The organism is Longimicrobiaceae bacterium (assembly GCA_036375715.1).
In the GTDB taxonomy this organism is placed as follows: domain Bacteria; phylum Gemmatimonadota; class Gemmatimonadetes; order Longimicrobiales; family Longimicrobiaceae; genus DASVBS01.
The window spans coordinates 115,344-173,014 of the sequence record DASVBS010000053.1; the positions used below are offsets into that span (position 1 = coordinate 115,344).

49 protein-coding genes (2 of these 49 cut by a window edge) are annotated in these 57,671 nt (G+C 67.2%); 30 read left to right on the plus strand and 19 right to left on the minus strand.

Going from position 1 to position 57,671, the window contains the following annotated elements:
* On the plus strand, positions 1-959 hold the 3' portion of the coding sequence (locus VF167_10170; protein HEX6925790.1) for an MFS transporter. Its footprint begins 334 nt before the window's first position; the window shows 959 of its 1,293 coding nt (coding positions 335-1,293); its start codon lies beyond the left edge, outside the window; its stop codon occupies positions 957-959.
* On the opposite strand, the gene VF167_10175 is transcribed toward VF167_10170, so the two are convergent.
* The 3 genes from VF167_10175 to VF167_10185 are packed head-to-tail and all read right to left on the minus strand — an operon-like array spanning position 942 to position 6,046.
* A complete protein-coding gene (locus VF167_10175) occupies positions 942-4,064 on the minus strand; it encodes an error-prone DNA polymerase (GenBank protein HEX6925791.1) in 3,123 nt (1,040 codons plus the stop codon). The two genes, VF167_10170 and VF167_10175, sit on opposite strands and share 18 nt — an antisense overlap.
* Positions 4,065-4,107: 43 nt before the next feature.
* Positions 4,108-5,415 carry a hypothetical protein gene (locus VF167_10180; GenBank protein ID HEX6925792.1) on the minus strand — a complete coding sequence of 436 codons (1,308 nt, stop codon included), beginning with the start codon at positions 5,413-5,415 and terminating at the stop codon, positions 4,108-4,110.
* Entirely contained in the window at positions 5,357-6,046 is a 690-nt protein-coding gene (locus tag VF167_10185; GenBank protein HEX6925793.1) for a hypothetical protein, read from the minus strand. The genes VF167_10180 and VF167_10185 overlap by 59 nt, the downstream gene beginning before the upstream one ends.
* Positions 6,047-6,431: 385 nt before the next feature.
* On the opposite strand from VF167_10185, the gene VF167_10190 reads away from it, so the two are divergent.
* The 7 genes from VF167_10190 to VF167_10220 all read left to right on the plus strand — a co-directional run bounded on the left by VF167_10190 (position 6,432) and on the right by VF167_10220 (position 14,566).
* Positions 6,432-7,484: a ligase-associated DNA damage response exonuclease gene (locus VF167_10190; protein HEX6925794.1), complete on the plus strand. Its 1,053-nt coding sequence runs from the start codon at positions 6,432-6,434 to the stop codon at positions 7,482-7,484.
* Positions 7,481-9,076 (plus strand): ATP-dependent DNA ligase, encoded by a 1,596-nt coding sequence (locus VF167_10195; GenBank protein ID HEX6925795.1) that lies wholly within the window; start codon positions 7,481-7,483, stop codon positions 9,074-9,076. Before VF167_10190 ends, VF167_10195 begins: the two co-directional genes overlap by 4 nt.
* Positions 9,073-11,550, plus strand: coding sequence for a ligase-associated DNA damage response DEXH box helicase (locus VF167_10200; GenBank protein HEX6925796.1), 2,478 nt, complete (start codon positions 9,073-9,075; stop codon positions 11,548-11,550). The genes VF167_10195 and VF167_10200 overlap by 4 nt, the downstream gene beginning before the upstream one ends.
* Positions 11,547-12,212 (plus strand): ligase-associated DNA damage response endonuclease PdeM, encoded by a 666-nt coding sequence (pdeM, locus tag VF167_10205; protein ID HEX6925797.1) that lies wholly within the window; start codon positions 11,547-11,549, stop codon positions 12,210-12,212. Before VF167_10200 ends, pdeM begins: the two co-directional genes overlap by 4 nt.
* A gap of 900 nt (positions 12,213-13,112) precedes the next feature.
* Complete coding sequence (locus VF167_10210) at positions 13,113-13,316, plus strand: hypothetical protein (GenBank protein ID HEX6925798.1); 204 nt, start codon at positions 13,113-13,115, stop codon at positions 13,314-13,316.
* A gap of 94 nt (positions 13,317-13,410) precedes the next feature.
* Entirely contained in the window at positions 13,411-13,746 is a 336-nt protein-coding gene (locus tag VF167_10215) for a hypothetical protein (protein ID HEX6925799.1), read from the plus strand.
* 19 nt (positions 13,747-13,765) lie between these two features.
* Positions 13,766-14,566 carry a 1,4-dihydroxy-6-naphthoate synthase gene (locus VF167_10220; GenBank protein ID HEX6925800.1) on the plus strand — a complete coding sequence of 267 codons (801 nt, stop codon included), beginning with the start codon at positions 13,766-13,768 and terminating at the stop codon, positions 14,564-14,566.
* 75 nt (positions 14,567-14,641) lie between these two features.
* On the opposite strand, the gene VF167_10225 is transcribed toward VF167_10220, so the two are convergent.
* Both VF167_10225 and VF167_10230 read right to left on the minus strand, forming a co-directional pair.
* Positions 14,642-16,318: a DEAD/DEAH box helicase gene (locus VF167_10225; protein ID HEX6925801.1), complete on the minus strand. Its 1,677-nt coding sequence runs from the start codon at positions 16,316-16,318 to the stop codon at positions 14,642-14,644.
* Between the two features lie 51 nt (positions 16,319-16,369).
* On the minus strand, positions 16,370-16,912 hold the full coding sequence (locus VF167_10230; protein HEX6925802.1) for a hypothetical protein: 543 nt from the start codon (positions 16,910-16,912) through the stop codon (positions 16,370-16,372).
* Between the two features lie 220 nt (positions 16,913-17,132).
* On the opposite strand from VF167_10230, the gene VF167_10235 reads away from it, so the two are divergent.
* The 5 genes from VF167_10235 to VF167_10255 all read left to right on the plus strand — a co-directional run bounded on the left by VF167_10235 (position 17,133) and on the right by VF167_10255 (position 24,826).
* Positions 17,133-17,357, plus strand: coding sequence for a hypothetical protein (locus VF167_10235; GenBank protein HEX6925803.1), 225 nt, complete (start codon positions 17,133-17,135; stop codon positions 17,355-17,357).
* 120 nt (positions 17,358-17,477) lie between these two features.
* Positions 17,478-20,627 carry a hypothetical protein gene (locus tag VF167_10240; GenBank protein ID HEX6925804.1) on the plus strand — a complete coding sequence of 1,050 codons (3,150 nt, stop codon included), beginning with the start codon at positions 17,478-17,480 and terminating at the stop codon, positions 20,625-20,627.
* Positions 20,628-20,837: 210 nt separating this feature from the next.
* Positions 20,838-23,966, plus strand: coding sequence for a BamA/TamA family outer membrane protein (locus VF167_10245; GenBank protein ID HEX6925805.1), 3,129 nt, complete (start codon positions 20,838-20,840; stop codon positions 23,964-23,966).
* Between the two features lie 14 nt (positions 23,967-23,980).
* Entirely contained in the window at positions 23,981-24,622 is a 642-nt protein-coding gene (locus tag VF167_10250) for a TetR/AcrR family transcriptional regulator (protein ID HEX6925806.1), read from the plus strand.
* 51 nt (positions 24,623-24,673) lie between these two features.
* A complete protein-coding gene (locus VF167_10255; GenBank protein ID HEX6925807.1) occupies positions 24,674-24,826 on the plus strand; it encodes a hypothetical protein in 153 nt (50 codons plus the stop codon).
* Positions 24,827-24,872: 46 nt separating this feature from the next.
* Here the strand turns inward: VF167_10255 and VF167_10260 are convergent, their stop codons facing one another.
* The 5 genes from VF167_10260 to VF167_10280 all read right to left on the minus strand — a co-directional run bounded on the left by VF167_10260 (position 24,873) and on the right by VF167_10280 (position 31,672).
* Complete coding sequence (locus tag VF167_10260; GenBank protein HEX6925808.1) at positions 24,873-26,558, minus strand: hypothetical protein; 1,686 nt, start codon at positions 26,556-26,558, stop codon at positions 24,873-24,875.
* A 275-nt stretch (positions 26,559-26,833) separates the two neighbouring features.
* The gene (locus VF167_10265) at positions 26,834-27,643 is read right to left on the minus strand and encodes a hypothetical protein (protein ID HEX6925809.1); all 810 of its coding nucleotides are present in this window, start codon (positions 27,641-27,643) and stop codon (positions 26,834-26,836) included.
* 24 nt (positions 27,644-27,667) lie between these two features.
* On the minus strand, positions 27,668-28,294 hold the full coding sequence (locus tag VF167_10270) for a penicillin-binding protein activator LpoB (protein HEX6925810.1): 627 nt from the start codon (positions 28,292-28,294) through the stop codon (positions 27,668-27,670).
* Positions 28,295-28,486: 192 nt separating this feature from the next.
* On the minus strand, positions 28,487-29,848 hold the full coding sequence (locus VF167_10275) for a sigma-54 dependent transcriptional regulator (GenBank protein HEX6925811.1): 1,362 nt from the start codon (positions 29,846-29,848) through the stop codon (positions 28,487-28,489).
* A gap of 21 nt (positions 29,849-29,869) precedes the next feature.
* Positions 29,870-31,672, minus strand: a complete 1,803-nt coding sequence (locus VF167_10280) for an ATP-binding protein (GenBank protein HEX6925812.1) — start codon at positions 31,670-31,672, stop codon at positions 29,870-29,872.
* A 326-nt stretch (positions 31,673-31,998) separates the two neighbouring features.
* Between VF167_10280 and VF167_10285 the strand changes: the two genes are divergently transcribed.
* Positions 31,999-32,247, plus strand: coding sequence for a hypothetical protein (locus VF167_10285; GenBank protein HEX6925813.1), 249 nt, complete (start codon positions 31,999-32,001; stop codon positions 32,245-32,247).
* 185 nt (positions 32,248-32,432) lie between these two features.
* Entirely contained in the window at positions 32,433-33,773 is a 1,341-nt protein-coding gene (locus VF167_10290) for a putative glycoside hydrolase (GenBank protein ID HEX6925814.1), read from the plus strand.
* A gap of 29 nt (positions 33,774-33,802) precedes the next feature.
* Here VF167_10290 and dapE read toward each other — a convergent pair whose 3' ends face one another.
* Both dapE and VF167_10300 read right to left on the minus strand, forming a co-directional pair.
* Complete coding sequence (dapE, locus tag VF167_10295) at positions 33,803-34,885, minus strand: succinyl-diaminopimelate desuccinylase (protein ID HEX6925815.1); 1,083 nt, start codon at positions 34,883-34,885, stop codon at positions 33,803-33,805.
* Positions 34,882-35,703, minus strand: coding sequence for a 2,3,4,5-tetrahydropyridine-2,6-dicarboxylate N-succinyltransferase (locus VF167_10300; protein ID HEX6925816.1), 822 nt, complete (start codon positions 35,701-35,703; stop codon positions 34,882-34,884). Before VF167_10300 ends, dapE begins: the two co-directional genes overlap by 4 nt.
* 152 nt (positions 35,704-35,855) lie before the next feature.
* Between VF167_10300 and VF167_10305 the strand changes: the two genes are divergently transcribed.
* The 7 genes from VF167_10305 (at position 35,856) to VF167_10335 (ending at position 42,482) form a co-directional block, all read left to right on the plus strand.
* Positions 35,856-36,491, plus strand: coding sequence for an SCO family protein (locus VF167_10305; protein HEX6925817.1), 636 nt, complete (start codon positions 35,856-35,858; stop codon positions 36,489-36,491).
* A 666-nt stretch (positions 36,492-37,157) separates the two neighbouring features.
* Positions 37,158-38,585 (plus strand): outer membrane protein transport protein, encoded by a 1,428-nt coding sequence (locus VF167_10310; protein ID HEX6925818.1) that lies wholly within the window; start codon positions 37,158-37,160, stop codon positions 38,583-38,585.
* 60 nt (positions 38,586-38,645) lie between these two features.
* On the plus strand, positions 38,646-39,923 hold the full coding sequence (locus VF167_10315) for an SGNH/GDSL hydrolase family protein (GenBank protein ID HEX6925819.1): 1,278 nt from the start codon (positions 38,646-38,648) through the stop codon (positions 39,921-39,923).
* A gap of 283 nt (positions 39,924-40,206) precedes the next feature.
* Positions 40,207-40,665, plus strand: coding sequence for a SufE family protein (locus VF167_10320; protein ID HEX6925820.1), 459 nt, complete (start codon positions 40,207-40,209; stop codon positions 40,663-40,665).
* Positions 40,666-40,800: 135 nt separating this feature from the next.
* The gene (locus VF167_10325) at positions 40,801-41,304 is read left to right on the plus strand and encodes a c-type cytochrome (protein HEX6925821.1); all 504 of its coding nucleotides are present in this window, start codon (positions 40,801-40,803) and stop codon (positions 41,302-41,304) included.
* A 5-nt stretch (positions 41,305-41,309) separates the two neighbouring features.
* The gene (locus tag VF167_10330) at positions 41,310-41,690 is read left to right on the plus strand and encodes a hypothetical protein (protein ID HEX6925822.1); all 381 of its coding nucleotides are present in this window, start codon (positions 41,310-41,312) and stop codon (positions 41,688-41,690) included.
* A 273-nt stretch (positions 41,691-41,963) separates the two neighbouring features.
* Complete coding sequence (locus tag VF167_10335) at positions 41,964-42,482, plus strand: hypothetical protein (GenBank protein HEX6925823.1); 519 nt, start codon at positions 41,964-41,966, stop codon at positions 42,480-42,482.
* A 105-nt stretch (positions 42,483-42,587) separates the two neighbouring features.
* Here the strand turns inward: VF167_10335 and VF167_10340 are convergent, their stop codons facing one another.
* Positions 42,588-43,565 carry a hypothetical protein gene (locus tag VF167_10340; GenBank protein ID HEX6925824.1) on the minus strand — a complete coding sequence of 326 codons (978 nt, stop codon included), beginning with the start codon at positions 43,563-43,565 and terminating at the stop codon, positions 42,588-42,590.
* A 2-nt stretch (positions 43,566-43,567) separates the two neighbouring features.
* On the minus strand, positions 43,568-44,905 hold the full coding sequence (locus VF167_10345) for a sigma 54-interacting transcriptional regulator (GenBank protein HEX6925825.1): 1,338 nt from the start codon (positions 44,903-44,905) through the stop codon (positions 43,568-43,570).
* A gap of 298 nt (positions 44,906-45,203) precedes the next feature.
* On the opposite strand from VF167_10345, the gene VF167_10350 reads away from it, so the two are divergent.
* From VF167_10350 to VF167_10375, 6 genes are all read left to right on the plus strand, one after another.
* Positions 45,204-46,049, plus strand: coding sequence for an AraC family transcriptional regulator (locus VF167_10350; GenBank protein HEX6925826.1), 846 nt, complete (start codon positions 45,204-45,206; stop codon positions 46,047-46,049).
* A gap of 113 nt (positions 46,050-46,162) precedes the next feature.
* Positions 46,163-46,357, plus strand: a complete 195-nt coding sequence (locus VF167_10355; protein HEX6925827.1) for a hypothetical protein — start codon at positions 46,163-46,165, stop codon at positions 46,355-46,357.
* Positions 46,358-46,391: 34 nt separating this feature from the next.
* Positions 46,392-46,559, plus strand: a complete 168-nt coding sequence (locus VF167_10360) for a hypothetical protein (protein HEX6925828.1) — start codon at positions 46,392-46,394, stop codon at positions 46,557-46,559.
* Positions 46,560-46,623: 64 nt separating this feature from the next.
* Entirely contained in the window at positions 46,624-47,322 is a 699-nt protein-coding gene (locus VF167_10365; GenBank protein HEX6925829.1) for a hypothetical protein, read from the plus strand.
* 34 nt (positions 47,323-47,356) lie between these two features.
* A complete protein-coding gene (locus tag VF167_10370; protein HEX6925830.1) occupies positions 47,357-48,529 on the plus strand; it encodes an HlyD family efflux transporter periplasmic adaptor subunit in 1,173 nt (390 codons plus the stop codon).
* 3 nt (positions 48,530-48,532) lie between these two features.
* A complete protein-coding gene (locus tag VF167_10375; protein ID HEX6925831.1) occupies positions 48,533-50,716 on the plus strand; it encodes a peptidase domain-containing ABC transporter in 2,184 nt (727 codons plus the stop codon).
* A 102-nt stretch (positions 50,717-50,818) separates the two neighbouring features.
* Here the strand turns inward: VF167_10375 and VF167_10380 are convergent, their stop codons facing one another.
* From VF167_10380 to VF167_10390, 3 genes are all read right to left on the minus strand, one after another.
* Positions 50,819-51,559: a sulfotransferase domain-containing protein gene (locus VF167_10380; GenBank protein HEX6925832.1), complete on the minus strand. Its 741-nt coding sequence runs from the start codon at positions 51,557-51,559 to the stop codon at positions 50,819-50,821.
* A 30-nt stretch (positions 51,560-51,589) separates the two neighbouring features.
* Positions 51,590-52,054: a large conductance mechanosensitive channel protein MscL gene (gene mscL, locus VF167_10385; GenBank protein ID HEX6925833.1), complete on the minus strand. Its 465-nt coding sequence runs from the start codon at positions 52,052-52,054 to the stop codon at positions 51,590-51,592.
* Positions 52,055-52,135: 81 nt separating this feature from the next.
* Positions 52,136-53,398 (minus strand): 4-hydroxy-3-methylbut-2-enyl diphosphate reductase, encoded by a 1,263-nt coding sequence (locus VF167_10390; protein HEX6925834.1) that lies wholly within the window; start codon positions 53,396-53,398, stop codon positions 52,136-52,138.
* 237 nt (positions 53,399-53,635) lie between these two features.
* On the opposite strand from VF167_10390, the gene VF167_10395 reads away from it, so the two are divergent.
* Positions 53,636-54,505 carry a transglycosylase domain-containing protein gene (locus VF167_10395; GenBank protein HEX6925835.1) on the plus strand — a complete coding sequence of 290 codons (870 nt, stop codon included), beginning with the start codon at positions 53,636-53,638 and terminating at the stop codon, positions 54,503-54,505.
* On the opposite strand, the gene VF167_10400 is transcribed toward VF167_10395, so the two are convergent.
* Positions 54,444-54,932, minus strand: a complete 489-nt coding sequence (locus VF167_10400) for a nuclear transport factor 2 family protein (GenBank protein ID HEX6925836.1) — start codon at positions 54,930-54,932, stop codon at positions 54,444-54,446. The genes VF167_10395 and VF167_10400 overlap by 62 nt on opposite strands.
* A gap of 146 nt (positions 54,933-55,078) precedes the next feature.
* On the opposite strand from VF167_10400, the gene VF167_10405 reads away from it, so the two are divergent.
* Complete coding sequence (locus tag VF167_10405; protein HEX6925837.1) at positions 55,079-55,903, plus strand: hypothetical protein; 825 nt, start codon at positions 55,079-55,081, stop codon at positions 55,901-55,903.
* Between the two features lie 84 nt (positions 55,904-55,987).
* Here VF167_10405 and gyrA read toward each other — a convergent pair whose 3' ends face one another.
* Positions 55,988-57,671: the 3' portion of a DNA gyrase subunit A gene (gyrA, locus tag VF167_10410; protein ID HEX6925838.1), read on the minus strand. 1,013 nt of this gene lie beyond the right edge of the window; 1,684 of the gene's 2,697 nt are visible here — the last part of the coding sequence; the start codon falls outside the window, past its right edge; the stop codon is at positions 55,988-55,990.

The window sequence follows — 57,671 nt, forward strand, 5'->3', positions numbered from 1 at the left end:
GGTTGGGTGAGGCGTTCTACTTCCCGGCGGCGATGTCGGTGGTGGCGGACTACCACGGTCCACGCACCCGCTCGCGGGCAATGTCGATCCACCAGTCGAGCGTCTATGCCGGCACGATTGCCGGCGGCACCTTCGCCGGTCTGATGGGCCAGATCTACGGCTGGCGATCGGGCTTCTACCTCTTCGGCACGCTGGGCGTGCTGCTGGCGATCGCGCTCGGCTTCTTCCTGCGCGAGCCGGTGCGGGGAGCGGCGGAGGAGAACCCTGAGGAAGCTTCAGCGGAAGGTCGGGCGGGGGTGGGGGAGACGCTGCGAACGATCTATTCGGCGCCCATGGTTGTGATCCTCACCCTGGTCTTCGTGGGCGCCAACTTCGTCGCGATGATCTTCCTCTCCTGGATGCCCTCGTTCCTGTTCGACCGCTTCGGGATGACCCTGGCGATGGCCGGGTTCAGCGCCACCGCCTACCTGCAGATCGCCTCGGTCCTGGGAGTGCTCTCCGGCGGGATCCTGGCCGACCGGCTCGCCCGCCGTTACCGCGGCGGACGGATGATGACCCAGGCACTGGGCCTCTTCCTGGGTATGCCCTTCATCTTCCTGAGCGGATGGACTCTGTCGGTGCCGGTGCTGATCCTGGCACTGGCCGGGTTCGGGTACTTCAAGGGGATGTACGACGCCAACATCTGGGCGTCGCTGTACGACGTGGTCCGGCCGCGCTTCCGTGCCTCCGCTCTGGGCTTGATGAACTCGATCGGATGGCTGGGCGGAGGCGTGGCGCCGGTGGCCATCGGAGCGATGTCGGAGCGCTACGGAATGGGCGGGAGTATCAGTGCCACGTCGATGATCTATCTTTCCGTCGGGCTATTGATGGTCTTCGGGATCTGGCGGTACATGCGGGGACCGAAGCCCGCCACCGCCCTGGCCGGAGCCGTCCGGCGGGACTCAGCGGAAGTCCCGTGAATGGTAGACCAGCTCCCCGGCGTGGAGCTGCCGGAAGCGAAAGCCCACCACGTTCTTGACCATCCCTTCCGACTCGAAGCGCCCTTCCACCATGAGGAAGGGGGAGTACTTCACCGTCTCCACGTTCTTCTTGTAGAGCTTGGGAGGGACGATCACGTTGATGAAGCCGAACTCATCCTCCAGCAGGAGGAAGACCGTGCCCTTGGCGGTTTCGGGGTGCTGGCGCGCCACCACCAGCCCCGCGACCAGCACGCTGCTCCCCTGCTCCCAGTCGTCGAGATCGCGCACCGAGGCCACACCGGCCGCTTTCAGGCGCTCGCGCAGGTGCTCGATGGGGTGGCCGTGGGTGCAGATCCCCGTCGCCAGGTAATCGAGAAAGACGAGCTCATCCCCCTCCAGCTCCGCGGGGTCGAAGGGAAGCCGTCGAGCGGGGGCGAGGGGGAGAACGTCTCCGCTGGCGCGGAGCGCCTCCCACGCCGCCCTGCGTCGCCCCGGCTCGAAGGCTTCGAACGCCCCGGCGCGCGCCAGGTGCAGCGCTTCCGAGCGGGTGAGCCTGGCGCGCCGGACCACGTCTTCCACCGAACGGAACGGTCCTTCCTGGCGAGCCTGCTGTAGCCGCTCACGGGTGCGCTCCCCCATCCCCCGCACGTGCCGCCAGCCGATGCGCACCGCGGGCTTGGCGGGGTCGGCCGTCTCCTCCAGCGTACAATCCCAAGCCCCCACCTTCAGGCAGGGCTGCCGCACCTCCACTCCGTGACGCCGGGCGTCGTGCACCAGGGTGGCGGGAGGATAGAACCCCATCGGCCAGGCGTTGAGCAGCCCCAGCAGGAACTCCGCGGGATAGTGCGCGTGCAGATAGGCCGTGGCGTAGGCAATGAGAGCGAAGCTCCAGGCGTGGCTCTCCGGGAAACCGTAATTGGCAAAGGTGCGGAAGTCGTTGACGATCTGCTCCGCCGTCTCCTCTTCCACCCCCCGCTCGATCATCCGTAGCCGGAGCTTCTCGAGCGCGGCCTGCAGCTTGGGGAGCTTGCGCTGGTGACCCATGGTGCGGCGCAGCTCGTCCGCCTCCGCAGCGGTGAAGCCGCCGAGCGCCATGGCAATGGCCATCGCCTGCTCCTGGAAGATGGGAATCCCCTGCGTGCGGCGCAGGATCGGCTCCAGCGCCGGGTGACGATACTCCGGCTTCTCCAGCCCGCGCCGGCGCCGGGTGTAGGGATGGACGAAGTCGGCCTGGATGGGACCGGGACGGATGAGCGCCACCTGCACGACCAGGTCGTAGAGCTTCTCCGGCTTGGTGAGGACCAGCGACTGGATCTGGGCACGGCTCTCGATCTGGAAGGTCCCGACCGTGTCCCCGCGAGCGATCATCTCGTAGGTCGCGCGGTCCTCCGCGGGGAGGGAGTACATCTCCAACCTCTTGCCGGTGCGCTGCTCGATGGCGTCGAAGGCCAGCCTTGTCGCGGTGAGCCCCCCGAGGCCCAGGAAGTCGAACTTCGGCACCCCCGCGACGTCCAGGTCGTCCTTGTCGAACTGGAGGATCGTCCGGCCCATGGTGGTGCGCTCGATGGCGAGGAATTCGCCGAGGGGTTCGGCGCCGAGCACGAAGCCCCCAGGATGGGTGGAGCGCATGCGCGGCACGCCATCCAGCGCCCGCATGGCGGCGAGCAGGGCGCGTCCGCGCGGGGTGTCGAGATTCAGTCCCTGACTTCGGGCCAGCCCGTCGACGAGCATCCGGGCTCCCTCCGAGGGTTCCACCCTGTGCATTCGCTTGGAGAGGCGGAAGGCGAGCTCGGCGGGGTAACCCAGGGCACGCATCATGTCCTGCAGGGCCCCGGGAGCGTGGAACTCCTGGGTGACGGCGGTGATGGCGGCGTGCTCCCGGGTGTAGCGTCCGTATACGTAATCCAGAACCTCCTCGCGCCGGTGCATCTCGAAGTCCACATCGATGTCGGGCGCTTCGGTGAGCCCGTCGGTCCGGGCGGGGGAGAGGAAGCGCTCGAAGAGAAGCCCATACCGCACCGGATCGACCGCGGTGATCTCCAGGCAGTAAGCGACTGCCGAGTTCGCGGCGCTCCCCCGTCCCTGGCAGAGGATGTTGTGCTCGCGGGCGAAGCGCACCGCGTCCCACATGATGAGGAAGAAGCCGCAGAAGCCGAGCTGCTCGATGACCTGGAGCTCGTGCTCGATCTGGGCGCGCTCACGCTCCCTCAGGCGGCCCCAGCGCTTCACCGCCCCGGCATAAGCGAGCTCGCGCAGATAGGCCGCTTCGCTCTGGCCCTCGGGGGTGGGGAAGGCGGGAAGTGGAGGGCGCAGCCAGCGTAGAGAAAACGAACAGGCGTCGGCAATGCGGAGGCTCTCCTCCAACCCCGCTTCCCGTCCCTTCCAGAGCAGCGCCATCTCCGCGGGGCTTTTCAGCCGCCACTCACCGTTGGGGAGGAGGAGTCCTCGCCGCAGAGCGGTCTCGTAATCGACGCCCGCGCGCAGCGCGGTGAAGAAGTCGTGCACGCGCCGGCCGTCCATGTCCAGGTAGCGAGGCTCGTTGCTCGCCACCCAGGGAACACCTGCCTTCGCCGCCAGCTCGATGAGTGCTTCGGCGAGCTCGGCCTCCTCTCCCGAGACATGGTGGAACTGGACCTCCACGGCGAGACGTTCGCCAAAGACCTCGCGCCAGTGCTCGAGCAGGAGGTGCGCTTCGAGGATCCGCCCCTCTCTGACCAGGCTGGCCAGCGGGCCGGAGGCGGGCCCGGTGAGGGCATGCAGTCCCGTGGAGCGAGCGACGAGCTGCTCGAAGGCGATTCCCGGGCGCCCACGCTCGTTTCCCAGGCGCGCAGCGGTGACCAGCCCCGAAAGGTTGCGGAAGCCCTGTGCGTCGCGAGCGAGAAAGGTGGCGGGCCGCCCATCCACCTTCAGCTCCGCGCCCACGATCGGCTTGATCCCGTGGGCCTCCCCCGCCAGGGCAAAGCGGATCACCCCGCCCAGGTCGGTCTCGTCGCAGAGGCCCAGCGCCGAATATCCGAGCTCGGCCGCCCGCTCCATGATCCGCTCCGGCGCGGCCGTGCCATCCCCGAAGGAGTAGGCGGAACGGGCTTTCAGCTCCACGAACATGGCGATCTCCTCCCGCAGAACAGCTCAGGAGGGTGGGGGGAGGTCAATCCCACCACCCGTGTAGATGCCAGCTCCCGGTGAGCCCGTCGTGGTACAACCAGAGCAGCCGTCCATCGGCGGTGACGCAGCGGAAGTACTCGCGGGCAAAGGCCTCACCCGCGTAACCGCCGGAGACCCGGTCGGGACCGGCGGCCTGGACGATCTCCACCCACTCCCTCCCCTCTCGATACTGAGTGGGGAGGTGATGGTCTCGCCGCGGTCGCGTGCGTACCTCCACTGCGCGCGGCGAAGGAAGGAGCTGCAACGCGAGCACAGGGGTCTCCGCGCTCGTCTCCTCCGCCGTCCTCATCCCGCTCGCCGCCACCTCCGCCGTCTCGCGCACCTGCCAGCGAGTGCGCGCCTCCGCCAGCGGGTGCTCGTTCCGCTCCACTTCCATGAAGTGGACCCCTAGCGTGTCCGTGAGACGCGCCACCGCCTCCTCCACCGCGCCGGCGGTGGCGAAGCCGCGGTCGAAGAGGTCCCCCTGGGTTGCCGAGATCGGCTCCTCCCCCACCGATTCCAGCAGGACCCCGGTGACGGTATCGGGGAGGGAGATGCGCTCCAGCTCGTCGCGGATGCGATCGAGCCAGGGGCCGCGCTGCGCCGTGGGGCGGGAGCAGCGTAGCTCCCGCCGCAGTACCGATCCGCTGCCGAGGAAGAGCGAGAGCCGGAGTGCGCGGGCACGCTCACCCCGCACCCGCAGCGTTTCACAGACGGCCTGGAGCAGGGCGTTGGCAGTGAAGAGGAGACGCCCGGCCTCCGTCACCTGGTAATCGAGGAACTCGATCGAGGCGTGCGGCCGCTCCGGGGGAATGGGCCGGAAGAGAAGACGCGAGTCGTCCGCCCGCGCGAGCTTCCAGAGCCGCACCCCCTCCGGACCCAAACGCACTTCCACCGCCTCGCGTGTCAGTGCCGCCAGCTCGCCGCAACGCTCCAGCCCGACCCCTTCCAGGAGCGGCAGCAGGATCGGATCGGGGCCAAGCAGATGGAGAGGGAGAGGCGCAAGGAAGCGCCGCGCCGCCCCCGCGTCGACCACGGTGAGAGAGCTCTCGCCGGTGCGGGCGGCCAGCTCAGCGGCGATCGGCACCGCGGAGATGCCGGCGTGGGCTTCGCCTCTCTCCTCCCGGTCGAGGAGGGCGAGCAGCCGGTGCGCCAGGCGAGGGGCATCCATCCCCCGGCCATCGGCCCAGATCACCCCGCGGCTCTCCTCCAGGGCCACCCGGGGCGCCTCCGTCAGCAGGGATCGGGCGATCTCAGCGAGCGGCACCTCGCCGATCGACCAGCGAGGGCTCCAGAGACAGACGTAACGCATGGGCATGAACAGGCAGGACCAGCTCCAGCTCTCGGCTCCACCCCAGGGCGGAAGCCTGGACCCGCACGGTGACGGCGGCGAGCCGCACCGGCTCGCCCAGGTGATTGCATCTCCACCGCAGCCCTCCCGGGACCAGCGTGGAATGGAAGCGGATCGCGGCCATGTGCGTCTCGCGGGAGAGCTCCACCAGCGCCGTTCCCCCCTCGCGCACGCAGCGCGTCAGACGGACCCGCGCGCTTCCCCGGCTGGTCGCCCCCGCCAGCACCACCAGGGCGAATCCGCCGGAGCGCACCAGCTCCTCTGCGCAGACCAGTGCGCTGATGGGGTTCTCCGGCCGCACCAGCACCGCGCCCGTGTGAGGGATCTCCCCCGAGACCGTTCCCAGGGCGTCGATCCAGGCGGCGCGCTCCCCTCGCTCCCGCGCCGCCGCACAGGCGCGCCGCAGCACCGCACCCGCACCCACTCCCGGCTCCCAGACACAGAGCCGCCCCCTGGGCAACCCGCCGTTCGGTAGCGCCGCATCCAGCGTCGCCAGACCGGTGGGCACCCCCGGAGTCGTCTGGTATACGGAAGGGACCGCGCTCGGGAAGCGCTGTTCGATGACCCCGCGGAGGGCGGCGACCTGCGACATCGGTGGAAGAACCTCAACCGTTGGGGACAGCGAAGGCTCCCGCGGGGGGGAGCCTCGCCCACACACATTAACCCGAATAAAAACCGAAAGCAAGCTCCGCGCCGTAGGGATGAACCGCGGAGGGCACAGAGGAAAACACGGAGGTCACAGAGGAAGGTCGGAGAATCGATTTGTTTGGCTAGAGATCCCGACCGGTCAGAGAAGACCGCACCTTACCACAGTCGGGAAACGTAAGCTCAGGTGAGAAGTAAGATTCTGGCTGGGGCTTCCTCTGTGCCTCTCTGTTTTCTCTGTGGTTGCTCTGTGGTTGCTTGGAACTCTGCGGTTGATCCCTGGGAACTCGCGCCTCCGACGTGGTTCAGCGGTTGCAAGAACTCCGAAACCCATGCTCCTCCGCGTCACCGACCAGGGCCTCTACTGCGAGGCGGGCGACTTCTACATCGATCCGTGGGAAGCGGTCGACCGGGCGGTCATCACCCACGCCCACGGGGACCACGCCCGCTGGGGCTCGCGCCTCTACCTCGCCGCGCGGGAGGGAGAGCGCGTCCTGCGCACCCGCCTGGGGGACGACGCCCCCATCCGCACCCTCCCGTACGGCGAGACGATCGAAAGGAACGGGGTGCGGATCTCCCTCCATCCCGCGGGACACATCCTCGGCTCCGCTCAGGTGCGCATCGAGTATCGCGGGGAGGTCTGGGTGGTGAGCGGTGATTACAAGACGGAGCCGGACCCGACCTGTACCCCCTTCGAGCCGATTCGCTGTCACACCTTCGTCACCGAGTCGACCTTCGGCCTCCCCATCTATCGCTGGGCTCCCCAGGCGAAGACCTTCGCCGAGATCCGCGCCTGGTGGCGCCAGAACCGCGCGGAGGGGCGCGCCTGTGTCCTGCTCGCCTACGCCCTGGGCAAAGCCCAGCGCCTCCTGGCCGGCCTCGCCGACGCGGGGATCGGCCCCATCTACACGCACGGGGCGGTCGAGCGCCTCAACCAGGCCTACCGGGAGAGCGGCATCCCCCTCCCGCACACCACGTACGCACTCCGTCGAGCGCGCGGAGAGTCCTGGGCGGGGGCGCTCATCGTCGCCCCTCCCTCCGCGCTCGGCTCTCCCTGGCTCCGGCGATTCGGCTCCCCCTCCACCGCCTTCGCCTCGGGGTGGATGCGCATCCGCGGGGCGCGTCGGCGCCGCGCCCTCGACCGCGGCTTCACCCTGTCTGACCACGTCGACTGGCCTTCGCTTTTGCGGGCGATCGAGGCCACCGGCGCGGAACGGGTCTGGGTCACCCACGGCTATCGTGAGCCGGTCGTACGCTGGCTGCGCGAGCAGGGGCTGGAGGCGGAGGCGGTCGCCAGCCGCTGGGAGGGAGAGCTGGACACCGAGTCCTCCGCCGCGCCCGGCGTGGACGACGAGGCCGAAGCGAGCGCGGAGACCGAGGAATGAAGCGCTTCGCGCGTCTCTACGCGGAGCTGGACGCCACCACGCGGACGAACGCTAAGGTGGCGTCCATGGTCGAGTACTTCTCCGAGGCCGATCCGGCGGACGCGGCGTGGGCCGTCCACTTCCTCTGCGGCAACCGCCCCAAGCGCCTCATCCCGGTGCGGCGGCTAGCGGCCTGGGCGATGGAGGCGGCAGCGATCCCTGACTGGCTCTTCGAGGAGGGCTACCACGCCGTGGGCGACCTGGCGGAGACGATCGCCCTCCTCCTCCCGGATCCCGATCCGGCGGCGGCCGTCGACCTCCCCCTGCACCACTGGGTCGAGCAGCGCCTCCTCCCGCTGGCCGGTGAGGATGAAGAGACGCAGCGGGCGGTCATCCTCGACGCGTGGAGCACGCTGGGGGCGATGGAGCGCTTCGTCTGGAACAAGCTGATCACCGGCGCGTTCCGCGTGGGAGTCTCGCAGAGCCTGGTGATCCGCGCGCTGGCCAGCGCCGGCAACGCCGACGAGCCGGCGGTGGCCCACCGCCTGATGGGCCGCTGGGAGCCGACCGCCGAGGCCTTCCGCGGCCTTCTCTCGGCCGAGGCGGGGGATACCGACCTCTCCCGCCCGTACCCCTTCTTCCTGGCCTATGCGCTGGAGGGTGAGGTGGAGGCTCTGGGCGCCGCCGCGGACTGGCAAATCGAATGGAAGTGGGATGGAATCCGCGCCCAGCTCATCCGGCGCGCCGGGAGCACCTACATCTGGTCGCGCGGGGAGGAGCTGGTCACCGATCGCTTCCCCGAACTGGCCGAGGCGGCGGCGCTCCTCCCGGAGGGCACGGTACTCGACGGAGAGATCCTGCCCTGGGCGGACGGCTCGCCGCTCCCTTTTGCCCGGCTCCAGCGCCGCATCGGGCGCAAGAAGCTGGGACCGAAGATCCTCTCCGAGATACCGGTGGTGCTGGTCGCCTATGACCTGCTGGAACAGGGCGGAATCGACCTGCGGGATCGCCCCCTGGCCGAGCGCCGCGACCGCCTCGTGCACCTGCTGAACAGCGCCGCGCTCGCTCGTCGCTTCCGGCTCTCCCCCGTGGTGGAGGCCAGCGATTGGGAGGAGGTCCGAGCGGCGTATTCACGTGCCCGCGAGCGCTCCGCCGAGGGTCTGATGCTGAAGCGACGCGACAGCGCCTACGGGGTGGGCCGTCGCCGGGGGTCCTGGTGGAAGTGGAAGGTGGAGCCCTTCACCGTAGACGCGGTCATGATCTACGCCCAGCCGGGTCACGGACGGCGCGCTTCGCTCTTCACCGACTACACCTTCGCCGTCTGGCACGAAGGGGAGCTCGTTCCCTTTGCCAAAGCCTACTCGGGCCTGACCGACGCGGAGATCCGTCGGCTGGACAGCTGGATCCGACGCCATACGGTGGAACGTTACGGACCCGTGCGCGCGGTAGTCCCCGAGCAGGTGTTCGAGCTCGCCTTCGAGGGGATCCAGCCTTCGCCGCGACATCGCTCAGGGGTGGCGGTGCGCTTCCCCCGCATCGCGCGCTGGCGCACGGACAAACCGGCCGCCGAGGCAGATACGCTGGAGACCCTGTGGGAGTTGATGGGGAGATGACGCGCTCCGATCCCATCCTTCGCACCGACCGCTGGTTCGCGTCCCTCGGCCGGCGGCCATTCGATTACCAGCGCGAAGTCTGGTCCGCCTACCGGGCGGGCGAGAGTGGCCTGGTGCACGCCGCCACGGGAACGGGGAAGACGCTGGCGGCCTGGATCGGCCCGCTGCTCGAATGGATGGAGGAGACGGCGGGAACGGCCGCCCCGCGCAGACGAGGGCGTGCCGGCGCTCCCCCGCTCCGCGTCCTGTGGATCACGCCACTCCGCGCGCTCGCCACCGATACCGCCGAAGCGCTCCAGCGGCCGCTGATCGACCTCGGGATCCCCTGGACGCTCGAGACCCGCACGGGAGACACCCCCGAGAGCGTTCGCGCGCGGCAGCGACAACGCCTGCCTACCGCTCTGGTCACCACCCCCGAGAGCCTCTCCCTTCTCCTCTCATGGGAGGACTCGGGTCTCCTCTTTCCCGAGCTGCGGCTGGTGGTGGTGGACGAATGGCACGAGCTCATGGGAACGAAGCGCGGGGTGCTGCTCGAGCTCGCCCTCGCCCGCCTGCGGGCCGTACAGCCGGAGCTGCGCACGTGGGGCCTGTCCGCCACCATCGGCAATCTGGACGAGGCGGCCGGAACGCTGCTCGGCGCGTATACCCGTCGGCCGTGGCGGATCGTCCGCGGAGTCGACCCCAAGGAGGTCGTGGTCGACAGCCTCATCCCGCCGACGATCGATCGCTTTCCCTGGGCCGGACACCTGGGAACCCAGATGCTCCCTCAGGTGCTCGAGGCGATCGAGGAGGGTGAGACCGCGATCGTCTTCACCAACACCCGCTCACAGACGGAGATCTGGTATCAGGCGATCCTCGCCGCGCGGCCGCAGTGGGCTGGCGTGATTGCGCTGCATCACGGCTCGCTGGAGCGCAAGACACGCGATTGGGTCGAGGACGGGCTGCGGCGAGGCACTCTCCGCTGCGTGGTGGCGACCTCCAGCCTCGATCTGGGCGTCGACTTCTCTCCGGTCGATCGAGTGCTCCAGATAGGGAGCCCCAAGGGGATCGCACGTCTGCTGCAGCGCGCCGGACGCAGCGGCCATCGACCGGGGGCGGTGAGTCGTGTCACCTGCGTTCCTACCATGGCGCTGGAGTTGATCGAGGTCGCCGCCGCCCGGGACGGAATCGAGTCCGGGGCCGTGGAGTCGCGGCTGCCGGTGGAACGGCCGCTGGACGTGCTGGTGCAGCACCTCGTGACGGTGGCGCTGGGCGGCGGCTTCCGGCGCGACGAGATGCTGGCCGAGGTGCGGACTACCCACGCCTACGCGGACTTGCGGGATGACGAGTGGCAGTGGGCGCTGGACTTCATCACCCGTGGGGGCGCGGCGCTGCAGGCGTACCCCGAGTACTCCCGGGTGGTGGAGCGCGACGGACGTTTCGTGGTGGAGGACCGGCAGGTGGCGCGACGGCACCGGATGGCGATCGGGACCATCGTCGCGGATGCGCACATCACGGTGCAGTACCTCAAAGGACCGCGTCTGGGCACGGTGGAAGAGTCCTTCATCGCGCGCCTCAAGCCGGGTGACCGCTTCATCTTCTCCGGCAAGGCGCTGGAGTTCGTGCGGGTGCGAGACATGAAGGCCTGGGTGCGGCGAGCACCCAGCAGCAAAGGAGCCATTCCGCGGTGGATGGGAAGCCGACTTCCCCTCTCCGCCGACCTTGCGGCCCTCCTCCGCGAGCGACTGGAGGAAGCGGCGCGGGGCATCTATCGCGGTGCCGAGATGGAGGCGATTCGGCCGCTACTCGAGATCCAGGGGCGGTGGTCCCGCATCCCGCGCGCCGACCAGTTCCTGATCGAGCGGGTGCGCTCGCGGGAGGGGCATCACCTCTACTTCTTCCCCGTCGAGGGCCGCCTGGTGCACGAAGGAATGGCGGCCCTCTTCGCCTACCGGATCTCGCGGCTGAAGCCGATCACCTTCACGCTGGCCGCCAACGACTGGGGCTTCGAGCTTCTCTCACCCGAACCGGCACCACTGGGGGAAGCGCTGGAGAAGGGTCTGCTGAGTCCCCACAACCTGTTCGAAGACGTGCCCGCCTCCCTCAACGCCACGGAGATGGCCAGACGGCAGTTCCGGGAGATCGCCCGGGTGGCCGGGCTCGTCTTCGCCGGCTATCCCGGAGCGCCCAAGAGCGCGCGGCAGCTCCAGGCCTCCAGCGGTCTCTTCTTCGACGTCTTCCAGCGCTACGACCCCGAGAATCTGTTGCTGTCCCAGGCGCACCGAGAGGTACTGGAGCGTCAGCTCGAGAGCAGTCGGCTGGGCCGCGCCCTGGAGCGGCTTTCCCACGCCGAGGTGATCGTGACCGAGCCGCGACGCACGCCCCCGCTGGCCTTTCCCCTCCTGGTCGACCGCACCCGGGAACGGGTTTCCTCCGAATCGCTCGGCGATCGCATCCGGCGGATGCAGCTGGCCCTGGAGCGGGAGGCGGGATGACGCGCGACCGTGTCGCTCGCCTCGAGCTCGCGGGCGAGGTGCTGTGGCTGCTCCCCGAGCGAGTGGCTTACTGGGAGCGGCGCCGGACCCTGCTGCTCGCCGATGCCCACTGGGGGAAGGCCGCGGCATTTCGCGCCGGGGGGATCCCGGTGCCGGGCGGAACCACCGGTGAGGGTCTGCGACGACTGACCGGGGCGGTCGGGGAGAGCGGCGCGACGCGCATTCTCTTTCTCGGTGACTTCCTGCACGCGCGAAGCGGTCGGGCCCCGGCCACGCTCGCGACGCTGCAGCGCTGGCGCGAACGGCACCCGGAGCTCGAGCTGATCCTGATCCGGGGAAACCACGACCGCGCCGCGGGGGACCCGCCCCCGGAGCTGGGCATCGAGTGTGTGAACGAGCCGGTGGAGGAGGGGCCGTTCCTGCTCGCCCATCATCCTGCAGCGGGAGACGGGCTCTACGGGCTCGCGGGGCACGTGCACCCCGTGGTCCGCCTGATCGGGCCCGCCCGCCAGCGTCAGCGACTCACCTGCTTCTGGTTCGGCCCGCATGGCGGAATCCTCCCCGCCTTCGGCGACTTCACCGGCGGCGGAGACATCCGCCCCGCGCCCGGCGACCGCGTCTTTGTTGTTGCAGGCGGGAAAGTGGTGGAGGTCTCGGGATGAATTACGAATTACGAATTACTGTGCCCTGGCCCCCGACCCCCCCTCCTGAGCGGCGAAGGACTTCGCTGAATACCAGCGCCTGCGAGGGATGCTTCGTTTCGCCCAGGATGGCAACACACGCGTAATTCGTAATTCGTAATTCATCCCGGCCTCCCGAACAGATCACGAACCCGTTGACTCCCCGAAATCCCGTATTAGAGTGGGGTTCAGATGGTCGCGCGAGCCTTCGGGCGCGGGTGGCCATCGAAGGCTCGAGAGCGGGACGCCGTTCTCGGGTGGCTCGCAAGGGAGTTCGGCCCGAGCGAGACGGCTACGAGGTCGCTGGCCGTAGCCGATGCCCCCAGAAGCTTCGGGGCGAACCGACCGGGGTTTCCCGGAAGGGTGAAAGGACCAAGCGGATCCGAGTCCCCGCACGCGGGAGACGCCGAACCGATTCGAAGAGCTCACCGCTGGGTGAGTTCGACGAGAGGATCCCCAAGTTCCGCCAGCGAATGAAGCCCCCGGATATCGCGTGTGATGTCCGGGGGCTTCATCCTGTCTGCGGTCGAGGCAAGCGATTTCGCCAGCGTCGCCCGCCCACCTCGGAAGGTATTCCGCCAACCGTCTCGGGAGACTCCCCCGAGGGTCCGAAAATTGCGATTTCCTGTCGCCCCACCCCTCGTTTGGAGTCACTTCAGACCCCCCTCCGACATCCCCTTCGGACCTCCCTCTTCGGATCGATTCTAGCCCTCGGACGTAAGTCACGAGACGGTAACGGCTTGCGCGTAAGCTATTGCCAATAAAGCACTTAACTTGGGGTTGACACCCTGGGAGGTGGGTTCTATACTGGTCCACCCCGGCACGGAATGCCGCCTATCGAAGCCAGGTATCCTATCCCGCCCCCTGCTCCCGAGGCTCGCTGTGAAAAGACCGGAATCGCTGCACGCTCGGCGCGTCGATGTATCCCTCACGCTGAAGGACCTCCCCTTCACCCTGGCGGAGGAAATCGAGGAGGTCCAGCGCAGTCGGCCGGATCTCATGGAGCGCATCGTGATGTACGGGATGACCCGTTCGGCAATTTTCGAAACGCTCCTGGAAGAGCTCTCGCCGGCAGCCCCGCGGTGATGGCGTCGTTGACCCACCCTTTTTTTCTTCGTACAATACTACTGTTTCCTGCGGGGCCTTCGGGCCCCGCCGCGCTTCCCCGAACGGGTGAGCGATGTCCCCACCGGACGCGGCGCACGGCTCGCTCTGGGTTCGTTACGTCGACTGGTGCTCGGCGCAGGTCGCCCGGCGCCTGCTAGAGCTGTCTCCCGAAGAGCTCTGGCAGCGGGCGGACCGGCTCGCACAGGACGAGTTCGGGGCGGGGCCACTTTCCAGGGCGATCGTACCGCTCGCGCGACAGCTCGCCGTGGAGCTCTACGAGGAGCTGGACCTGCCCCCGTACCCCCGATGGTCAGAGGAATATCGCCAGGACCCGGCGCGATTCGATCCCGACATCCTCGGCTTCCAGGCTCCGGCGGCCGCCTTTCTCAGCGGCGACGAGCCGGACTGAGCCGTTCGTTCGATAGGTTGTGAACGAGCTCACTCTGGGGTTTTCCCCCTGCCCCAACGACACTTTCATCTTCCACGCTCTGGTCACGGGGCTCGTGCCCCTCGAAGGGATTCCGCTCCGGCCGCGGCTCGAGGACGTGGAGACGCTCAACCGCCTGGCGGTAGAGGAGCGGCTCGACGTCACCAAGGTCTCCTACGGGGCTCTTCCGTACCTGCAAGGGCGCTACACGCTGCTGCGCAGCGGGGGGGCGCTGGGGCGTGGGTGCGGACCGCTCCTGGTCGCCCGCGAGCGGTTGACGCGGGAGGATCTCACCAGCGCGACCATTGCCGTCCCCGGGCGCATGACCACCGCCAACCTCCTGCTTCGACTTTTCGGCCCGGAGTTCCCGGAAGGCCGGGAGATGGTGTACAGCGAGATCATGCCCGCCGTGGAGCGCGGCGAGGTGGACGCCGGGCTGATCATCCACGAATCACGCTTCACCTATCCACGGTACGGACTGGTGAAGGTGGTCGACCTGGGGGAGTGGTGGGAGGAGGCGACCGGCGCTCCCATTCCGCTGGGCGGCATCGTCGCGCGCACGGCGCTCGGCGAGGAGACCATTCACCAGCTGGAGAGCGCAATCCGCGCTTCGGTGGAGTACGCCTTCCGAAATCCGCAGGCCTCCGAGGAGTACGTGGCGCTCCACGCCCAGGAGATGGAGCCTGCGGTGATGCGCCAGCACATCGACCTCTACGTCAACGACTTCTCCGTCGACCTGGCCGAGGAGGGCGAGCGCGCCGTGAACGAGCTCCTCCGCCGGTCTCTTCCGGTGGGCGCCTGAGAGCGACGGCGATACCGGCGGAGTCGACTGGCGATTCGGGCGGAGTAGCGATGAGGCCCCCCACTAGCGGACCCGCTAGTCGCGCGCACGGCGTACGCCGACCCGCCTGCCCTTGAGCGAGGCCCGGGAGAGCGCCTGGATCACGCGGTCCACGTAGCTCTCGGAGACCTCCACCAGCGAGAACTGGTCGGCGATCTCGATCGCGCCGATGGCAGAGGCCGGGATGCGCGCTTCGTTGACGATCGCACCGACGAGGTCACCCGGCCTGAGGCCACGCCGTCGGCCCATTCCGACGAAGAGGCGACCGCTGGCCTCGCCGGTCCGGGAGCGCCCGCTCGGCGCCTCGGCACGATCCCGGCGCTTGCGCGGCCCGCATCCTTCGTCGCGGATGCGCTCTTCCACCGGCTCCCAATGCGGTAGATCCCCCTGCTCCTCGAGCGCGGACTCTCCGCGAGTGGCCTCGAGCGCCAGCCTGGCGGCCGCGGCAGCGATATCCAACGGATCGAACTGGTCCGCAAGCGACTCCACCACCACGCGGTAGCGGTCGAAATCGCCCTCCACCAGCGTCTCCCGTAGGTCCGCGCGCAGCAACTCCAGCCGCCGCGCCTTCAGGTCCGCCACGGTGGGAATGCGTTCGGGCTGGATCCGCTGGCGCACCACCCGCTCGATCGACTTCAGCAGCCGATGCTCTCGCGGCTGTACGAGGGTGATTGCCACGCCGCTTCGCCCCGCCCGGCCGGTCCGACCGATCCGGTGCACATAGGCTTCCGGCGACTGGGGGATGTCGTAGTTCACCACGTGCGTGACGTGCTCCACGTCCAGACCCCGGGCGGCAACGTCGGTGGCGATCAGCAGGTCGGCGACCCCCTCGCGGAAGCGACCCATCACCCGATCCCGCTGTCCCTGGTTGAGACCACCGTGTAGCGCTTCGGGACGATACCCTCGCAACGCGAGCGCCTCGGTGAGCTCATCCACCTCGGTTCGGGTGCGGCAGAAGACGATGGCGGAGCCTGGGGCCTCCAGGTCCAGGATACGCGCCAGAGCTTCGAGTTTGTGGGCCCGCGGCACGACGTAAGCCACCTGCCGCACCTGCGGCGTGTCGAGCCGTGGCGGTCGCACCGCGACGCGCACGGGATCGGACAGGTGGCGCTCTGCCAGCTCGCGGATGCGCGGCGGGAAAGTGGCGGAGAATAAGGCGGTCTGCCGCTCGGGCGGCGTCTCGGCGAGAATGGCTTCGATCTCCTCGATGAAGCCCATATCCAGCATCTCGTCGGCCTCGTCGAGAACCGCATACCACACGCGCGAGAGATCCAGGCTCCGGCGCCGGATATGGTCGAGCACGCGGCCCGGTGTACCCACGACCACCTGCACCCCGCGCTTCAGCGCGTTGAGCTGTCGCTCGATCGACTGGCCGCCGTAGATGGGGAGGACGCTGACGTTTCGCGACCGACCGTAGCTGTGGATCGCCTCCGCCACCTGAACCGCGAGCTCCCGTGTAGGCGCCAGGATCAGTGCCTGGACACCCTCTGCTCCCGGGTCGATCCGTTCCAGCATGGGGAGGGCGAACGCGGCGGTCTTCCCGGTTCCCGTGGCCGCGCTGCCGATCACGTCGCGGCCCGCCAGAAGCGGCGGTATTGCGGCCACCTGAATGGGGGTCGGCTCCTCGTAACCCAGCGCATCGAGCGCCTGGCGGAGACCGTCTCCGAGCCCCAGCTCCGCGAAACCTTGCGCTCGCTCCTCTAATTCCGTCATTCCTCTGCCAACGCCCGGGGGTACATAGTCGTAATTCTCTGCATCGGCCGTTCAGTACCCCACATGTCCGACATCGGGCTCGGCGGCGAACTGCCGGAATGCTTCGTCGATATCGTGGTAGCGTTCCAGGAAGGAGCGGAGGCGCCGGAAAGACATGTGGAGGGTGCGCTCCCGCAGCAGATGGTCCGGCGGACTCGGGGGGAACATCCAGGGCGGAAGGTAGGGATCGGAGGAGGGCTCGGTGCTCTCGTTGCTCACCCCCTCCGTTGGGGGTACGATGCCGAGGCCGGACTTCACCAGCTCCAGCGCGAGACCGGGATCGAGCCCCTCCTCGCGCGCGATGTCGTAGAGGAGCTCGACCAGGTCGCGAGGCATCCCCGCCTCCCCCCCGTCCTCGAGAATCTCGCTGCGGCGGCGCTCCAGGTCAGTCGCGTCGACCCCCTCCTCTACCTGCTCCAGGAGGGCGGCGGCGCTGCCGAAGTAGCTGTCGTCGGCCCGGCGGCGGCGACGACGTTCGCGGTACGCCTGCAGCACGTGGCGAGCGCTCTCCTCGCAGCGCACCGCTTCTTCGCTGGGCTTGCCGAAGTCTTCCACCGCTCCTCCTTTTCTGCGCCGGCGGCTGCCTGCCGGCGGCGCAAGGGGCGGACCACTGGTCGGTGGGCACGGCGTCTGCACCGGGCCTGACCGGACCCTCACCGGGGCTTGATCCTTGCAAACCCGCTCCTGTAAAGGATAGATGCGCTCTGGCGCGACCTCGGAGGCCGCATAATCTTCGACCGGGTCGCCAACCCGCATTGATCACCAGGAGGGAGTGGTGGCGGAACTAAGGGTAGAGCGGAAACGTCCCAACGTCTGGCGCTGGATCGTTCTTCTGTTACTCATAGCGCTGCTGGTCTGGGCCATCGTCGAGCTCTTCGGGGGCGAGGACTCCTCGGTGATCGAGAGCAACCCGGTGGGCGCTCGGTCCACGCCGGGCGTGGTCGCCCCGGACTCCTCGCCGTGGGAGTTCGGGCCTGCGGGCGAGACGGCTTTCGCCTGAGAGAGCGGCCGGCCCCCCGCGGTGTGGTCCCACCATTCCCGACGAAATGCCCCCCGTTCCGGCCCCTCCGGCCGGTCGGGGGTTTCGTATCCACTGTGGGCTCCAGAGGAGATCAATTTCATGGAGACATATAGGCATCGCGCCAGGGTGCTCATGCTCCTTCTGGGAGCCGTCAGCGCCGGCGCGCTCGCACCGCCGCTTCTGTCCGCGCAGTACTTCGGAAGGAACAAGGTCCAGTACGAGACCTTCGATTTCCAGGTGATGCGAACGCCGCATTTCGACGTCTACTTCTATCCTGAAGAAGAGGTAGCGGCGCGTGACGCAGCGCGCATGGCGGAGCGGTGGTACAGCAGGCTGTCGACGATCTTCGACCACGAATTCGAGCTCCGGCAGCCGGTGGTGCTCTATGGCAGCCATCCCGCCTTCCAGCAGACCACCACGCTCTCCGGTTCCATCGGTGAAGGGACGGGCGGCGTGACGGAGGCGCTCAAGCAGCGCGTCATCATGCCGCTGGCGGGCTCCTATCAGGAGACCGACCACGTGATGGGCCACGAGCTGGTCCACGCCTTCCAGTATGACATCTCCGGCCTGGGACGCTTTCGTGGCTCTCTGGGAGCCGGAGCACGCGCTTTCGGGGGCGCGCCGCTGTGGTTCACGGAAGGGATGGCGGAGTACCTCTCGGTTGGCCCCGTCGATCCGCTCACCGCGATGTGGCTGCGCGACGCGGTGCTCACCGGGAACCTTCCTGACCACGACCAGCTCAACAACGACCCGCAGTTCTTCCCCTACCGCTGGGGCCAGGCGCTCTGGGCTTATGTGGGCGGGCGATGGGGTGACCCCACCATCGGACAGATCCTGCGGCTGGTCGGGCAAGGGGTCGCCTATCCGCAGGCCTTCGAGCGGATCCTCCGCATCGATCTGGATGACCTGATCGAGGACTGGCACGTCGCTATCCGTCGCTCCTATCTCCCGATGCTCCCGGAGCACGCGGAGGCTCGGGAGGCGGCGCGTCCCCTGATCACGGAGGGCGACGAGGGAGGCAGGCTGAACGTGGGGCCGTCGATCTCGCCCGATGGTCGCTACGTGGCCTTCATCTCCGAGCTGAACTTCATCGACGCGGAGCTGTACCTCGCCGACGCGCGGACGGGGGAGGTGATCCGTCGCCTGCAGAAGGGCGCCGCCTTCGACTCGCACTTCCAGAGCCTGCGGTACATCAGCTCGGCGGGGGCGTGGGCGCCTGACAGCCGGCGCTTCGCTTTCAGCGCGCTCAAGGCGGGCAGCGACGTGCTCGTGCTGATGGATGTCGAGCGCGCGAGAGTGATCGAGGAGGTCCGCGTTGACGATGTGAGCGAGATCAGCACGCCCAGCTGGTCGCCCGACGGCCGTACGATCGTCTTCTCCGGGCTCACCGGCGGCGTATCCGATCTGTACGCCTATGACGTCGAGACCGGGCAGACTCGCAAGCTCACCGACGATCTCTACGCCAACCTCCATCCGGCGTTCTCGCCGGACGGGACCCAGATCGCTTACGTCACCGACGAAGGACCGGGGACCGACCTCGAGCAGCTGACCTACAGCCCCTACCGGATCCGGCTGTTGGACGTCGCCACGGGTCAGAAGCGGGACCTGCCGTTGATGGATGTTGGCTCCAACGTGAACCCGCAGTGGAGCCGCGACGGATCCAGTATCTACTTCATCTCGAACCGGACCGGCATCCCGAACATCTTCCGGGTCGATCTGGCCAGCCAGCAACTCTACCAGCTCACGGAGCTGTTCGGCGGGGTCAGCGGCATCACCGAGACGAGCCCCGTGCTCACGGTGGCGCGCAACGTCGACCGGCTGCTCTTCACGGCGTATGAGGAGGGCAATTACAACATCTACGCTCTCAGCGGGGACGAGCTCGCTGGGACGCTGGTGGAGTATCCGGAGCAGCTCGCCGCCGGCCCGCCGCTGCCGGCGCAGCTCCCGCCCGTCCCGCGGCCTCAACAGGGTCCGTTTACCCGCGTCGCAACGGCCATCGCCGACGTCACCAGCGGTCTTCCCAGCCCGGCGTCGGCCCGGCAGTGGGAGATCGACTCCTACCGTCCGCGCCTGACCCTCGACTACCTTGGCCAGCCCCAGGTCGGTGTGGCGGTGGGTGGCTATGCCGGTCAGGGCGGGCTCTACGGCGCGGTCTCCGGGATTTTCAGCGACCTGCTGGGCCACCACACAGTGATGGCCGCGGTCCAGGCCCAGGGGCAGTACGACGAGCTCGGCTTCCAGACGATCTACCTGAATCAGCGAAGCCGGTGGAATTGGGGCGGTGGCGCGCAGCGGATCCCCTACATCCTGCTGGGACAGGACGTCGGCTGCGAAGGCCAGTGCCCGGTGTCGGGAACCGCGCCGACGAATCTGGACCTCCTGCGCGTCCGTTTCTTCGATACCAGCCTGATGGGGCTGGCGCAGTACCCCTTCTCGCCGTCCTGGCGACTGGAGACCTCGCTCGGAGTGCGCCGCATCTCCCGCGACGTGGTCGTCGACCGCATCCATGGCACCGGTCTGTTCAACGGTGGCCGGCTGGTCGGTTTCCAGGGGCAGTCGCTGGAGCGCTTCAAGGACGAAGATTTCAGCCTGGGCTTCAACATGGCCCAGGCGTCGGTAGCGCTCGTCTACGACAACGCACTCTTCGGGTACACTTCTCCCTTCGCGGGCCAGCGATACAGAGTCGAAGTTACTCCCGTGGTCGGGCAGCTGGACTTCGTGCAGGGGCTGGTCGACTACCGGCGCTACTTCTTCCTGCGGCCGTTCACCTTCGCCATTCGCGGCCTGCATTTCGGGCGCTACGGCCCCGACGACGAGATCCTCGGAGGGCGGAGCTGGCTCGGGAATCCGTACTTCATGCGCGGCTACTACAGCGCCTACAGCGACTGTCAGAACCAGAGCCTCGACGCCTGCCGGATCTACCAGAGCATGCTCGGAACACGGCTGGCGGTGGTGAACGCGGAGCTCCGCTTCCCGCTCATCCGGGCGCTCGTGATCGGCCCCGTCGGCTTCCCGCCCATTGAGGGCATCGCCTTCTACGATGCGGGCGTGGCCTGGGACCGGGAGACGACGCCCGTCTTCCAGCGCGGCACCGATCTCGACGCCGACGAGCGAGGGATACTGACCAGCGCTGGCTTCGGCGCGCGCGTCAACCTGCTGGGCTTTGCGGTATTGGAGGTCGACTACGTGAAGCCGCTCGACGCAGAGCGCGGATGGCACTGGCAGTTCGCCTTCCAGCCGGGATTCTGAACGGCGAGAAGTTAGAAGCTGGGAGCTAGAAGCCAGAATGTGCGGACGCGGCTACCGGGTGAGGCCGCAGCAGGTGAGCGTCCCTCGATCTCGAGGCGCCGCCAAGCCCCGAGGGCCGCATCGACACCCTGGAACAAGAGAATTCTAGCTCCTAGCTTCTAGCTCCTAGCTTCTGTCTCCCCCTGCTGTTCCGGAAGGAGCCTGCGCGTCATGCTTCGACCGAAGGTCCGCACAGCGCTGACCATCGCGCTTGCTGCATTCCTCCTCCCTTCCTCCCTCTCCGCCCAATACTTCGGACGGAACAAGGTGCAGTACCGGAAGTTCGACTTCCGCGTGCTGCATACGCCCAACTTCGACGTCTACTACTATCCCGAGGAGGAGGAGGCCACCCGCGAGGCGGCGCGGATGGCGGAGCGCTGGTACGCGCGACTCTCGCGGCTGCTCGATCATGAGTTCGAGCAACGGCAGCCGCTCATCCTCTACGCCAGCCACCCGGACTTCCAGCAAACCAACACGCTGATGGACTTCGTCAGCGAGGGCACTGGAGGGTTCACGGAGGTCTTCAAGCAACGTGTCGTGCTGCCCTTCAGCTACTCGTTGGAGGAGACCGATCACGTGCTTGGGCACGAGCTGGTGCACGCTTTTCAATATGACATCTCCGGATTGGGCCGCGCGGGGGGCGGCCTCGAGGCGGCGGCCCGACGCTACCAGGTTCCCCTCTGGTTCACAGAGGGGATGGCGGAGTACCTATCGGTCGGGCCCATCGACCCGCATACCGCCATGTGGGTGCGGGACGCCGCACTTCGCGGAGATATCCCCGACATCGAGCGGATGACCTATGACCCCACCGTCTTCCCGTATCGCTGGGGTCAGGCTCTGTGGGCGTATATCGGGGGGCGCTGGGGGGACGCCACCATCGGACAGATCCTGAAGCTGGCGGGCCAGGGGCTGCCCTATGAGGAAGCCTTCGAGCGAGTGCTTCGCATCAGTATGCGCCAGCTTTCGGACGACTGGGTCTCCTCGATCCGCCGCACCTACCTGCCGATGATCGCCGACCTGCGCGAGGCGCGGGAGATGGCGCATCCGCTCATCACCTCCAACCGCGTCGGGGGCAGGCTCAACGTGGCGCCGTCCCTTTCCCCCGACGGCCGATTCGTCGCCTTCATCTCCGACCTGGACTTCATCGATGCGGAGCTCCACCTGGCCGACGCATCCACCGGTCGGGTGATCCGCACGCTTCAGAAGAGCACTGCGCTCGACTCGCATTACGGCAGCCTCCGCTACATCAACTCCGCCGGCACCTGGTCGCCCGATAGCCGCTACTTCGCCTTCAGCGCCCTCAAAGAGGGGCGCGACGTACTGGTCATTGTGGATACGAGGAACGCCAGGAAGGTGCGGGAGTTCGCGGTTCCCGGAGTCGGTGAGATCTCCAACCCGACCTGGTCTCCCGATGGCCGCACGATCGCCTTCAGCGGTCTCAAAGGCGGGATCAGCGATCTCTATCTGATCGACCTGGAGGCGGGCAGCACCGCGCAGCTCACCGACGATCCGTACGCACAGCTCCACCCCGCCTATTCGCCGGACGGAAGCACCATCGCCTTCGTAACCGAGAAGGGCCCTTCCACGGACTTCGGCACGCTGCGCTACGGTCCGTACCACATAGCCTTGCTCGATGTGGAGACCCGCACTACCACCCCCGTGCCGGGGATGGCCGGCGCGAAGAACATCAACCCGGTCTGGTCGAAAGACGGGAGGAGCCTCTTCTTCATCTCGAACCGGGGCGGTATCCCCAACCTGTACCGGGTGGACCTGGAGGGAGGCGATGTTTACCGCCTGACGAACTTCTTCACCGGAATCAGCGGTATCATCGACGTGAGCCCGGCCCTGACCGGCGCGCGGGAGCGAGATAAGCTGCTCTTCACGGTTTACGAGAACGGCGGCTACAACATCTATGCGCTGGACGGCTGGGACGCGCTGGCGGGGGTGAAGGTGCCCTCGGCCCCGGATTCCCTGGAGAAGTTCGCTGCCTTCAACGCCGCTCTCCTTCCTCCGTCGCCGCGCTCGGACGAAGCGACCTTCAACCGCGTTTCCTCCTACCTCGCCGACGCCACCTACGGCCTCCCGAACGCCGAGCGGCAGGCGCGGTTCACGGAGACCTCCTACAAGCCCCGCCTGGGTCTCGACTATCTCGGTCAGCCGCAGCTCGGCGTGTCCGTCGGCGGTCCCTTCGGCAGCGGCATGTATGGGGGGGTGGCCGGCATCTTCAGCGACGTGCTCGGCCGACACACCCTGTTCGGAATGGTGCAGGCGCAGGGACGGGTCGATGAGATCGGCTTCGCCACACAGTACCTGAACCGACGCGAGCGGTGGAACTACGGTGGGCAGGCGCAGCGCCTTCCCTACATCTTCGGCTTCTACGCCGTGGGGACGGACAGCCTCGACGGTGCGGTGGTACCGACCCAGGACATCGTGCGCGTGCGGCAGTTCGATACCGCGCTGCAGGGATACGCCCAGTACCCGTTCAGCACCGCGCAGAGAATCGAGTTCAGCGCAGGGGTCAGGCGGATCGCGACCGACGCCCAGGTCTACCGCCTGCTGCTCGATCCACAGACGTATCGGCCACGCGCGGATCGCTACTTCGAGGAGGACGGGTTCGCCCTAAACATGGCGCAGATGTCGATCGCGCTGGTCTACGACAACGCCGTGTTCAACTATACGTCGCCGTTCGCTGGCCAGCGGTACCGGCTGCAGATCACTCCCATGGTCGGAGACCTGCAGATGGTGCAGGCCCTGGCGGACTACCGCCGCTACTTGTTCGTGCAACCGTTCACTCTCGCCGTGCAACTGCTTCATACGGGCAAGTACGGGCAGGACTCGGACGGGGTGATCGATGGACAGCGGATCTTCTACGACCAGTACCTGGGCCAACCCTGGTACGTGCGCGGCTATTACGACGTGTATTCGGACTGCAAGAGGCGACAGTCGGACGCGGACGCGTGCACCGTCTTCCCGCAGCTCTTCGGCAGCCGCGTCGCGGTGGCCAAGGCGGAGATCCGGTTCCCGCTGGTGAAGCGGCTCCTGTTGGGATCGGTGATGGCTCTGCCCCCGATCGAGGGTTTCGGCTTCTTCGACGCGGGCACCGCCTGGAATCAGGACACGCGTCCGAGCCTGCAGCGCGGCGTTCCGGAGGAGCCGGGCGCGCGAGGAATCATGACCAGCGCGGGGGCGGGAGCCCGCGTGAACTTCTTCGGCTACCTGGTGGTGGAGATCAACTACCTGCGCGCCTTCGCGCTCGACGATGGATGGAAGTGGGCATTCAACTTCCTTCCCGGGTTCTGACGGCGCCAGACCCCATGCAAGAGCCACCGTTGAGCGCCGAGCGCGAGGCCCGGCGCCGGACGATCCTGCAGGCGGCGATCGAGTGCTTCGCGGAGCAGGGGTTCGCCTCCGCCCGGACAAAGGACATCGCGGCACGCGCCGGAGTCGCGGAAGGGACCATCTACCTCTATTTCGACAGCAAGGACGAGCTGTTGCTCACGGCGTTTCGTGAGACGGTGCAGGAGTTCTCGGCGTCGGTCGAGCGCCTGCTGAACGACCCGCGACCGTTTCTCGACCGTCTCACCGACTTCATCGCCAGCCAGTTCGTGCGGATCGAGCAGAATCCTTCGCTGGCGTCCGTTCTGCTCTTCGAGTCGCGGCAGTCGACCAAGTTCTACGGCGGTTCCGTGCGCGAGGTGCTCCGCACTTACGCGAACGCGGTGGAGCGGCTCCTGCAAACCGGGGTGTCACGCGGGGAGCTGCGGGGGGACCTGAACATTCCGCTGGTCCGGAGGATGTTGGTGGGCGCACTGGAGGAGGTGGAGCTCAACTGGCTACTCGGGGACCGCGTCCGGCCGCTGACTCCGCTGGCAGCCGAGCTCGCCGCGACCTTCGTACGAGGCCTCGAGCGAGGTGACTCTCCGACTGGACATCCCGGCGCGGCCGTTGTATCATAGCCCGCGATCGAGACTCAACGCGCGACCGCGGGTCGCCCGACCCTTCGAGTTATGGCAGACATCGATATTCAGGAAGAGGCCCTCCGCGACCCCGAGGACGATTACAGTTACGCGGAGATCATCTACTGGGTCGTCGGGATCCTCATGATTCCTCTTACGCCCATCCTGATGATCTGGCTGTTCACTCCCTGGAGCGGGATGTAGCCTGGCCGCGTGCTGCACGGCAAATCGAAACGCCCCCGATTCCAATTCAGGTACCGGGGGCGTTTTCGTCACCTCCCGCCGAGAGGGTGTCCGCGGTGAGCGACCCGGGGATGGAGTCCCCTTCGACCTCCTGTCTCAGCCATCCGTCCACCGGATCGAACTCGTCATTCCACTGCGCCTCACCGTCGCGCGAGAAGACCCGCTCGCAGAGAACTAGCAGTCCGCCCGGCTGAAGGGTGATGGTCCCGAGGCTCCGCACGCGCGACTCGCCGCTCTCCCCGATCGTCTCGAGCCTGATCTCATGCGTTCCCGCCGGCAGGCGCAATCGGAGCAGCGAGATGCGATCCGGGAGTAGCGACCAGCTGCGAGTGTCCGCCTGCTCGAGCTGGTTCCCGGCGATGTTCGCGATCCGGCCGAGGATGAATCCGGCCGTCTCCCCGTGCTTCTCCTCGACTTTCTCCTCCACCTCCCGAGTAATCAGATATTTGGTAAGGCCGCGCAGCAGCAACCGGGTCAACATCTCGGGACGCTCGTCGGCCAGCTCCTCTCGCATCACCACCGAGAGGTTGCCGAAAGGCACCGGCTGCGCCAGCACCTCGTTCACCCCCACCCTGACCTCCCGCGGGCGGTTCGCTTCCAGTCGGTAGGTCGGCCAGGCCAGCCGCAGGATATAGGCTCCGTCGAGGGCGTCGGCCCAGGCGGACCTCCCGTAGCGCCAGCGGTGGTGCCTCCACCGAGGATCCTGCCCGAGCAGCAGCTCCCTGCTGATCCGCGCGGCCAGCCGTGCGGCGCCGTCCTCGTCATCCAGGTGCTCGAGGTCATCATCCGGAATGGGGATGTGCAGCGCGTCCTGGGTGCGGTGGGCGACGAAACCCTGTTCCACGATCACCAGCAGCTCGCCGAGACCGGCGGAGCCTGGATCTCGCGCGTCGGTATCCAAGCTATAGCGCTCGGCCACGCTGTCGGCGACCTCAACCAGGCCCGTCGCCCGCGCGAGACGATACAGGTCCTCCGCCACTGTGGCCGCGGGGCGACCGGGCGAGCCCTCGCATTCTCGCAGCGAGCGCTCCGCCTGGCGCAGAGAGACCACCGCATCGTTGGTATCGCCTGCCGCCTCCTGCACGAGCCCCGCCACGTACTGGATCATCCCGTTCCGATTGCACTCCTCCACCGGCTCATGATCCAGTCGCTCCAGCAGCGCGACCGCTTTCCGCGCCTCGACGGCGGCGCCGTCGAGGTTCCGCAGCGCGAGATGGTTGAGCATCCCGTAATAGGGGATCATCGCCAGCTCCCCCGCCGGAGGCGTGTACGCCAGAACCCGGTCGTTGATCAACAGCGAGGCTGCCTCGCGGGTGAGGCTGCGAGTGTAGCGGAGCTCCGCTTCCACCTCGGCCCACGCGAGCAGCTCGTTGCTTCGGGCATACTCGCCCATCTCGTGGAACATCACCGCCTGCTGCAGCGCCCTCAGCAGTCGGTCGCTCGGGGCGAGAGGCGAGCCTCTCTCGAAAGCCGCCACCGCTTTCTCGCGTTCCCCGAACATGAGGTAATGGCGCAACCACGCGTCTTCCGGGCGCAGCGTGTGGCTTCTCAGCGGCGATCCCGCAGGCAAGCTCTCCCATGCGGGCATGGTGGGAAGCGGGTTCCTCGCTCCACAGCCGGCCATGAGCAGGGCGACCGCCATCACCGTCCACCCGCCGCGCCGCCGCACCATCGCACCCGGTCGCGAGCGCACCCGACACCTGGGGACATTCACACGCGACCGAAGTGTTGACCTAAGATCCCTGCGATCGGGCTGGAGTCCCGCGCCCGCCGCCGGCGGCGCCGCTCGTCGCGTTATGGCTCGGTGCGCCTCAAGAGGCGTCCCTCCGGGCCCGTACCGGAAAGGAAGAGGCACGCCTCCCCTTCCGGCCACCCCTCGAGAGGTGGGCCGGGAAGACGAGAGCGTGCCACCGCTACTGCAGATTTCGGGGCCTGCTCCAGACGAGGTCGGTACGCTGGCGACAGGGCTCACCGGTTCTCGATGACCAGAATCCGCTCGTGCGCCCGCGCGATCGCCTCCGCGATCTTCGCCGCCGCCTCGCCGCGCGCGTTGATCTTCTCCAGCTCCAGCTGGTGGATGAAGAGCTGATAGCGCATGATCGCCTCGATCGGGCGCAGCGACTTGTCGAGCGTGGTGGCGATGCGCAGGGTCGTCTCCGGGTGGTTGGGCCGGAGGATGTCCGCCTGATCGTAGCGCTCCAGCGCCAGGTCCAGCCGACCGGCGGCCGCGTACTCGTCACCCTCCTCGAGCAGCGCATCGGCGCGCGCCGCCGCCCGTCCGGCGAGCGTCGCCTGTGCCGGGTCGGTCACCGTGCGAAAGCCGCTGGGTTCCCTGTAGGTGTAGCTGGAGACCCGACCATTCTGCAGTGTGACGAAAGCCACCCGCGCGACGGCATCGCTTACACCTCGAGCCCCCTCCTTCGAGCTCATCGTCAGCATCCCGCCGGAGCCGCGAACATTCCACGCCTGGGGCGTCGTTCGGGTCGCGGCGAGCACCTCCGCCTCCGTCATCCCGATTGCCAGCTCGCCACGGGAGATCGCGTCGCAGATCTCCGGAGTGCAGCTCGCCAGCGCGGTCCCCTCCGAGGCCGCCCGCTGGCTCGCGAGCCGCTCACGCTCCATCTCCCCCTCCACCCGCGCCTGCTCCACGATCTCGTCGGCGCGGGGACGCAACACCTCTCCGTTGTCGATGGTCTTTTCGAGCGGACGGATATGGGGCCCGCACGACGCCGCGGCCGAGACCAGAGCCGTCACCGCAGCGATCTTCCAGCTGTTCATGGAACCTCCCGAGGTGGTGATGGCTTACAGACTGAAGCGCGGCCGATCGATGAACTTCTTGATCTTGTGCTGGCCCACCCAGACCTTCTCGTTGCTCTCGAGATCGGTGAGCGTCACGTCCACCTGGTAGAAGACGACCGCCTTTCCGTCTTCACGGTCTTCGATCGACTGGATCTCGCCCTGGAGCATGTAGTCGGCACCCGTCTCCATGCGCAGACGTGAGCGCGTGTCCGCCGAGGCGAACTCCTGCTGGTCCTCCCGCTCGTCGCGGATCTCGTCTCGCTCCCCCCGGCTCGAGACGACCAGCACCTGGCCACTGTTGATGTATGCTCGCTCCAGATCCCGTACGAAGGTGCTGACGGGGATGTGCTCCATGCTGCGGTTCCGCACCGTCCCCACGATCACCCTCGGGCGGTCGCCCCCGTGGCTCTGCATGTAGCGGCTGACCCAGCTCTGGCCCCCGGGGGTGTTGAAGCTCTGCTCGATCAGCGCCTCCGCGACCAGGCGGCTGTCCACGTCGTTCCAGCGACCGGACAGATCGATGGCCTGCTCCGGTGCAACTCGAACCACGTGCTGCGAGCAGGCTCCCAGTCCAAGAGTGCCGATGGTTAGCGCCAGCAGGACCAGGCGCGGGGAATGAAAGGCGGTCATGGGAACTCCTGCGATACGTAGACGGAACGAGAGAATCCTCAACCGATGGGAAGGCATCCCACGTGCCTTTCCCACCGGCACCAATAAGCACTTCATTATCAACTACTTAGAAGCGATCATGCAGAGACGCGGCGCGCGGTCCGTCCCCTCTAGTGGACAGCCAGCGCGCCGGGAGGAGGGACAGCGGCGGGGTCAGATGTGCTCGAGTCCGTATGCCTTCAGCTTCTGCCAGAGCGTGGTGCGACCCATTCCGAGCGCGGCGGCGGCCCGGGTGCGATTTCCTTCGGCCTCCTCCAGCGCCTGCTGGATGGCCGCGCGCTCCGCCGCCGGGTCCGGGGCCTGGTAGCGCCGGGACGCTTCCTCTTTCGGCTCCTCGGGCTGCTCTTCCGGTCGCTCGAGGATCTCGGGCGGCAGGTGGCAGGGCAGGATTCGGTTACCGTCGCACACGATGCAGGCGTGCTCGATAGCGGCCATCAGCTCGCGAACATTGCCCGGCCAGTCGTACGCTTGCAGCACCTCCAGCGTCTCGTCGGACACCCCGGCGATCTGGCGCTCGGCGTCACCCACGCGCTTGTTCCAGGCTGAAACCGCAGCCGACACCAGGGCAGGGATGTCCCCCTTACGATCCTTCAGGTCCGGAATGCGGATCTGGAAGACCTTCAGCCGGAAGTAAAGATCGGCGCGAAAGCGCCCGTCCTCCACCATCGCTTCCAGGTCGTGGTGGGTCGCCGCGATCACCCGCACGTCCACCGGAATAGGTCGGACGGTGCCCACCCGGGTGACCTCTCGCTCCTGCAACACGCGCAGGAGCTTGGCCTGCATCGCCTGGCTCACGTCGCCGATCTCGTCGAGGAAGATCGTGCCGCCGTTCGCCTCCTCGAACAGGCCTTTACGCTCGGCTACGGCGCCGGTGAACGCCCCTCGGGCATGACCGAAGAGCTCGGACTCCAGCATCCCCTCGGCGAGGGCAGAGCAGTTCACCGCCACGAAGGGGCGACCCCGCCGCGGGCTGGCCTCGTGAATCGCCCGGGCAGCCAGCTCCTTGCCCGTACCCGTGGCCCCTCGCAGGAGCACCGTGGACGAGGTGGGTGCGACCCGGGCGATGGCCTGCAGCACCTCCTTCATCTCCGGGCCCGAGGCGATCATCCGATCCGAGCCGATCCCCCGGACCGGCGCACGCGAGGCGATGATGTGCCGGATCTTCGACCGCAGCAGCTCGTTGTCGCACGGCTTGGTGAGGTAGTCGTCGGCGCCGAGCTTCAGTGCCTGCACCGCAGAATCCACCGTGGCGTAGCCAGTGAGCATCAGCACCGGCACCGTGTAGCCCGACCGCCGAATCTCCTCGAGCACGGAGAGACCGCTGCGACCCTCCATCTTCAGATCGAGGAGAACGAGCTGATACCGCTCGCTCTGCAGCCGGGCGATCCCCTCGTCCCCGCTGGCCGCGGCATCCACCTGGTAGCCCTCGTCCATGAGGAGAGCTCGGGTGCCGACCCGGAAGGCGCGGTCATCATCGATGATCAGAATGCGTGCGATCGTCTCGTCGGAGGCCATTCCAACCCTGGATGGTTTACGTCAAACCCCGGCCGCGGAACGCGACGCCTGCGCATCCGCGCTTGACAGGGATGAGTCCAGCGTCTCGCGGGGAAGCTGCACGATGAAGCGGCTCCCCTTACCAACCTCGCTCTCCACCGTGAGCCTGCCGCGGTGGCCACGGATGATTCCTTCCGAAACGAACAACCCCAGCCCGATCCCCCGCACCTCAGGCTTGGTGGTGAAGAACGCCTCGAAGATATGCGGCAGGTCCGCTTCCGAGATGCCGGCTCCCGTATCTTCGACTTCGACCTCTACGGCTTCAGGACCACCGCGGGTTCTCAGGTAGAGGGTGCCGCCATTCGGCATTGCGTCGATGGCGTTGTCCACCAGGTTCGCGAGCACCTGCTGAATCGCGTCCGGATGCGCAACCACGGTCGGTAGCTCGGGATCGAGGCTCATGCGTAGGTCTACGCCGTTCTTCTCCAGCTGATCCCGGGCGAGCGTAGCGACACGCTGGACGAGGTGGTTGAGCTGCAGAGGACGCGCCGCGTCCGCCAACGGCCGGCTCTGGTCCAGCAGCTGCCGTGTGAGCACCGCCATACGATCCAGCTCCTCGCGCGCCAGCTCCAGGAACTCGCGGTTCGGATCGGTCGGATCTCCCCGTCGATCCAGGACCTCGAGGCAGTTCTGGATATTGTAGATGGGATTGTTGATCTCGTGGGAGAGCTGCGCGACCAGCCGGCCCATCGCCGCCAGCTTCTCGCGATGGATGAGCTCCGCCTGGGCGGAGCGCAACCGCGCCTCACGCTCGGCGATGGCGGAGCGCATCTCGGCGAAGGCCCGCGTGAGCTGGCCGATCTCGTCGCCGGAGGCCCGTGGTAGAGGGGTCTGGAAGTTTCCCTGCGCAACGTCCGTGGCGGCCGCGGCGAGCACCTGTGCGGGTCTCGCCACGATGCGCGCCACCACCAGGGCGAGCAGCAGTGAGAGCAACAGGGCGAACAACCCGATCCCCACCATCGATTGACGGATTCCCCGGACGATCTGCAGCTCCTCCGCGACCGAGCGGAAGAGCAGGATTCCCACCTCGCCGTCCGGCGAGAGGAGCGGGCTGACGCCAATCAGGTACGGCAGCGAGGCGATCGGCGGACCGAAGATCGGTCCGCCGCGGACCAGTCCCGCCAGATCGAGGTCCTCCAGCGACCGGGCGATGCTGTCCGGCAGGGTGGTCCCGACCAGCGAATCCCCCGCCACGAGAGCCACCTCGCCGCCGGTGATCACCTTCATGTCGCCGATGGTCCGCTCGTCCAGGCGGGTTCCCACGCCGATGATCCCCACGCGCACGCTGTCCAGCGCAAGGGTGTCTGGGAGCGTGTCTCCCTCGGGGCGTGGTGGCGGCTCCAGGAACACCGGCCACACTGCGACGTTCAGTGCCGCGGAATCGCGATCACTGAGCACCACCACCGTCCCCCCCGCGGAGATGGTCGCCGAATCCAGCATCGGCCCCACCAGAGGTCTCCCCGCCGTGTCCGCAGCAAGCACGCTCCTGCCCGGCGAGATCTGGCGCAGCAGGACGGACTCCAGTGCGGCACTGTCGCCCTCGCCGAGGAGCTCCTCCACCTCCGGTTCACGGGCGATCCGACGCGCGCTCTCCTGGAGAGCATCGTTCTGCCGCTCCCAGTACGTACCGAGAGCGTCGATGGCGTTCATCAGCTCTTCGGTCGCCCGCTCGTACACCCGGTTCTCCACGGCACGCCCGATCATCACCAGTGCGGGAATGACGGTGAGCAGCGACGCCCCCGCAAAGAGCAGAAAGATCTTGGTTCGAACCGAGAGACCGCGCATCGATCCCGGGGGGAACTTCGCACAGCGCCAGCCGGAGCTGCCCGGCGGCGAAGGCGAACTGTTCACTGAACGGGCGACAGGTGCTCACTGAACACTCACGGGCCGAAAAAATCGATCCGTGGCGCCGGTCGAGCCCTGCGCGACAGCACGAAAACTAAGACGTGGCGCGGAATTACGCCACCTGGGGCGGAAGCTCTGATCGTGGCATACCGGTTGCCTTAAGAGGGCCCCGATCGAAGCGAGCGCCAAACGCAAAAACCACCGAGCGCTCCGCTGGCGGGCGACGACGCCCGACACGCACGGTAACCCGAATTGGGGAGAATCAAATGCTGAAGAATCGCTTCTTTGCCGCCCTCGCGATCGCCGGCCTCATCGGCACCGCGGCCGCGTGTGCGTCGGAGCAGGAGGATGTGCAGTTCGACGATCCGACGCTCGAGGAGACGACGCCCGCGCCCCCGCTCCCTGAGGAGCCGATGACCGAGGACACGATGCCGATGCCGGGCGCTACGGATACCGCCGGCGCTGACACGGGCGCGGCGATGGACACCGCGGCGACCGATACGTCGGGGCTGTAAGCGTCGTAAATCAGGAGGTTTTGAGCCCGGTCTCCATCCGGAGGCCGGGCTCTTCTATTTTGTATGCTCCGTGTGTCTGTACGCTCCGTATGCCGTCTCTGCCAGCGGTGCCGACAACTCCGGTACCGTGGTCCAATCCCTTGTCTGGCGCGCCTACGGGGACGCTACCCGCGCTTTCCAGCGAAATGATCCACGCCCTACACCGCTTTTTCCTGGCTCCTGCGCTCCTTCTGGCCCTCTGGGGGTGCGAGTCGGGTGATGGGCGGCTCGCCCCCGCTTCCGCGGCCGCGCCGGAAGCCGTCGGCGCATCGGCATCCGCAAGCGCGGACAGCGCGGAGCTTCCGAAAACAGGGTTCGCCTCCCGCGTAGAGCGCCCGGACACGATCCGGGCGCTCTACGTGAACGGCTGGGCGGCGGGATCTCGCTCGCGAATGCGGGAGCTGATCCGGATCGCGGAAGAAACCGAGATCAACGCTTTTGTCATCGACGTAAAGGAATCCGACACCTATCTGGTCTACGACTCGACTGCGATCCCGCTCGCCCGCGAGATCGGAGCGGACCAGCGGCCCGCCTCCCGCTGGCTTCCCGCGCTGCTCGATACACTGCAAGCCCATGGCATCTACTCCATCGCGCGCATCGTGGTCTTCAAGGACCGCATGCTGGCGGAGGCTCGTCCCGAGCTGGCGATCCGGAATCTCAACGGGCAGATCTGGCTGGACAGCGACGGCAGGCCCTGGGTGAACCCGTACGACCGCAGGGTGTGGGATTACAACATCGCGATCGCGGCGGAGGCGTTGGACATGGGCTTCGGTGAGATCCAGTGGGACTACGTGCGTTTTCCCGATGTGACCGCTGCCCAGCGGACGAACATGGTCTATCCCGGTGCCGGCGAGGTCAGCCGCGAGGACAACATTCGCGACTTCATCGCCTACTCCCGCGAGAAGCTGAGCAGGTATCAGGTCCCCATCGCGGCCGACGTCTTCGGGATGGTGACCTACATGGAGGGCGACGTGGGGATCGGACAGAACTGGGAGAAGCTTGTTCGGGTGTCGGATGCACTCCTGCCGATGGTCTATCCGTCGCACTACTATCAGGGAATGTACGGCTTCCAGGCCCCCAATGCCCACCCGTACGAGGTCGTGCGCGCCGCGCTGCAGGATGCGGTCGAGAGGACGGAAGCGTTGCGGCAACAAGGAGAGAAGACCGCCGAGATCATTCCCTGGCTGCAGGCGATGAGCGCCGACTGGCTCGACGACCTCCGCTACGGTCCCCACCACCTGCGAGCACAGATCCAGGCAGTGTACGACTCCGGCCTGGCAAGCTGGGCACTCTGGAACCCCGGCTCGAAGTACGACCTCTTCCTGCCCGCGCTGCGCCCCGCCGACGGCTCACCGTCGCCGCTGGAGCGCTCCGGCTGGGTCGCCCCTGAGTGGCAGCCGCCCCGGCACGTGCTGAGCCCCCTGCTCCGCCGCCGGGATGCCGCGGCGGCCGCGCCGACGGCCGCACCGCCCGATACGGTGCCCTGACCTTCGGCCTCTAGCGGGGCATCTGGCACTCAGCGGAAGAACTCGCGCAGAGCCCCGTACACGAATTCAAGCGAGTCGATGGAGCACCACTCCCGTGCCTGGTGGGCCTGCGCGGTTTCGCCGGGGCCAAAGTTCACCGCGGGAATGCCCCGCTCGGTGAAGCGGGCGACGTCGGTCCACGCCTGCTTGCAGGCCACGTCGATGCCGAGGCGCCTTCTCCAGGGCTCCACCAGCGGGTGGTCCAGGTAGACAGCGCCGGACGGCGCGCGGTCGATAAAGGTCACCTCGCCATCCTGCCCGACCGCCGCCAGCAGGTCCGCTTCCGCCTCCGCAATACTCTTCCCCGGCGCGAAACGCACGTTGACGTTGATCATCACCCGGTCCGGAACGACGTTCTTCGAGTTCTCGGTCCAGACCTGGGTGGGGACGATCACTTCGTAGAAGGTGAGCGACCCGACCTTCACCTCGCGCCGGTCGCGGGCGCGCAGCCGCTCCAGGAGAGGTAGAGCGTTGTAGAGGGCATTTTCGCCCTGCCACGGCCGTGCACTATGCGCCCGACGACCCCGCACGGTGACGATGGCGTGGAGAGTGCCCATGCACCCCATCTGGATCGCCCGGTCCGTGGGCTCCAGCACGAACGCCAGGTCCAGCGGGGGCAGGACGCCGCTCTCGAGCACCGGTCCCAGCCCGTTCTCCTCGTGGGGACCCTCTTCCCGATCGTAGAAGATCCAGATCGGGCGTGCACCGGCGAACTCGCGATGGCGCTCGAGCAGAGCCAGCATGGTCGCCACACCGGCCTTCATGTCGCTGGCGCCACAACCGTAGACCCGGTCGTCGCGGATCTCCAGCGGCTGATCCGCGGCGCACCGCACCGTGTCCGTGTGCCCGACCAGGGCGACCGCAGGCAGATCGGCGCCGAAGCCCTCCGGCATGCAGACCACCGAGTTGCCGATCCGCTGCGTGGCGCCGGCGCCCGCGACGGCCACGCAGAGTCCCTCGATGTGGTCGGCGATTTCCCGCTCGTTGCCGGTCTCGCTGGGGATCGCGCAGAGCTCCAGCGTCCGTCGAGCCAGCTCCTCCCGGATGTTCGAGTCGGCCACGGTTACGCTCACACCTGCACGTTGAACGTACGCAGGACGTCGTTTAGCGACGTCTTTCGGTCAGTGGATTCCTTCCGCTGGCCGATCACCAGAGCGCAGGGGACGTGGAACTCGCCGGCCGGGAAGCGCTTCGGCTGCGTGCCCGGAATCACCACCGAGCGCGCCGGGATCCTCCCTCGGGTGACAACGGGCTCGGGGCCGGTCACGTCGATGATCGGCGTCGAGGCGGTGAGCACCACGTTCGCCCCGAGGACCGCCTCTTCCTCGACCACCACCCCCTCGACCACGATGCAGCGCGAGCCGATGAAGGCACCGTCCTCGATGATGACCGGTGAGGCACTGGGCGGCTCCAGGACCCCCCCGATGCCGACGCCGCCGGAAAGGTGCACGCCCCGCCCGATCTGCGCGCATGACCCCACGGTCGCCCAGGTGTCCACCATGGTCCCGGAGCCGACATAGGCACCGATGTTCACGTAGCCGGGCATCAGCACGCAGCCGGGCTCCAGGAAGGAGCCGTAGCGAGCCACCCCCGGCGGCACGACACGGATGCCCTGCGCTTCCAGGTTGGTCTTGGTGGGCACCTTGTCGTAGAAGGCAAGGTCTCCGGCGGCCACGGGGCTGAGCGGCCTCTGCCCGAAGTAGAGCAGGATCGCCTCCTTCACCCAGGCGTTGACCCTCCACTCCCCGTCGCGCTTCTCGGCGACCCTGAGCTCACCCCGGTCCAGGCGCGCAATCACCTCCTCCACCGCCTGCCGTACCGCGGCGTCCGCGGCGCGCTCCCGATCCCGGTAGGCCTCGCTGATGATCCTTTCCAGCTGCTCGCTTTCCATCCGTTCGCTCCCGCTCCATTGAAGCGCACAACCGGGCGGCGAGGTTCGCCGACGCGCCCTCCACGACCGCTGGACGCCCTCATCCCCACCCGATTAGCTTGATCGGTTGTCTCTGGGCCTGCGCGGCCCAAACTCGTCGACGGAGTGTATGCATGCAAGCTGTGTCGAAGGCCGCTCCAGAAGTGCGCTCGAAAGCGGTGCCACGGGTACTGGCCGCGGTGGCCGTTGCCCTGCTGCTGGCCCTGGCAATCGCCGCCGCGACACTGGTCGCGGGGTCGCCCTCTTTCCATGCGACAACGTACGAACCGCCTGCACCGGCGCGGGACTTCACGCTGACGGATCATACCGGCGGGACGACGAGCCTTTCCGATCTGCGCGGGAAGCCGGTCCTCCTCTTCTTCGGGTACACCCACTGCCCGGACGTCTGTCCGATGACCCTGTCCCTGTTGCGCGACGCCCTGCGGCAGGCCGGAGCGGGCCCGGAGGAGGTGAGCGTTCTCCTGGTCACAGTCGATCCCGCACGGGATACGCCCGAGATCCTGGCCAGATATGTAGAGCGCTACGCGCCGTATCTGACGGGGTTGACGGGGAGCGAAGCGGAGATCCAACAGCTGCTGAGCGCCTATGGCATCCACGCCGAAGGAGGCCATGAGGGCCACTCGGGCCTGCTCACCCATACCTCAGCCGTCTTCGGCATCGACCGCGACGGCATGATCCGCGTCCTTCTGCGCCCCGAGGCCCCGCGCGACGAATTCCTCGCCGACGTCAAGACCCTCCTCGAGCTCTGAGCCGCAAGGCGTCGGCCTGGCATACGCCCGGATCCGACGCTCCCCGGCGTGTTACCATGGGGAACAGTCTGCCCCGGGCAGATCCACTTCGAGTGCCCACCGAACCCCGGCCTTTCAGTCATAAGACGCTGCTTTCTCTCGGCCTACGCTGATGTCTGCCGCGCCGACGCGGGCGGAATGCCTTGTGCTCGGAAGGCGGGCGCCGCCGGGCGCTCCCGCCCTCGTATTGAACGCCACCCGCGCCGCCGACCATCCATGGCCGGAGCCCCCTCGCCCCCGAGCACCGCGCACTCCCGACGTCCTCCCGCCGTCCGCCCATCCCGTTCTCCCATCATCGGCGGATCCCACACGCGCGGTTGATCTCCCCTCGCGCAGTTGCCAGACGGGGCGGCAGGAGGCGCCCCGCCGGCATTCCCTTCCCTCATAGATAGCGACGTCTCTAGAGCAGATCATGCAAGCCGGGCCGCTCCTTCCGCTCGTGCGCGCACTGAGTGCCACTCACTAAATTTCGAAAAATCATTCGGCCTCAGTTTGCTTGACCGTTGTTGCGGCGCGGCTTATGCTGTCGAAATTCCCGCCGGGACGCGGCTTTCCGCGACCCCGGCCGCGCACTCCGGTCCGATGGCGGCGCGGCAAACGATCGCAAGTTCTCGGAGGAGATCCAGCATGACTCGTCGTCTGACCTGTGCGGGGGTGAGCTTGTTGCTGGCGCTTGGCGGCGCGCAGCCACTCCGGGCGCAGGGCTCGAACGTGATGCAGCATGGGGCCTGCGCGACCTCGATGGTCAGCGCCGGCGTGGCCTCTCCCTGCCACGACGGCTCGGCGGTGCTCTTCAATCCCGCCGCCCTCGCGGGCCAGCAGAGCGTGATCAGCGCCGGGGTGACGGCGATCATTACCGCCTCGGATTTCACCTACGACTTCACGGGCGAGCGGGTCGAGCGGGACGCGACCACCTCGTTCGTTCCGTTCGGCTTCCTCAATCACCGCATCACTGATCGCTTGGCGGCTGGATTCGGCGTCTTCGCGCCGTACGGTCTGGGGATCGATTGGCCTCTCGAGTTCGAGGGGCGATTCGTCAGCTACGACACATCACTGCGCAACATCTACCTGCAGCCGACCCTCTCGTATGCTCTGGCCGACTGGCTGACCGTGGGCGGCGGCGTGGACGTCGTGCTCGGCTCCATCGAGTTGAACCAGCGGCTCGACCTCTCCGAGCAGATCGTACCGGATCCGTCCACGGGACAGCCGGTCACGATCCCCGGGACGAACACGCCCGCGCGCTTCGGGAATTTTGGCGTTCCGCGCAGTACCGACTTCGCGGACGCGCGTCTGGCCGGAGACGGCACGGGGGCGACCTTCAACGTGGGCGCGATCCTGCGCTTCAGCGATTTCCTTTCCGCCGGCGTGCGGTACCTGCACTCCGCGGAGATCGACTACGACGGAGACGCCCGCTTCGAGCCGGTTCCCACCGGCCTGACTCTCGGCGCCGGCAACCCCTTCGGCGTTCCCGGCGGGACGCCGCTCGACGCGCTGCTGCAGGGCCAGTTCTCGGGCGAGGGGGCCCTCGCTCCCCGCGACATCGGCACCACTCTGGAGCTTCCGTACCAGGTGGTGGTGGGCTTGGCCGTCTCCCCCACCGAGACGCTCAAGCTGCTCGCCGACTACCAGTTCACCGGCTGGGAGAGCTTCGACGTCGCCGAAATCGACTTTGCCGAGGGAGGCCCCGATACCGAGCTGGTCCTGGATTACCGGAACACCCACACCTTTCTGGTCGGGGCCGAGTACGCAGCGGCCGAGGATTTGGACCTGCGGGCCGGGTGGCGCTTCAACACCGCCGCCGAGAAGGCGGCGTCCGTCTCTCCGTTCCTCCCCGAGGCCGACCGCAACTACTACACGGCAGGACTTGGCTACGACCTCGGTCGGGGCCTGCGGGTGGACCTCGCTTACCAGGCGATCGTTCAGGCCGACCGACGGGGGCGGGTCCGGAGCCGCACACTGGAGCAGAACGCGGGTGACGTGAACGTGGGCGTCTACTCGAACGACGCTCACGCCTTCAGCGCATCCGTGTCGTATAGCTTCGGCGGCGACCGCTGAGGCACAGGCGATCACATCCGACCGCTCGAAGGCTCGAGCCGCATCAGAGGAGAGAGGAAGATGAGCGTCAGGAAGTGGAGGGCCTCCGCCGTCGCCCTGGTCGGGGCCACGCTGATCGGGGGGTGCGCGGCGGATGAGGGGATTATCCTTCCCGACCGGGAGCCGGTCGGGGGTGAGCTGTTCGCACGCTACGTCGCGCTGGGGAACTCGATCACCGCGGGCTTCCAATCGCTCGGCATCAACGACAGCACGCAGAGGGAGGCCTATCCGTTCCTCCTGGCCCAGCAGGCCGGGGCCCGCTTCAACCTGCCGCTGCTCACGAGGCCGGGGTGCCCACCCCCGATGAATGGGCCGTTCAGCACCACCACCATCGCGGGGACCCCGCTGGGCCAGGCGGTCTGCTTCTTCCGCGCCTCCCCTACACCCGACCTGGTGAACAACCTGGCCGTGCCCGGCGCCAACCTCCTGGACGCCGTGGACCACACCGCCAACTCCGACGCCGCCGACACCTTCAATCGGCTGCAGACCTTCATACTCGGTGGCCGATCGCAGGCACAGGCGATGGTCGATGCCGATCCGACCTTCGTCTCGATCATGCTCGGCAGCGGCGACGCCCTGGGGGCGGCGCTCGACGGAGACGCCTCGCTACTGACGCCGGTCTCATCCTTCCAGGAGAGCCTGGACGAGCTGGTAGCCGCGGTGAACTCCACCAACGCGCAGGCGGTGCTGGTGATCGGCGCGATCAACTCGAACGTGATGCCGGCCCTTCAGCCGGGGCTATTCTTCTGGGCGGTGAAGCAGGACCCCGCCACCGCTCCACTGCTGCCGAAGCCGGTGAGCAACGACTGCGCACCGGTCACCGCGCTCGGGCAGCCGAACCCCCTGGCGGCCAACCTGATCTCCTATACCATCCTCTTCGATGCGACCGTGCCGGAGATCAGCTGCCAGGATGACGCGCCCTTCGTTCTGCCACCCGCGGAGCAGGCGCAGATCACGGCGGCCGTGACCGAGTACAACACCCTCCTGGCCCAGGCCGCCGAGGACAACGGTTGGATCTACTTCGACGTGAGCTCGCTGCTCACGCCGGCGCTCGCCGACCCCTCGCTGCTGCGAAAGTGTCAGGGGCTGGCGACGGCACGCACTCCGGACGAGATCCGGACCGCAATCCTGACCACCTGCCCAAATCCGGATCCCCGGGTAGGCTTCGGGCGGTTCATCTCCTTCGATGGGATCCACCCCTCGGCCGAGGCGCACCGGGTGCTGGCCAACGCGCTGATCGACACCCTCAACCAGGAGCTGGGGCTGGACATCCCCCAGCTGCCGAGCGGCCAGTCGTGACGCAGGGCGGGGCGGTAAAGGCGTGTGCGGTAAGGGCGAGTGGTGTGCGCAAGTGGTAAGGCCCACGAGTCGTAGGGAGGTGGGCAGGGGTGGCGCAGCCGAAGGATCTACGGCCGCTGAGCTGCCGCGGCTGGCGCGATTGGCCAGCGGGAGAGCCATGCATGCAGAGGGCTCGGCGGTGCAGTTGCGGCGGATGAACGGGTCACCGCATCGGAACCGGGGCGCCTTCGGTGCGTATGGGGACAGAGTCGCACGAAGCAACTCGTAGCCGCGAGGAGATGGAATGGCCACCGAGGCCTCGCAGGTGCCGCCCGCAATCCGCAAGATCCTGAATCGTTTCGCCACGCTCAGCCCTGACCTGGTGCGGCAGGCGCTGGTACAGTACTCGAACCGGCTGCCGCCGCTGCCGGACCGGTTCCAAGTGCTCGACCTCGAAAAGTATCGGGTACACGAGTGTCAGACCCCGGTTGCCATCTTCCCGGAGCTGAAGGACGGGAAGATGTACTTCTACGCGGATGTTCCACAGGGGGCGCCCACCATCCGGGCACTGTTGGCGATGATCTTCGAAGCGGTCAATGGCGAGCCGCCCGAGACCGTTCTGGCGATCCCCTCGGACTTCGTGCGATTGGTGATGGACAAGCTCGGTCTTGGGACGCGGGAGGTAGGCCTCAATGCCATGGTCCACCGGCTGAAGATGGCCGCGAGCCTTGCCCTCGCGGGGGAGGATCCGACCGCCGCCTGAGGCGGATTCTTGCGGAGCGACCTGAAATGCCTTCTTTTGGAGGGCTTCGATCCCGGTGTTCCGCGCAGCGGAGCGTGACGCGGGGGCGAAGCGATAACTGGCTAAGGTTGTGACCGCATGGGCAAGGAGCAGAGGATGCGATTCCGCGGCGCTGTGACGCGGCTTGTAGGGGTCGTGGCGGTGGCGGCAGTCTTGGGTGCCTGCTGGTTGATCCCGGACGGAGGCTACGAAAAGGTCGCCTACCGGGAGAGGGAGGCGTTGCCCGAGCCCGCGACTCCGGAGCCGCCGCCGCTGGTAGCAGGGGTGGGAGGTGGAGCGTCCCAGGTCCCCCAGCTGGGGGAAGGTGCTCCGGCCGGGGTCACGCAGGAGATGGTGGAGGCGGGGGCGCAGCAGTTCGGCACCGTCTGCGCCGCGTGCCACGGGGCGGGGGGCGCGGGCACCCCGGCCGCCCCGGCTCTGAACGACGGGACCTGGCTGCACATCTCCGGCGGCTATGAGGAGATCGTGCAGATCATCCAGAGCGGAGTGCCCAACCCGATCGAGGCGCCGGCGCCGATGCCGCCGCGCGGGGGTGGCAACTTCAACGACGAGCAGGTTCGGCAGCTCGCCGCCTACGTCTTCGCGTTGAGTCACCAGTAGCAACCATGAAGCGGGACAATCCGACTTACCGGAGCGTGGCGGCTCGCTACGATGAGTACGTGAAGATCCTGGCGAGCAAGCCGGAGATGCAGAAACCGGAGCGGGCGCTGCCCCCGCAGCGGCCGTACACACCGCAAGAGGAGCAAGACGACATGGGCAGGACGGTATCCGCGGCGATCGGGTTCGGCATCGGGGCCCTGCTGCTCCTGCTGGCCGCGTGGTCATTCGTGGTCTCGGCGAAGTGGGCGGGGCTGGATCGGGCGGGGGCGGCGAACGGGTATTTCCTGGTGGGCTTCTTCCTGCTGCTCTCCGGCGGCGGCGGGATCCTCGCCACCTGGAACCACAATTATCGGGTATTGACGCGACGGAGCGGCTCCGCGCGCTGAGCGCCGACCCATCTGCAGCGGCGGAACGACTGTCGACCTTCAAAAGGGTTGACAGTCGTTCTTTTTGCATTCAATGTAGGCGAGACACCTTCCGATTTCCCATTTCGCGGGCGACCTCCGCCCCCGATCTCTCCATATTCGACATACCTGGCCCGGAGTGGCCCGGCGCGCGTGCCGGACCAGGCGGGATGGCAGGTGCTTCGCCGCGGCGGCGTCACGCCGCCAGATCCGCAGGACATTCTATTCAGGGGGGCTCACCCCCGGGAGCGAGCCATGAACGTTCGGGCAGGAGTGTTCTCCGTAGGGCGGGGCGTGGTGTTGGCTGGCTGGATGGTGGTCGCGGCGGGGTGCGGTGACACGAGCCCGGTGGGGGCCGAGCTCCGGGTGGACGGGTTGCGAGTGGGGGAGGTGGCGCGAGCGGTGCGGGTGGGGGTGCCTTATGGAGCCGGTGTATACCAGGCCGTGATCGGGCCCGACGGCGGAGTGCTGAGTTTCGGCGTCGGCACACTGACCTTTCCTGCGGGAGCGCTGGAACGCGCGACGATGATCACCGCCCGTGTGGACGGCTATTCCATCGCCGCCGACTTCGGACCGTCAGGGCTGAGCTTCCCAGCGCACTCCCAGCCAACTCTGTCGTTTAGTCTACCATCGACGAACGAAGTCGTAACCATAGCGTATGTGGACGACGATCTCCGTATTCGGTCGCTTCTGGAAACCTCTATCGAGAATCGCTCTATGAGGGCACGAGCAAGGCTGCGCCACTTCTCTCCGTACATTCTCGCTCAGAACTAGCTTGATAAGTAGGATCGCGATTTAGCTGTTAAGATAGAAGGATTGGGTGCCGCGACACTGCAGCGTTACACGGCGCGTGCGGCAAACGACTTTCGCAGATTAGTACTACAATGGTAACTCACGGGCGCGCCGCGGGGCGCCCATTGCGTAAAAAATTTGCGCAGCGGAGCGGGCATACGACAACGATTCCTGCTTCTTCCCCTGCACTTGGCAAAGCTTTGCTAGCTCAATAAGAGCTTCTGCCTGCAGCAGCTTGACACCAAGAGTTCTGCCGGCAGCAAGCGCTTCGCCAAGCAACTCCTGCGCGCCAGCCAAATCCCCCGAATGTCCAAGTATACATCCCATTGCACGTAGTCCTTCGGCTCGAAGGCGATTATTCTTTAACTTTTCAGCGCGGGCTAAAGCGATTCTGGCCGCTGAACGTGCGATCTTCGTTTCACCAGCATATGAAAGCAACAACGCGCGCTCGAGCGCGGTCGCCGTTGCCTCCTCAGGGCTGCCGTGTTTCGCGAAATGTTCAGCGGCCGCGCTGAACTCACGTTCAGCTACCTGTAGGCAATTGATCCGTCGGAAGCACATTCCAAGGTTATGTGCGCACGCTGCAACGGATGCTGCCTCGCCGAGCTGTTGAAAGGCCACCCGAGCGCGCTGTAGGGCCGTGATCGCTTGGACGGGATAACCGAGTATGTCCAATGCAATACCGTAGTTTTGCATTGAATATGCAACATATCTGTTGTCGCGGGCAATCTCCGCATTCAGCTGGAGCTCGGCTAGCAATTCGATAGCCCCTCCAAGGTTGCCGAGTTCAATCTCTACAATTGCTTCAAGGTTCAGAATCCTGCGAAACACGCGATCGTTTATGGAAGGTATTGCGGCTCGGAGTTCGCGGACCATGTTTCTGGCTTCCAGCTCTTTACCGAGCATGTAGTATCCGTATGCCAGCAGGTACCGCAGCGTATCGTCCGAATCGCGCACATCGAGAGGCGCTTCCTCGAGCACCTCGACTAGCTCCCGGAAGTTCTTGCGTGCTGCGAGGGACTCGGCCTTTTCGACCAGATCCATCCGCTCCATCACGCTCAGCATCCTCACCCCTCCCCGTTGCGCAGCAGCACATACAGATGCCGTCTGCTGATTCCCAGCGCCTTCGCGGCCTCGCTCTTGTTCCCGCCGCAGTACTCGGTCATCGCGCGGGCGGCGGCGCTGGCGATGGTGTGCATGGGCGCCGGGAAAGGAATGAAGGCCGGAGCCCGGGCGGGCGCGGATCCGGGCCCCGTAGCGGCAAAGAGGTGCTCCCGCCGCAACTCACCCTCGCCCAGCAGCACCGCACGCTCGATGGCGTTGCGGAGCTCCCGTACATTGCCCGGCCAGGAATGGGCGAGGAGAATGCGCTTGATCTCAGGCGGAAGGTTCGGCCGGGGGAGCTGGTACTGCTCGGACAGACGATCGAGAAAGCTGGAGGCGAGCAGCAGGACGTCGTCGCCCCGCTCGCGCAGAGGGGGCAGGTGGATCGGCAAGACGCTGAGACGATAGTAGAGGTCCTGGCGGAATTTCCCCTCGGTGACTGCGACGTACAGATCCACATGGGTGGCGGCGATGATGCGGATATCCACCTCCTGGTCACGCACACTGCCCAGACGCCGCACCCGCTTGTCCTCCAGGACCCGCAGCAGCTTCGCTTGCAGGTTGAGCGAGAGCTCGCCGACCTCGTCGAGAAAGAGCGTGCCGCCGTTCGCGGCCTCGAGCAGACCCGGCTTGGGCGCCCGCGCGTCCGTGAAGGCACCCGCTTCGTAGCCGAAGAGCTCGGCCTCGAGCAGGTTCTCCGGGAGGGCGCTGCAGTTGATTTCGATCAGCGGCTTTGCGGCCCGCGGACCGTTGTAGTGGATCGCTTTGGCCAGCAGTTCCTTGCCCGTCCCGGTCTCACCCGTGAGCAGGACGGTCGCCGAACCCCGCGGGATGACGCGCGTGGCCAGCTCCAGCGCCTCCAGCAGGGCCTGACTGCGGCCGATCATGCGTGAGAAGTCGTACCGCGCGCGCCCCTCCGCCGCCATCAGCGCCGCGCGGGCATTGCCGACCACCGCATCCATGCGCTCGGAAATCCACCCGCGCATGGTTCCGAGGTCGTCGGGTAAGGCGAAGTAGTTGTCCGCGCCCGAGCGGAGCAGGGAGGCCACCAGCCGATAGTCCTTTTCGACGCCGACCACCGCGAGCGCCGGAGCCTCGCGCCGGGTCAGCGCGTCGATGACGGTGATCGCGTCCTGCTCTCTGCCCCCCGCCGCGATCAACACGGCGCAAGCCTCGTCCAGATTTCTGAGTTCCGCCGGCGATCCCGCACACTGCAGGTCCGCATCGAGTGATCGGGCGAGCTTGGGCCAGAGCTCGTAGAACGAGTCGTTGAGCGTGAGGACCGCGAGGGAAGGGGGCATGGCGGGTACCGAGCGGGAGGGGTGGCAATTCCCGGCGCAATATACGCGAGAGCTTGACCCGACGCCATGTTTTTGTTGTCCCGGTCTCAGGCGCGAATGGGGTGTGCTCCGGGACATCAGCCCTGTACCCGATAGCCACACCTCGTAGCAGCCCTTCCTCCAACCAGAGTGCAGCAAGTTCTTCTGCGGTAAGGAGTTTACACCTTCCCTCCGGCCGCTACGTGCAGGAACAGGCGTTGCCTCGGTTGATCTCGGCGCCCACCCCGGGCGCGCCGAGCTCCAACTCGAGGGTGACCCCATGAGCACTTCCTCCCTCCGCTTCCCCTTTCCGGTCGTCGGCCCGGCACGCCCTCAACTCGGTCACCCGCCAGCCAGCGGCGAAGAAGGGGCACACTTTCTGATCCGTCCACCGTATCGAAAGCTGGAACTGCATCCCTCGTTGCAGGCGCTCGAGCGACACGCGCACGCCCCCGGTGTGATCGCGGGGGTTCGCATCCGCTCGGGCACCGATTGGTCCAGGGTACAACCCCTGGTCGCCCGCCTGCGTGCAAGCCTGCTCGACGCGGCCATCGTGCTCCTGCTCCCGGGCGGCTCGGGGGTGGATCTGATGCTCTCCGCGCGGGCGGCGCGCGGCGGCGTTCGCGCCGTGCTGGTGGACGAGGAAGGGATGCAGGAGCGCCTGCGTACGGCGCTCACTTGCCGCGATTCGCTGGCGGAGGACGTGGTCGAGTGGCTCATGCTTCGTCGCTTGCGGCTCTCGCCGACCGTCGCGAGCCTGCTCCGGGAGATCTTCAGCCACGCGCCGAACCATCCCGACCTGACCACCCTCTTATCAGGCGTGGGGATGGCCGAGAGCAGCGCGCGCTTCCGACTGCACAAGCGCCTGCTCCCCACCCCGAGCCGCTGGTTCCAGGTGGCCAGGGCCCTCCACTGCGCGCTGCGTGTACAGGCTGAACCTCAAACCTCGCTGCTGCACATCGCGCACGAGTTCGGCTTCGCCGACCATTCCGCCCTGAGTCAGCTGATCTTCCGTGCCTTCCAGGTGCGCCCGGGCGCCGTCCGGGGCACCCTCGGTTGGGAGTGGCTGATGCACCGCTGGATCCGAACGATTCCCGAGGGCGCGCACACCACCCGCGCTCCGTGACCTGTACGCTTCTTTCTGACGCTGACGGAATCGCCCTGTCTCTGCCCTCCGGTAGATTAGGGAGCGCACGGCCGTGCACCGCTTCGTTCCTCATCTTCTACCGTGGAGGTGCCATGCACAGCCTCGCAGCGTCGCGGGCGGTCACCATCGAGCTCGCCCCGTGGGGGCACGATCTGACTGCGGAGGAGCTGGACACGATCCGTGGAGGCGTGATCGATCCGGTGGGTATTGCGGTGCTGGTCTTTGCCGGGGGCGTCGTGGTCGGGATCCTCGACCGGATCCTCTTCGGCGGGTGCAAGTGCCGCTGAGCGCTACCTCAACCTGCGTGAAAGGAGGCCCGTGATGTTGGACGTCCTGCCCGCCGGAACGATTCCGCTCGAGGCGGAGGAGCTTGACCAGGTAGTCGGCGGAGTTTCCATCTGGCGCATCATTGCCGGAGCGGCGGTCGTCGGGTACACGGTCGGCCGGTGGGTTGCCTGCGCGGTCGAATGTCTCGTCTTCGACGCCTGATACGCATCGAGCCGGAGACGGGTTCGCCCGTCTCCGGCGATCGCCGGTAAACAGGGAGTCTGTCATGATCGAGCAACCCGATGCCACGGGGCGCCAACGACTGAGCCGGAGCTGGCGACGCGGTTCGATCCTCGTCGGGCTCGGTTCGGCGGCGGGCGTGGCGCTGCCCTATGTCGTCGCCGCGCCCTCCGACACCCTGAGGATCCTTGCTCTCGTCGGTGGCCTGGTCGGCGTGGTGTGTCTGTGGCTGCTGGCGGATGCCTTCCGGCCATGGATCACCGACGACGCGGGGCAAGAAGAGCGGGATCACGCGGAGCGTTCGGTGCTCCGGGCCTACCGTTTCCTGGCGGCCCTGGCCGTGGCTTTCGGCGCGTACCTGGTGCTCTGGGACCCTCCGCTGGATGCGCTGGGAGCGAGGCAGGTCCGGACGCTGATTTGGGTATGCATCGGGCTCGTCCTGCTTCTCCCTCCCCTGATGTCGGCGTGGGCGGATCGGCCGGAGGAGGAGGGGTGGGAAGAAGTGACCCTGGCCGAGCTGCTGCACGGGCGTTTCCGCGGAGTGTCCGGGCGCCTGCACCGGGCGGCCCTGGTGGTGCTGTTAGCCGCTGTCCCTCTGCTGGTGATCGGCCCACGACCGCCGTCGGGGACGCGGGAGCTCTGGTGGCTGGGTGCTCTGGCGGTATGTGTCACCGGCCTGGTCCTTGGCCTCTGGGTACTCGCGCGGACGCTGCTCCGCGATCGTGGCGCGGACGGGAACGGCTGATCGAGAGGTTGCTGTGCTGCAGGACCCATCGAGTATGCAAGACCTGGAGCCGTTCGACCCGGACCGGCTGGACCTCTACCTCCGGCGCTGGGGAGACGGGGGCGGCGCCATCTACGGCGCCATCCTCGGGCTGATCGTCCTGGTGATCGCCGCGATTCCGCTGATCGAGGTGCCAGTGTCCCTGCGGGCGGCGGGCATACTGCGGAGTCGGGCGGAGACGCAGACACTCGTGGCGCCGGTCGGAGGATGGATTCGCTGGGTCCGCCGGGCGGAGGACCGCAAGGTCGGGGCGGGTGACACGCTGCTCGTGCTGGATCGGCCGGAGCTCGCCCAGCGCGCCGCGGTCCTGGCGGCCCGCCGGGAGGAGCTCCATCGCGAGCTGCGGGACTTGGAGGCCTTGGTCGCGGGGGCCCGCGGGTCGACGCGCACGCCTGCGCTCACGAGTCCGCGCTATGCTGCGGAGCGCCGTCACTTCGATGACGAGTCAGCGCTCCTGCGGGGCCGGCTCGAAGCGGCGATACGGGAGCGAGATCGGGTCGAAGCGCTGGCCTCACTCGGGTTGGCACCGGCCGCGGAGGCAGAAGCAGTCGCGGCCCGAGTTCGTGCCCTGCGAGACGAGTCGGAGCTATTGCGGTCGGAGGCGCTCTCCCGTTGGCAGGAAGCGCTGGCTGCCGCCCGCGAGGCGCTGCGCTCGCTGGAGCTGGAGGAGTTGGAGCTGAGGCAGGAGCGGGGCCGTCTGGTGATCGTTGCTCCGTCCTCGGGTGACCTCGATACGCTGCACGCGTTCGCGACCGGGAGCTACGTCGCGCCCGGAGAGCCGGTCGCCCGGCTCACCCCCGTCTCGGCGCTGATCGCCGAGCTGTACCTCGATCCGGGCCAGCTAGGATCCGTCCGGCCAGGGTCCCCCGCCCGCCTCCAGGTAACCAGCCTTGCCTCCGGCCGGGGGGGCAGCCTGCGGGGCCGGGTTTACGACATCGCACCTCAGGCGGTGCAGATCGGTGGCCAGGTGATGGGGCGGTTGCGGGTACGGCCGGAAGCGGAAGCGTGGGAGATCTCCGACCTGCTGGGCCCGCTCCGCCGCGGCATGCTGGTCACTGCTCGACTGCCGGTGGGACGCCGATCGCTCTGGAGCCTCCTGCGCGGGCGGGTGGAGGCGCTACCCGGGGTACCCACCGCCGCCTCCGTTCCACTGCGAAGCGCCGGTTGAAGGATGCTCACCCGGCGGATTCCGCGAGTCCGTCAGCATGACGTGACGGACTGTGGGGCGGCGTGCATCTGCTCCGTTGCCCGGTACTTCGGAGTCGACGCACCGATTGCACGCATCCGCCAGTTGGCCGGTACCGACCAGGAAGGAACCAGCCTCCGGGGGATGATCCGGGCAGCCGAAGCGCTCGGCGTGGCCGCCCGTGGAGTGCGGGCCGCGGCGCACGCCCTTCCCTCGGTCCCTCTCCCGTGCATCGCCCACCTGCGCGACAAGCGCGGCGCGATGCATTTCGTGGTGGTCTACCGGGTGACCGACCGCGTGATTGTGGTGATGGACCCCGCGGATGGCGCGGTGCATCGGCTCCGACGAGCGGCCTTCGCCGAACGATGGACCGGGATCCTGCTTCTTCTCGCCAGAGAACGGACGGCCCCTCCGGTAGCGACCGACAAGTCCGGTACCCTGAGCAGGTTCTGGAGACTGGCCTCTCCCCACCAGCGAGCGATGGTGGAGGCCATGCTCGGCGCCATCGCCTATACCATCCTCGGCCTCGCCACCGCCGTGTTCGTGCAGACGGTCGTCGACCTGGTGATCCCGGAGGGTAACCGCAGGCTGCTCGATCTCCTGACCCTGGCGATGATCATCCTGGTGGCCGCGCAGGTCTACATCCGCACCGTCAAGGATTCGCTCGTTCTGCAAACCGGACAGAAGCTCGACGCGGCTCTGCTCCAGGGCTACTTCGAGCACCTGCTCACCCTGCCGCAGCGCTTCTACGACACCATGCGGGTCGGCGAGATCGTTTCACGTCTCAATGACGCGGTGAAGGTCCGGCATTTCCTGAACGAGGTCGCCGTCGATCTGCTGGTGAACACGCTGGTGATCGTCTCCTCCTTCGCTCTGATGCTGGTCTACTCGTGGCGCCTCGCGCTGCTGGTGGGTCTTTCCGTGCCGCTTTACATCGTAATCTACGCCGCATCCAACCGGCTGAACCGGCGCAACCAGCGTCGCACGATGGAGGCGGCGGCCGACTTCGAGGCGCACGTGGTCGAAACCGTTGGCGCCGTGCGGACCATTCGAGCGCTCGGTCTCGAGCGGCACTCCGCACTCCAGGCGGAACGGCGCCTGGTACGCTTGCTCCGCCCGATTTACGCGGTAGGAAGGACCGCGGTGCTTTCCGGCAGTGTGGGAGAGTTCGTCACCCGCATCAGCACGATTGCTCTGCTCTGGTTCGGTACCCGACTGGCCCTGCAGGATTCGCTGACGGCCGGCGAGCTCATGTCCTTCTACACGCTCAACGGACACCTCACCATGCCGGTTCTTGCCGTGATCGCCGCCAACCGGCAGGTGCAGGATGCTCTCATCGCCGCCGAGCGACTCTTCGACATTCTGGACCTCGAGCGGGAGGTGGACACGGGTGTCGTGACCCTCGGGAGGGGCAGTCTGGGGGACATCCGTTTCAAGGACGTGCACTTCCGCTATGGCAGCCGACCCCCCCTGTTTCGCGGTCTGGACCTTTCCATTCCGCAGGGGTGCATTACGGCGGTCGTGGGGGAGAGTGGCTCGGGCAAGAGCACGCTCGCCGCCCTCCTCCAGCGGATTCATCTGCCGGAGTCGGGCAGGATCCTCTTCGGGGAAGTGGACATACGCTACATCCGGCGTGAGTCGCTCCAGCAGCGGGTCGCCGTGGTCCCGCAGGAGGTGGTGCTCTTCAGCGGGACCCTTCTGGACAACCTGCTTCCCGGCGAGACGCATCCGGACCTGCGGAGGCTGCAGGAAGTGCTCGGCAGGGTGGGGCTGCGAGACTTAGAGGAGAACCTGCCGGGCGGCCTCTTCACGCCGGTGGGAGAGCGCGGATACGCACTTTCCGGCGGTCAGCGTCAGCGAGTGGCGATCGCGCGTGCCCTCTACCGCAATCCCGAGATACTCGTCCTGGACGAAGCCACTTCGGGTCTCGACGCGGAATCCGAGGCGCTGGTCCACGAAACGATGCGCCGTCTGGCCGCCGAGGGAGGGACGGTGGTTCTGATCACTCACCGGCTCACGAGCGCGAGGACGGCGGAGCACATCCTCGTGATTGCCAGGGGCAGCCTCGTGGAGGAGGGCTCGCACCAGACTCTCCTCGCCCACGACGGGCTCTATCGGCGGCTGTGGCTGGTACAGACCGGCGGAACAACCCGGTATGCGATGCCCTGAAACCGACCGGCCATGGTTGGTCCGGGCGGTCAACCCCGACAATCAGTACCGCGACCCACCATTGGACGGCTACCTCGCACCGCTACTCGTTGACGAGCAGCCCTAAACTTCCTCTCGTGGAAACGGATCCACCTCCACGCCCATCTTGTGCAGCAGGCAGACGGAGAACTCCGACAGGCCTCGCCCCACCTCCTCCTGGATGTCGAAGATCTCGTCGGGCTGGAGGTGATCCCAGAAGTTCCCTTCCTGGCCCGTCTTGATGTCGCGGCCACTGCGCAGCCGGTCCGCGCTCTCCACGGCCGCGGCGACCAGAACGGGATCAGGATCGTGATTCAGGAAGCGAACAACGCGCGCAAGCGTCTCGGCGGAATCGGCGGAGAGGTCTCGATAAGAAAGGAGCAGCGCATCGCGATGGGTGAGCAGCTTCGGAGCCCAGCGGTTGAAGTACTCGATCCAGGCTGGCAATCCTAGCCGGGGGTGACGGATGAACTCCCGCATCGACCCGATGTACTCCCCCTTCTGGTGCGCGAGGTGATGGTAGGCGCTCACCATCACGTCGTAGGCATTGCGCGCCAGAAAGACCACCGGATATCCCCGGTGCAACTCCCAACTGTACGGCTGGTGACACACCGCCACGAGCGGGACCTCCACGCGACCTCGGAAGCCATAGGCGGGGTAGCCGCGCACGGGATCCTCGTGGTGGTCCGGGACGACCGTAAAGACCTCTCGCGGCGTCACCTCCAGCCCCAGCTGGTGGTGCGCCGCGAGATAATGGGCGATCAGGTATCGCAGCCACCGTCCGCCGCTACGCGGGTGCGAACAGATCAGCGCGTCCGCGGACATATCGGCGACTGCATGGAACTGTAGGGAAGCTCAGACGGTCGCGGGCCCGGCGGAGCTCGCGGACAGGTCTGACGTGCAGTGTCCGCAGCGGGTCGCGTTCAAGGGAATCCGCATGAGGCAGTGCGGGCAGTCCTTCTCCGTGGGCGCCGGAGGTGCCGCTTCCTCGGTCGTGCGGATCCTGTTGTATGCCTGAACGATCAGGAATATTGCCCAGCCGACGATCAGGAAGCTGATGACACTGTTCAGGAAAAGCCCGTAGTTGATCGTCGCTGCACCTGCCTCCTGCGCCTCCGCCAGGGAGGCGTACTCTCCCCCTGAGAGGTTGATGTAGAGGTTGCTGAAATCCACCCCTCCGGTGAGCACTCCGATCGGGGGCATCAGCACGTCGTTCACGAAGCTGTTCACCACCGAAGTGAACGCGGCTCCGATCACGATACCTACAGCCAGATCGATGACATTCCCGCGGGCAATAAACTTCCTGAACTCCTGGAGCATCAGGACCTCCGGGTGAGAGGGGAGGTGCGCGCCTCACGCGACGCGCCCGCACAGCCAGCGGCAACCCCCAGGCGCACGCCTCTAGGCGGCCTGAGGAATCTCGATCCCGCGCGTGCCCAGCAACCTTTCAATCGCCTCTCCGATCTTGTTGTTCGGCGTGGAAGCCCCCGCCGTAAGACCGACCACGATCGGACCCGGAGTCAGCCAGTCCTCGGCCTCGACCTCGGGCGTGTCCAGCGGCGTGCCGGCCGGCTTGAAGCGGATCGTGCCCCGCTCCGGATCGATGCGATCGGCATCGGCGATGTGGTAGGTCGTCGTATGGCGGGCGCAGATGACTGCCAGGTGGTTGGTGTTGGAGGAATTGTACCCGCCGATCACCACCATCACGTCCGGTGGACCGGCCGGATCCTCCATCATCTCGACCACCGCGTCCTGTCGCTCCTGCGTGGCGGAACAGATCGTGTCGAAGGACCTGAAATGGTCCTCGAGCCGAAAACCTGGATCGCCACCGTAGCGGCGCTCGAGCGCCTTTCCCATCTCGGCGGCGATGGCCAGCGACTCTCCTGCCAGCATGGTCGTCTGATTCGCGCACCCGATCCGCGTCAGGTGCACGTCCGGATCGAAACCAGGCGAAGTCTTCGCCGCGAAATGCTCGAGGAAGGCTTCCCGGCTGAGCGCACCCGGCTTGCGCTCGATGTAGTCCATCACCAGGCGAGCCTCCGCCATGTCGAAGACGATCAGATACTGACCTCCCGGATGCTTGAAGACCTGGCTCGCCGTGGCCTTCGTCTCTTCGTGCAGATACTTCCCGTGGATCAGGGCCGTGAAGCCATCGCGGGCGTACTGCTCGACGCGCTTCCAGACGTTCAGCACACTCCCGCAGGTGGTGTCCACCACAGAACACCCGATCTCCTTCAGTCGCTCGAAGTCCTGCAGGGTCACCCCGAAGGCTGGCAGAATTACCACGTCCTCGGGTTGGATCATGCTGAAGTCGAACTTCCCCGCGGCGTCTCCCTCAGGGGCAGGATACAGAAAGGTGATTCCCATATCCTGCAATCGTCGGTTGACGTGAGGGTTGTGGATGATCTCGCCCACCAGGAAGATGCGCCGGTCAGGAAAGTGCGTACGGGTCTGGTAGGCATAATCCACCGCCCGGTCCACCCCGTAGCAGAACCCGAAAGAATTCGCCAGCCGGATGGTCACGCGATGCGGGCCGCTGCCGAACGTTTCCACGTTCCCCGCCGCCCGAATCCGTGCCACCAGAGCGCTGTGATATTCCGCCCGTACCAGCGGTTCGACCTCTTTACTGAGTCCGAACCCCCGGCGGAAGTAGCTCGTTTGCATGGAAATTCGAAAGTTTCGTGCCGCCCCCGGCACTCCGAAGGCACCACAACGCTAATGGCGAAGCCCTTGCACCGCAAGGCGAAACGCCCGTATCAAGCGTGCTTGCAGGAGGTTCTCCCGAAGCGGGAGTCGCGGAGCCATATTTGCCCCGACCGTCGGGTGCGTGTACGGTCGCCGGCGGAGCAGCGGGGGCAATAGATCACTAGAGAGGCGGCCGAAGGCCGCGGGAGGCGTGGCGTGGCGAGGTTTCGTAAGCAGCGGGGAAAGCGATTGGGGGGCGAGCCACCTCGCGGGCGCATGCGCTGGGCCTCCGGGCGCCGCGCCGCACCGAGCCCGCCACCGACCGCTGCGCTGGGCGTCCTTGCCCTCGGGTTGTTCGTGCTGGGGATCGTGGGCGGGTACACGTTCGCCGTCGACCGCCAGCTCCAGGGAGGGATTCTCCGACAGCGTCGGGAGGCCGCCTCTCGACCCGACTGGGTGGAGCTACGGCAGCTCCCTGCCTACGTGCCAGAAGCTTTTCTCGCGGTGGTAGAGCCCGAGCTACTCGCCCGGAGCGGCATGCGCCCGACCCCGAACGGCCCGTCTCTCGCCGGCGAGCTGATCCGACAGATACACCTCCTCCCCGATAACATCATCGGCGAGTCACGCGAGCGACTTATGGCCCCGGTGCTGGAGAGGCGTCTGAGCGAGACGCAGCTGCTCGAGCTCTATCTGAACCGCGTATACCTGGGAGAACAGCACGGCTATCCGATCTTCGGAATCTATCACGCAGCGCGAGAATACTTCGGCAAATCGCCTGGCGACCTCACGCTCGGGGAGGCAGCCACGCTCGCGGGGCTCCTGCTCGAGCCGCGCATCGAGGATCCGCAGAGCCGTGTCGGCGCCGTGGGGGCGCGACGTAACGAAGTGCTGGAGGTGCTCCGCTTGGCAGAGTTGATCAGTGAGGAAGAGTTCCGCGAGGCGCTAGCTGAGCCCCTGGGGTTTCAGCCAGGGCTGGAGCAGATGCCAATGACCCGCCCGTCGGACTGGGGCCGCGGACCCGACACTATTCGCCTTCCTCCGGCGTGGCGGCCGAGTCCGGCAGACTCGACAGAGAGTCAGTCGTGACGGGGCCGGAGATGTGGGCCTGAACCAGCTCCCATAGCCCGGCATCTCTTACATAGGTTCCCGTCGCGTGGTAGAGGGTCGGCTCAGGGGAGGCGCCGGGCGCCTCCACCACCATCCGAAACCAGGCGGCCTGGCCGTCGGGTGCCACGTCCACCTCCACCTCCTGGACGTGTACCGAAACCGGCGTGGTGACCCACCCCTCGACCACCTCGCGAACCGAGGCCCCGCCATTGAGCTCCAGCTCGCGCGGCGCGACCAACTGCACTGTGCTGGCCGGGTTTAAGGCGATCATCGCCTCCGTCGCCGACCCGCGGGAGACCGCCCCGACAAAGGCCAGGAGACGAGCCCGCACCTCGTCGACCGCCGCCGCGCGCTCCGCCTCGATCGAGCTGGTGTTGTCGAAGTACTCCTCCGGGGTGCGCTCCACCCGACAACCAGTCGATGTCACCAACAGGGTAAACAAAATCGGAACGAGGGGAGAATGCCAGCGCACTCCGTCTCCTTGCGTGGGACGCGTCAGGAAGTGGTGAAAAATGAATCGGGGTGTCGGAGTGTCAAGCAGTCGAGAGTGGGGTGGACCGGGTCCCGGTTCCCTTGACCGGTCGGGAGCACATCGCCATTGTCCAACAGACCCGAAACACACCGACGTACATGATCTGGTTCGGCAATCTCAATCGGATTCTCGCCACGAGCGATCCTGGCGCCTTCGGTCCCCTGCCCGAGGACCGGCGCATGCTGCGCGCGCTACAGGCCGTGGCCGAGCGCGCTCCCCAGCTCAGCGGTCGAGCGCTGGTCGAGGCGCTGGCCGCGACGGGCTGGGTAGACGAGACCACCGCCGCCCGGCTGCTCCCGACCTTCGTACATTTCGACCCGGATCAGCATTTCTCGGAGTACCTGCGCCGCCTCTCGTTCCGAGGCCCCTCTGCCGCGACCGCCTTCCGGGAGGGAGTGCGCTGCGTCTTCGAGGAGCTGATCGGAGGAGCGACGCTGGACGAGCGAGGTCCTGAGCCGTTGATCCGCTTCCGCTCCGGCGGGCGCGAGGGGGTGGTCATCGCCCACCCCGAGGTCTCGTTCACCATCGGGGGCGCTACCCGCGACGCGATCCTGGCGGCCGCGGAGGAGGTGCCCGATACGCTGGTGGTCGTCGCCCGTAACTTCGAGCGAGGCACCGCGGCGCAGCTCTCCGGACTGCTGGCGGGTACGGAGGTCCCCGGCACGCTGCTGACCGTGAACCTCCTGCTTGGCATCCGCGCCATGAGCCTGCGCTATCGGCCGGACGAGGAGCGCGTCATCCGCCTGCTCTCGAGGGGCAGACCGCTCCGTTCGAGGGACATCGCCGTCCTGGGTGAGCGCCCTGCCACAGGCGCAGTCAACACAACCGCGGCGCTGCCCGCCTGAACGCGAATCCCGCTACACTTCCTGGCCGAGTCGCGCTCCGGCAACCTTCTCGCAATTTGTGACCTTCTGGCGGCCTGACCGCCGTCAGTCCCCGAGCAGGTCGAACTGATCGGAGCGACGGCGGCCGCGACCACCCTCGGTCGGGCTCTCTTCTCCACGTAGCCGAGGAGCATTCGCGTCGATGTCGCCACCCGTTTGGTCTTCGTCGCGATCGACCGCCACCACGGCGATCTCCTCCTCGTCAGAGTCGAGCGCCCCCGACGGCGAATCCTCTTCCGCCTCATCGAGGTCGTCGTCTACCGAGGCCTCGTCTGCTGAGCCCTCTCCGGTGGCACGACGCGCGGCATCGTCTTCCCCACCCTGACCCCCGACTCGCGTCACCTCGACCACGCGGTCGCCCCGGGCTACCTCCACGAGCCTCTCGCCGCGCCCGCCGCGAGGGGTCTCCGGGATCTGGTCGGCTCGCAGCCGAACCGTCCCGCCGGAGGCGAGCACCACCATCAGCTCGTCTTCCGGAAGCAGCTCCTTCGCGCCCACCACCTTGCCCGTCCCGCCATCGAGTTTCACCGCCACCACGCCCATTCCGTCGCGCCCCTGCAGCGAGAAATCCTCCAGCGAGAGGCGATGCACGAACCCCTTGTCGGTGACCAGGCAGAGGGAGGTGAGGTGCCGCGTGACCACCGCGCCGACGAGGCTGTCTCCCGATGCCAGCTTGATCCCGCGGACCCCCTGCGCCACTCGCCCGACCTCGCTGACCTCCGCCTCCGAAAAGCGGATCACGCGGCCGGCGCGGCTCACCAGCACCACGTCAGCCGTGCCGTCGGAGACCTGCACGTCGAATAGCCGGTCCCCCCTCCTCAAGTTGATGGCGATCACACCCCCGGATCGCTGGCTACTGAACTGGTCTAGCCGCGTCCGCTTGACCAGCCCCCGTTCGGTCATGAACACGAGGCGGGCATCGCCCGCCAGCCGCCCGGGTGAGAGCAGGGCGACGACCCGGCCGTCGCGCGACAGCCCCAGTAGCTGCTGTAGCGCCCGCCCCCGCGACGTTCGTCCCGCTTCGGGAATGTCGGCCACGGGCAGCCAGTAGGCCTGGCCGTCTGCGGTCAGGAACATCAGGGTTTCGGTGCTGGTGGCGACGAAGACGTGCTCGAGGTAGTCGTTCTCGTACCGCTCCATTCCCGCCAGCGCCTTACCCGAGCCCATGCGTCGCTGGTAGAGGTACATCGGAGTCTGCTTCACGAAGCCCTCGTGGCTGACCGTCACGATCACCTCTTCCTCCGCCTCGAGATCCTCGAGACGGGCAGCCTCGCGCGCATCCAAGATGCGGGTCCGCCGGGCGTCGCCGTAGCGCTCCGCCAGCTCTTCCAGCTCGCGCCGCACCTCTTCCAGCTGTTTCTGAGGGCTTTCCAGCAGGGCTTCCAGCTCGCGGATCCGGCGGGTGAGCCCGGCGAGACGCTCCCTGAGCTCGCGGCTTTCCAGCGTCGTCAGCCGGTGGAGCCGCATCTGCAGAATGGCGTCGGCCTGCCGCTCGGACAGCTCGAACCGCGACCGCAGGCGTTCCGCCGCGTGAGCGCGGTCGCGCGAGCCGCGGATGATGCGCACCACCTCCTCGATGTTCTTCACCGCCACGATCAGCCCTTCCAGCACGTGCGCCTCGTCGCGGGCCTTCTCCAGCTCCCAGCGCGAGCGCCGCACGATCACCTCGACGCGGTGGTCGCGGAAGCGCTCCAGCATCTCCTTCAGGGTGAATTCGCGCGGCACGCCG

Coding starts and splice junctions, on each gene's coding strand:
- VF167_10175 (HEX6925791.1), bottom strand. CDS start 4,064: ATGTTCGTGGAGCTGAAAGCCCGTTCCGCCTACTCCTTCGGGGATGGC.
- VF167_10180 (HEX6925792.1), bottom strand. CDS start 5,415: ATGCGTTACGTCTGTCTCTGGAGCCCTCGCTGGTCGATCGGCGAGGTG.
- VF167_10185 (HEX6925793.1), bottom strand. CDS start 6,046: ATGTCGCAGGTCGCCGCCCTCCGCGGGGTCATCGAACAGCGCTTCCCG.
- VF167_10190 (HEX6925794.1), top strand. CDS start 6,432: ATGCTCCTCCGCGTCACCGACCAGGGCCTCTACTGCGAGGCGGGCGAC.
- VF167_10195 (HEX6925795.1), top strand. CDS start 7,481: ATGAAGCGCTTCGCGCGTCTCTACGCGGAGCTGGACGCCACCACGCGG.
- VF167_10200 (HEX6925796.1), top strand. CDS start 9,073: ATGACGCGCTCCGATCCCATCCTTCGCACCGACCGCTGGTTCGCGTCC.
- pdeM (HEX6925797.1), top strand. CDS start 11,547: ATGACGCGCGACCGTGTCGCTCGCCTCGAGCTCGCGGGCGAGGTGCTG.
- VF167_10215 (HEX6925799.1), top strand. CDS start 13,411: ATGTCCCCACCGGACGCGGCGCACGGCTCGCTCTGGGTTCGTTACGTC.
- VF167_10225 (HEX6925801.1), bottom strand. CDS start 16,318: ATGACGGAATTAGAGGAGCGAGCGCAAGGTTTCGCGGAGCTGGGGCTC.
- VF167_10240 (HEX6925804.1), top strand. CDS start 17,478: ATGGAGACATATAGGCATCGCGCCAGGGTGCTCATGCTCCTTCTGGGA.
- VF167_10245 (HEX6925805.1), top strand. CDS start 20,838: ATGCTTCGACCGAAGGTCCGCACAGCGCTGACCATCGCGCTTGCTGCA.
- VF167_10250 (HEX6925806.1), top strand. CDS start 23,981: ATGCAAGAGCCACCGTTGAGCGCCGAGCGCGAGGCCCGGCGCCGGACG.
- VF167_10255 (HEX6925807.1), top strand. CDS start 24,674: ATGGCAGACATCGATATTCAGGAAGAGGCCCTCCGCGACCCCGAGGAC.
- VF167_10265 (HEX6925809.1), bottom strand. CDS start 27,643: ATGAACAGCTGGAAGATCGCTGCGGTGACGGCTCTGGTCTCGGCCGCG.
- VF167_10270 (HEX6925810.1), bottom strand. CDS start 28,294: ATGACCGCCTTTCATTCCCCGCGCCTGGTCCTGCTGGCGCTAACCATC.
- VF167_10275 (HEX6925811.1), bottom strand. CDS start 29,848: ATGGCCTCCGACGAGACGATCGCACGCATTCTGATCATCGATGATGAC.
- VF167_10280 (HEX6925812.1), bottom strand. CDS start 31,672: ATGCGCGGTCTCTCGGTTCGAACCAAGATCTTTCTGCTCTTTGCGGGG.
- VF167_10285 (HEX6925813.1), top strand. CDS start 31,999: ATGCTGAAGAATCGCTTCTTTGCCGCCCTCGCGATCGCCGGCCTCATC.
- VF167_10290 (HEX6925814.1), top strand. CDS start 32,433: ATGATCCACGCCCTACACCGCTTTTTCCTGGCTCCTGCGCTCCTTCTG.
- VF167_10300 (HEX6925816.1), bottom strand. CDS start 35,703: ATGGAAAGCGAGCAGCTGGAAAGGATCATCAGCGAGGCCTACCGGGAT.
- VF167_10305 (HEX6925817.1), top strand. CDS start 35,856: ATGCAAGCTGTGTCGAAGGCCGCTCCAGAAGTGCGCTCGAAAGCGGTG.
- VF167_10310 (HEX6925818.1), top strand. CDS start 37,158: ATGACTCGTCGTCTGACCTGTGCGGGGGTGAGCTTGTTGCTGGCGCTT.
- VF167_10315 (HEX6925819.1), top strand. CDS start 38,646: ATGAGCGTCAGGAAGTGGAGGGCCTCCGCCGTCGCCCTGGTCGGGGCC.
- VF167_10320 (HEX6925820.1), top strand. CDS start 40,207: ATGGCCACCGAGGCCTCGCAGGTGCCGCCCGCAATCCGCAAGATCCTG.
- VF167_10325 (HEX6925821.1), top strand. CDS start 40,801: ATGCGATTCCGCGGCGCTGTGACGCGGCTTGTAGGGGTCGTGGCGGTG.
- VF167_10330 (HEX6925822.1), top strand. CDS start 41,310: ATGAAGCGGGACAATCCGACTTACCGGAGCGTGGCGGCTCGCTACGAT.
- VF167_10335 (HEX6925823.1), top strand. CDS start 41,964: ATGAACGTTCGGGCAGGAGTGTTCTCCGTAGGGCGGGGCGTGGTGTTG.
- VF167_10340 (HEX6925824.1), bottom strand. CDS start 43,565: ATGCTGAGCGTGATGGAGCGGATGGATCTGGTCGAAAAGGCCGAGTCC.
- VF167_10345 (HEX6925825.1), bottom strand. CDS start 44,905: ATGCCCCCTTCCCTCGCGGTCCTCACGCTCAACGACTCGTTCTACGAG.
- VF167_10350 (HEX6925826.1), top strand. CDS start 45,204: ATGAGCACTTCCTCCCTCCGCTTCCCCTTTCCGGTCGTCGGCCCGGCA.
- VF167_10355 (HEX6925827.1), top strand. CDS start 46,163: ATGCACAGCCTCGCAGCGTCGCGGGCGGTCACCATCGAGCTCGCCCCG.
- VF167_10360 (HEX6925828.1), top strand. CDS start 46,392: ATGTTGGACGTCCTGCCCGCCGGAACGATTCCGCTCGAGGCGGAGGAG.
- VF167_10365 (HEX6925829.1), top strand. CDS start 46,624: ATGATCGAGCAACCCGATGCCACGGGGCGCCAACGACTGAGCCGGAGC.
- VF167_10370 (HEX6925830.1), top strand. CDS start 47,357: ATGCAAGACCTGGAGCCGTTCGACCCGGACCGGCTGGACCTCTACCTC.
- VF167_10375 (HEX6925831.1), top strand. CDS start 48,533: ATGCTCACCCGGCGGATTCCGCGAGTCCGTCAGCATGACGTGACGGAC.
- VF167_10380 (HEX6925832.1), bottom strand. CDS start 51,559: ATGTCCGCGGACGCGCTGATCTGTTCGCACCCGCGTAGCGGCGGACGG.
- mscL (HEX6925833.1), bottom strand. CDS start 52,054: ATGCTCCAGGAGTTCAGGAAGTTTATTGCCCGCGGGAATGTCATCGAT.
- VF167_10390 (HEX6925834.1), bottom strand. CDS start 53,398: ATGCAAACGAGCTACTTCCGCCGGGGGTTCGGACTCAGTAAAGAGGTC.